At 50.7% G+C, this 57,355-nt stretch carries 60 protein-coding genes (1 of these 60 cut by a window edge); 35 read left to right on the forward strand and 25 right to left on the reverse strand.

Going from position 1 to position 57,355, the window contains the following annotated elements; all coding sequences use genetic code 11:
* The first annotated feature begins 711 nt into the window (after positions 1-711).
* The 3 genes from N7387_RS07260 (at position 712) to N7387_RS07270 (ending at position 2,337) form a co-directional block, all read left to right on the forward strand.
* Positions 712-921, forward strand: a complete 210-nt coding sequence (locus N7387_RS07260) for a terminase small subunit (protein WP_279798014.1) — start codon at positions 712-714, stop codon at positions 919-921.
* 179 nt (positions 922-1,100) lie between these two features.
* On the forward strand, positions 1,101-1,442 hold the full coding sequence (locus N7387_RS07265; RefSeq protein ID WP_004235478.1) for a Grx4 family monothiol glutaredoxin: 342 nt from the start codon (positions 1,101-1,103) through the stop codon (positions 1,440-1,442).
* Positions 1,443-1,581: 139 nt separating this feature from the next.
* Positions 1,582-2,337 (forward strand): hypothetical protein, encoded by a 756-nt coding sequence (locus tag N7387_RS07270; RefSeq protein ID WP_279798015.1) that lies wholly within the window; start codon positions 1,582-1,584, stop codon positions 2,335-2,337.
* 38 nt (positions 2,338-2,375) lie between these two features.
* Here the strand turns inward: N7387_RS07270 and rnt are convergent, their stop codons facing one another.
* Together rnt and gloA are read right to left on the reverse strand one after the other, a co-directional pair.
* Positions 2,376-3,023, reverse strand: coding sequence for a ribonuclease T (gene rnt / locus N7387_RS07275; protein ID WP_279798016.1), 648 nt, complete (start codon positions 3,021-3,023; stop codon positions 2,376-2,378).
* 120 nt (positions 3,024-3,143) lie between these two features.
* Positions 3,144-3,551, reverse strand: coding sequence for a lactoylglutathione lyase (gloA, locus tag N7387_RS07280; RefSeq protein ID WP_004235481.1), 408 nt, complete (start codon positions 3,549-3,551; stop codon positions 3,144-3,146).
* 152 nt (positions 3,552-3,703) lie between these two features.
* Between gloA and N7387_RS07285 the strand changes: the two genes are divergently transcribed.
* Together N7387_RS07285 and slyA are read left to right on the forward strand one after the other, a co-directional pair.
* Positions 3,704-3,940 carry a DUF1289 domain-containing protein gene (locus tag N7387_RS07285; RefSeq protein ID WP_262861754.1) on the forward strand — a complete coding sequence of 79 codons (237 nt, stop codon included), beginning with the start codon at positions 3,704-3,706 and terminating at the stop codon, positions 3,938-3,940.
* Between the two features lie 520 nt (positions 3,941-4,460).
* Positions 4,461-4,895: a transcriptional regulator SlyA gene (slyA, locus tag N7387_RS07290; RefSeq protein WP_274370325.1), complete on the forward strand. Its 435-nt coding sequence runs from the start codon at positions 4,461-4,463 to the stop codon at positions 4,893-4,895.
* Positions 4,896-4,954: 59 nt separating this feature from the next.
* Here the strand turns inward: slyA and N7387_RS07295 are convergent, their stop codons facing one another.
* Positions 4,955-5,422: a glycine zipper 2TM domain-containing protein gene (locus N7387_RS07295; protein WP_262859473.1), complete on the reverse strand. Its 468-nt coding sequence runs from the start codon at positions 5,420-5,422 to the stop codon at positions 4,955-4,957.
* Positions 5,423-5,741: 319 nt separating this feature from the next.
* Here N7387_RS07295 and anmK point away from each other — a divergent pair, with 319 nt between their 5' ends.
* The 4 genes from anmK (at position 5,742) to pdxY (ending at position 9,951) form a co-directional block, all read left to right on the forward strand.
* Positions 5,742-6,860 (forward strand): anhydro-N-acetylmuramic acid kinase, encoded by a 1,119-nt coding sequence (gene anmK, locus N7387_RS07300; RefSeq protein WP_279798017.1) that lies wholly within the window; start codon positions 5,742-5,744, stop codon positions 6,858-6,860.
* Positions 6,861-6,909: 49 nt separating this feature from the next.
* A complete protein-coding gene (gene pdxH / locus N7387_RS07305) occupies positions 6,910-7,560 on the forward strand; it encodes a pyridoxamine 5'-phosphate oxidase (protein WP_025152978.1) in 651 nt (216 codons plus the stop codon).
* A 135-nt stretch (positions 7,561-7,695) separates the two neighbouring features.
* On the forward strand, positions 7,696-8,970 hold the full coding sequence (gene tyrS, locus N7387_RS07310; protein WP_262859471.1) for a tyrosine--tRNA ligase: 1,275 nt from the start codon (positions 7,696-7,698) through the stop codon (positions 8,968-8,970).
* A gap of 114 nt (positions 8,971-9,084) precedes the next feature.
* Positions 9,085-9,951, forward strand: coding sequence for a pyridoxal kinase PdxY (gene pdxY, locus N7387_RS07315; RefSeq protein ID WP_279798018.1), 867 nt, complete (start codon positions 9,085-9,087; stop codon positions 9,949-9,951).
* A gap of 75 nt (positions 9,952-10,026) precedes the next feature.
* On the opposite strand, the gene gstA is transcribed toward pdxY, so the two are convergent.
* Complete coding sequence (gene gstA, locus N7387_RS07320) at positions 10,027-10,632, reverse strand: glutathione transferase GstA (RefSeq protein ID WP_262859469.1); 606 nt, start codon at positions 10,630-10,632, stop codon at positions 10,027-10,029.
* 196 nt (positions 10,633-10,828) lie between these two features.
* Between gstA and N7387_RS07325 the strand changes: the two genes are divergently transcribed.
* On the forward strand, positions 10,829-11,755 hold the full coding sequence (locus tag N7387_RS07325) for a Gfo/Idh/MocA family oxidoreductase (RefSeq protein ID WP_279798019.1): 927 nt from the start codon (positions 10,829-10,831) through the stop codon (positions 11,753-11,755).
* A 184-nt stretch (positions 11,756-11,939) separates the two neighbouring features.
* Here N7387_RS07325 and fabI read toward each other — a convergent pair whose 3' ends face one another.
* The 7 genes from fabI to pspF form a co-directional block, all read right to left on the reverse strand.
* A complete protein-coding gene (gene fabI, locus N7387_RS07330; RefSeq protein ID WP_262861993.1) occupies positions 11,940-12,728 on the reverse strand; it encodes an enoyl-ACP reductase FabI in 789 nt (262 codons plus the stop codon).
* Between the two features lie 136 nt (positions 12,729-12,864).
* Positions 12,865-13,674: a putrescine export ABC transporter ATP-binding protein SapF gene (gene sapF, locus N7387_RS07335; protein WP_025152974.1), complete on the reverse strand. Its 810-nt coding sequence runs from the start codon at positions 13,672-13,674 to the stop codon at positions 12,865-12,867.
* A complete protein-coding gene (sapD, locus tag N7387_RS07340; RefSeq protein ID WP_262882805.1) occupies positions 13,674-14,666 on the reverse strand; it encodes a putrescine export ABC transporter ATP-binding protein SapD in 993 nt (330 codons plus the stop codon). The genes sapF and sapD overlap by 1 nt, the downstream gene beginning before the upstream one ends.
* Complete coding sequence (sapC, locus tag N7387_RS07345; RefSeq protein WP_004239121.1) at positions 14,666-15,556, reverse strand: putrescine export ABC transporter permease SapC; 891 nt, start codon at positions 15,554-15,556, stop codon at positions 14,666-14,668. Before sapC ends, sapD begins: the two co-directional genes overlap by 1 nt.
* Complete coding sequence (gene sapB / locus N7387_RS07350; protein ID WP_262859464.1) at positions 15,543-16,508, reverse strand: putrescine export ABC transporter permease SapB; 966 nt, start codon at positions 16,506-16,508, stop codon at positions 15,543-15,545. The genes sapC and sapB overlap by 14 nt, the downstream gene beginning before the upstream one ends.
* Entirely contained in the window at positions 16,505-18,193 is a 1,689-nt protein-coding gene (gene sapA / locus N7387_RS07355) for an ABC transporter substrate-binding protein SapA (protein WP_262859463.1), read from the reverse strand. Before sapA ends, sapB begins: the two co-directional genes overlap by 4 nt.
* Positions 18,194-18,264: 71 nt before the next feature.
* Positions 18,265-19,251: a phage shock protein operon transcriptional activator gene (gene pspF, locus N7387_RS07360; RefSeq protein ID WP_279798020.1), complete on the reverse strand. Its 987-nt coding sequence runs from the start codon at positions 19,249-19,251 to the stop codon at positions 18,265-18,267.
* 173 nt (positions 19,252-19,424) lie between these two features.
* Between pspF and pspA the strand changes: the two genes are divergently transcribed.
* From pspA to tyrR, 7 genes are all read left to right on the forward strand, one after another.
* Complete coding sequence (pspA, locus tag N7387_RS07365; RefSeq protein ID WP_262882801.1) at positions 19,425-20,099, forward strand: phage shock protein PspA; 675 nt, start codon at positions 19,425-19,427, stop codon at positions 20,097-20,099.
* A 46-nt stretch (positions 20,100-20,145) separates the two neighbouring features.
* On the forward strand, positions 20,146-20,367 hold the full coding sequence (pspB, locus tag N7387_RS07370) for an envelope stress response membrane protein PspB (protein ID WP_024473219.1): 222 nt from the start codon (positions 20,146-20,148) through the stop codon (positions 20,365-20,367).
* On the forward strand, positions 20,367-20,720 hold the full coding sequence (gene pspC / locus N7387_RS07375) for an envelope stress response membrane protein PspC (RefSeq protein WP_025152968.1): 354 nt from the start codon (positions 20,367-20,369) through the stop codon (positions 20,718-20,720). The genes pspB and pspC overlap by 1 nt, the downstream gene beginning before the upstream one ends.
* A 20-nt stretch (positions 20,721-20,740) precedes the next feature.
* Positions 20,741-20,977: a hypothetical protein gene (locus N7387_RS07380; RefSeq protein ID WP_279798022.1), complete on the forward strand. Its 237-nt coding sequence runs from the start codon at positions 20,741-20,743 to the stop codon at positions 20,975-20,977.
* Complete coding sequence (locus tag N7387_RS07385) at positions 20,958-22,355, forward strand: YcjX family protein (protein WP_279798023.1); 1,398 nt, start codon at positions 20,958-20,960, stop codon at positions 22,353-22,355. Before N7387_RS07380 ends, N7387_RS07385 begins: the two co-directional genes overlap by 20 nt.
* A complete protein-coding gene (locus N7387_RS07390) occupies positions 22,352-23,422 on the forward strand; it encodes a YcjF family protein (protein WP_262859461.1) in 1,071 nt (356 codons plus the stop codon). Before N7387_RS07385 ends, N7387_RS07390 begins: the two co-directional genes overlap by 4 nt.
* Before the next feature lie 334 nt (positions 23,423-23,756).
* Positions 23,757-25,343, forward strand: a complete 1,587-nt coding sequence (gene tyrR / locus N7387_RS07395; protein WP_279798025.1) for a transcriptional regulator TyrR — start codon at positions 23,757-23,759, stop codon at positions 25,341-25,343.
* 71 nt (positions 25,344-25,414) lie between these two features.
* Here tyrR and tpx read toward each other — a convergent pair whose 3' ends face one another.
* Positions 25,415-25,918: a thiol peroxidase gene (gene tpx / locus N7387_RS07400; RefSeq protein ID WP_052927546.1), complete on the reverse strand. Its 504-nt coding sequence runs from the start codon at positions 25,916-25,918 to the stop codon at positions 25,415-25,417.
* Positions 25,919-26,080: 162 nt separating this feature from the next.
* Here tpx and N7387_RS07405 point away from each other — a divergent pair, with 162 nt between their 5' ends.
* Both N7387_RS07405 and zntB read left to right on the forward strand, forming a co-directional pair.
* On the forward strand, positions 26,081-27,715 hold the full coding sequence (locus N7387_RS07405; protein WP_279798027.1) for a peptide ABC transporter substrate-binding protein: 1,635 nt from the start codon (positions 26,081-26,083) through the stop codon (positions 27,713-27,715).
* 87 nt (positions 27,716-27,802) lie between these two features.
* Positions 27,803-28,786 (forward strand): zinc transporter ZntB, encoded by a 984-nt coding sequence (zntB, locus tag N7387_RS07410; RefSeq protein WP_262859458.1) that lies wholly within the window; start codon positions 27,803-27,805, stop codon positions 28,784-28,786.
* 273 nt (positions 28,787-29,059) lie between these two features.
* Here the strand turns inward: zntB and ttcA are convergent, their stop codons facing one another.
* From ttcA to N7387_RS07430, 4 genes are all read right to left on the reverse strand, one after another.
* The gene (gene ttcA, locus N7387_RS07415) at positions 29,060-29,986 is read right to left on the reverse strand and encodes a tRNA 2-thiocytidine(32) synthetase TtcA (RefSeq protein ID WP_025152960.1); all 927 of its coding nucleotides are present in this window, start codon (positions 29,984-29,986) and stop codon (positions 29,060-29,062) included.
* 191 nt (positions 29,987-30,177) lie between these two features.
* Positions 30,178-30,519 (reverse strand): helix-turn-helix transcriptional regulator, encoded by a 342-nt coding sequence (locus N7387_RS07420; RefSeq protein WP_262882798.1) that lies wholly within the window; start codon positions 30,517-30,519, stop codon positions 30,178-30,180.
* Between the two features lie 44 nt (positions 30,520-30,563).
* Complete coding sequence (locus N7387_RS07425) at positions 30,564-30,941, reverse strand: helix-turn-helix transcriptional regulator (RefSeq protein WP_262859456.1); 378 nt, start codon at positions 30,939-30,941, stop codon at positions 30,564-30,566.
* A 932-nt stretch (positions 30,942-31,873) separates the two neighbouring features.
* Positions 31,874-32,218, reverse strand: a complete 345-nt coding sequence (locus N7387_RS07430) for a hypothetical protein (protein WP_279798028.1) — start codon at positions 32,216-32,218, stop codon at positions 31,874-31,876.
* Positions 32,219-32,698: 480 nt separating this feature from the next.
* Here N7387_RS07430 and N7387_RS07435 point away from each other — a divergent pair, with 480 nt between their 5' ends.
* From N7387_RS07435 to N7387_RS07450, 4 genes are all read left to right on the forward strand, one after another.
* Positions 32,699-33,298: a pentapeptide repeat-containing protein gene (locus N7387_RS07435; protein WP_279798030.1), complete on the forward strand. Its 600-nt coding sequence runs from the start codon at positions 32,699-32,701 to the stop codon at positions 33,296-33,298.
* A gap of 200 nt (positions 33,299-33,498) precedes the next feature.
* The gene (locus N7387_RS07440; RefSeq protein ID WP_262859453.1) at positions 33,499-34,026 is read left to right on the forward strand and encodes a hypothetical protein; all 528 of its coding nucleotides are present in this window, start codon (positions 33,499-33,501) and stop codon (positions 34,024-34,026) included.
* A 223-nt stretch (positions 34,027-34,249) separates the two neighbouring features.
* Complete coding sequence (locus tag N7387_RS07445; RefSeq protein WP_279798031.1) at positions 34,250-35,542, forward strand: haloacid dehalogenase-like hydrolase; 1,293 nt, start codon at positions 34,250-34,252, stop codon at positions 35,540-35,542.
* Between the two features lie 97 nt (positions 35,543-35,639).
* Positions 35,640-35,843 carry a hypothetical protein gene (locus N7387_RS07450; protein WP_025152953.1) on the forward strand — a complete coding sequence of 68 codons (204 nt, stop codon included), beginning with the start codon at positions 35,640-35,642 and terminating at the stop codon, positions 35,841-35,843.
* Positions 35,844-35,881: 38 nt separating this feature from the next.
* Here N7387_RS07450 and N7387_RS07455 read toward each other — a convergent pair whose 3' ends face one another.
* Positions 35,882-37,450, reverse strand: coding sequence for an ATP-binding cassette domain-containing protein (locus N7387_RS07455; protein WP_279798034.1), 1,569 nt, complete (start codon positions 37,448-37,450; stop codon positions 35,882-35,884).
* A 355-nt stretch (positions 37,451-37,805) separates the two neighbouring features.
* Between N7387_RS07455 and N7387_RS07460 the strand changes: the two genes are divergently transcribed.
* The 4 genes from N7387_RS07460 (at position 37,806) to N7387_RS07475 (ending at position 40,344) form a co-directional block, all read left to right on the forward strand.
* Positions 37,806-38,249, forward strand: coding sequence for a hypothetical protein (locus N7387_RS07460; RefSeq protein ID WP_279798035.1), 444 nt, complete (start codon positions 37,806-37,808; stop codon positions 38,247-38,249).
* A gap of 109 nt (positions 38,250-38,358) precedes the next feature.
* Positions 38,359-39,579, forward strand: coding sequence for a sugar transporter (locus N7387_RS07465; protein WP_279798036.1), 1,221 nt, complete (start codon positions 38,359-38,361; stop codon positions 39,577-39,579).
* A gap of 97 nt (positions 39,580-39,676) precedes the next feature.
* Complete coding sequence (locus N7387_RS07470) at positions 39,677-40,009, forward strand: SMR family transporter (protein ID WP_025153055.1); 333 nt, start codon at positions 39,677-39,679, stop codon at positions 40,007-40,009.
* Positions 40,010-40,038: 29 nt separating this feature from the next.
* Positions 40,039-40,344 (forward strand): DUF333 domain-containing protein, encoded by a 306-nt coding sequence (locus N7387_RS07475; protein WP_279798037.1) that lies wholly within the window; start codon positions 40,039-40,041, stop codon positions 40,342-40,344.
* 54 nt (positions 40,345-40,398) lie between these two features.
* Here N7387_RS07475 and dsbB read toward each other — a convergent pair whose 3' ends face one another.
* Together dsbB and nhaB are read right to left on the reverse strand one after the other, a co-directional pair.
* Positions 40,399-40,929 (reverse strand): disulfide bond formation protein DsbB, encoded by a 531-nt coding sequence (gene dsbB / locus N7387_RS07480; protein ID WP_045137678.1) that lies wholly within the window; start codon positions 40,927-40,929, stop codon positions 40,399-40,401.
* Between the two features lie 162 nt (positions 40,930-41,091).
* Positions 41,092-42,639 (reverse strand): sodium/proton antiporter NhaB, encoded by a 1,548-nt coding sequence (gene nhaB, locus N7387_RS07485; RefSeq protein ID WP_262861986.1) that lies wholly within the window; start codon positions 42,637-42,639, stop codon positions 41,092-41,094.
* A gap of 236 nt (positions 42,640-42,875) precedes the next feature.
* Between nhaB and fadR the strand changes: the two genes are divergently transcribed.
* The gene (gene fadR, locus N7387_RS07490; protein WP_004235531.1) at positions 42,876-43,589 is read left to right on the forward strand and encodes a fatty acid metabolism transcriptional regulator FadR; all 714 of its coding nucleotides are present in this window, start codon (positions 42,876-42,878) and stop codon (positions 43,587-43,589) included.
* Between the two features lie 44 nt (positions 43,590-43,633).
* Here fadR and N7387_RS07495 read toward each other — a convergent pair whose 3' ends face one another.
* Positions 43,634-44,494, reverse strand: a complete 861-nt coding sequence (locus N7387_RS07495) for an alpha/beta hydrolase (protein ID WP_279798040.1) — start codon at positions 44,492-44,494, stop codon at positions 43,634-43,636.
* A 396-nt stretch (positions 44,495-44,890) separates the two neighbouring features.
* Between N7387_RS07495 and N7387_RS07500 the strand changes: the two genes are divergently transcribed.
* From N7387_RS07500 to N7387_RS07520, 5 genes are all read left to right on the forward strand, one after another.
* Positions 44,891-46,189 (forward strand): D-amino acid dehydrogenase, encoded by a 1,299-nt coding sequence (locus tag N7387_RS07500; RefSeq protein ID WP_279798041.1) that lies wholly within the window; start codon positions 44,891-44,893, stop codon positions 46,187-46,189.
* Positions 46,190-46,215: 26 nt separating this feature from the next.
* Positions 46,216-47,286 (forward strand): alanine racemase, encoded by a 1,071-nt coding sequence (gene alr / locus N7387_RS07505; protein ID WP_279798042.1) that lies wholly within the window; start codon positions 46,216-46,218, stop codon positions 47,284-47,286.
* 96 nt (positions 47,287-47,382) lie between these two features.
* Complete coding sequence (gene hypF / locus N7387_RS07510; protein ID WP_279798102.1) at positions 47,383-49,704, forward strand: carbamoyltransferase HypF; 2,322 nt, start codon at positions 47,383-47,385, stop codon at positions 49,702-49,704.
* A 106-nt stretch (positions 49,705-49,810) separates the two neighbouring features.
* Positions 49,811-50,569: a MipA/OmpV family protein gene (locus N7387_RS07515; RefSeq protein ID WP_262859442.1), complete on the forward strand. Its 759-nt coding sequence runs from the start codon at positions 49,811-49,813 to the stop codon at positions 50,567-50,569.
* A 95-nt stretch (positions 50,570-50,664) separates the two neighbouring features.
* Positions 50,665-51,255, forward strand: coding sequence for a YiiX family permuted papain-like enzyme (locus N7387_RS07520; RefSeq protein ID WP_279798103.1), 591 nt, complete (start codon positions 50,665-50,667; stop codon positions 51,253-51,255).
* Between the two features lie 35 nt (positions 51,256-51,290).
* Here the strand turns inward: N7387_RS07520 and N7387_RS07525 are convergent, their stop codons facing one another.
* Together N7387_RS07525 and gapA are read right to left on the reverse strand one after the other, a co-directional pair.
* Positions 51,291-52,172 carry a D-hexose-6-phosphate mutarotase gene (locus N7387_RS07525; protein ID WP_279798043.1) on the reverse strand — a complete coding sequence of 294 codons (882 nt, stop codon included), beginning with the start codon at positions 52,170-52,172 and terminating at the stop codon, positions 51,291-51,293.
* Positions 52,173-52,284: 112 nt separating this feature from the next.
* Positions 52,285-53,280, reverse strand: coding sequence for a glyceraldehyde-3-phosphate dehydrogenase (gene gapA, locus N7387_RS07530; protein ID WP_262859440.1), 996 nt, complete (start codon positions 53,278-53,280; stop codon positions 52,285-52,287).
* Between the two features lie 329 nt (positions 53,281-53,609).
* Here gapA and msrB point away from each other — a divergent pair, with 329 nt between their 5' ends.
* Together msrB and N7387_RS07540 are read left to right on the forward strand one after the other, a co-directional pair.
* Positions 53,610-54,023 (forward strand): peptide-methionine (R)-S-oxide reductase MsrB, encoded by a 414-nt coding sequence (gene msrB / locus N7387_RS07535; RefSeq protein ID WP_279798044.1) that lies wholly within the window; start codon positions 53,610-53,612, stop codon positions 54,021-54,023.
* A 103-nt stretch (positions 54,024-54,126) separates the two neighbouring features.
* A complete protein-coding gene (locus N7387_RS07540; protein WP_025153070.1) occupies positions 54,127-54,402 on the forward strand; it encodes a DUF1315 family protein in 276 nt (91 codons plus the stop codon).
* A 42-nt stretch (positions 54,403-54,444) separates the two neighbouring features.
* Here N7387_RS07540 and pncA read toward each other — a convergent pair whose 3' ends face one another.
* The 3 genes from pncA to sppA all read right to left on the reverse strand — a co-directional run.
* Positions 54,445-55,083: a bifunctional nicotinamidase/pyrazinamidase gene (gene pncA, locus N7387_RS07545; protein WP_279798045.1), complete on the reverse strand. Its 639-nt coding sequence runs from the start codon at positions 55,081-55,083 to the stop codon at positions 54,445-54,447.
* 10 nt (positions 55,084-55,093) lie between these two features.
* Positions 55,094-56,113: an asparaginase gene (ansA, locus tag N7387_RS07550; protein ID WP_279798047.1), complete on the reverse strand. Its 1,020-nt coding sequence runs from the start codon at positions 56,111-56,113 to the stop codon at positions 55,094-55,096.
* Between the two features lie 105 nt (positions 56,114-56,218).
* On the reverse strand, positions 56,219-57,355 hold the 3' portion of the coding sequence (gene sppA / locus N7387_RS07555) for a signal peptide peptidase SppA (RefSeq protein WP_279798048.1). It continues 726 nt past the right edge of the window; the window shows 1,137 of its 1,863 coding nt (coding positions 727-1,863); its start codon lies beyond the right edge, outside the window; the stop codon is at positions 56,219-56,221.

Below are 57,355 nucleotides of genomic sequence, written 5' to 3' on the forward strand. Positions count from 1 at the left end.
GATCCTTTGATATATGTATGAATGAATAAGCACTCATATAAACTATCGGTATGACGAAAAAAAAACTAAAGGGATAGCCTTAAATTAATTACAATGAATCTAAGGGGCGTCATAACAAGGCAGGGTGCTTTGGTATCACAGAGATTTGCAATAAGCGTGAACAAATGAAGGAGTGATGATTCCCTTCTAACCGTCCCTGGTTAGAGGGGCTGTAACGCACTGCACTATACATACCACGGATTACTACTTTAAAGTAAAGTTACTCGAATGCCAAGTAACTAAAACTATATCTGAAATAGCTATGCTGAGTTTGTCAATGTAAACCACAATTTCAAGTCTGTCCGGGAGTATCAGAAATATTTGACATATTTTGTTTCACTTTTGTGTGCATACAAAATAAGGACAGCACCGCATAGAACGGATAGCTCATAAATATATATTGTACCGGATGAACTGGTGACATCAGATATATTCGGGTGATTGAGAAACAGTAAGGACCAATTATGGCAGGATCAAACCGGAACGATCTACAAAAACAGTTTCTATCTGACTATGCCACCACAGGAAAATCCCCGAAAGAATGGTGTGAGATACAGGGACTGAATTACACAACAGCGCGGAGGCCACCAAAAAAACAGCAGCGCAAAGTGCGTAAATGACCCTGAGCGCAATAGCAATACACCGGATGCGCAGAGTAATAAACCTGACAATGTGCAAAATGATGAAACAGAGTTCAGCCTGCGCAATTACCGGCTTACAGATTTACAGGCTTGTTTCGTTACTGAGTATCTTATCGACTTGAACCGGACCGCTGCATATATACGGGCAGGAGGTAAATGTGAGGGGCATAACGCATATACCAGTGCAAGCAGGATGTATAGAAATGTCGGGGTCAACCGGGAAATTTTCGTAACTTACTGATACATAGTTAGAAAAAAGCGCAGTATGTAGTTTTTTGTTATATAAATAATAATCAACCGACAAGTTAACTTATTGATAAATTGGTTGTTGTTATAAATTCTTATGTTTTGCAGTGAAAAGTGGTATTCTGCGCGTATGTTAACACCGGTCTAACCGATCTGAAGTGAAGGACGTTTTACATGACGACGACTATTGAAAAAATCGAACGCCAGATTAAAGAAAACCCGATTCTGCTGTATATGAAAGGCTCCCCGAAACTGCCCAGCTGTGGTTTTTCCGCCCAGGCGGTGCAGGCGCTGGCTGCCTGTGAAGAGCGTTTTGCTTATGTGGATATTCTGCAGAACCCGGACATCCGTGCGGAATTACCAAAATACGCTAACTGGCCAACCTTCCCGCAACTGTGGGTTGATGGTGAGCTGGTCGGCGGCTGTGACATCATTATGGAAATGTTCCAGCGCGGTGAATTACAGCCACTGATTAAAGAAACCGCAGCAAAATACCGGACTGAAAACGAAGAATAATCCCGTCCTGTACTGTTTATAAAAGCCCCGCAGTGTTACCGCTGCGGGGCTTTTGTCTTTCTGATGGCGGCGAAATGAAAGTTGTTTATGCGATTCTTTTCTAGAGTGGCGGCATCGATGACACAAAAAGGACAAAAAGATGCAGCCAGTTTCAACAGGACAGAATGTCAGATTAACCGGGTATATTTCATATCAGGGAACCGATGGTATGATCGGTGACTTAAAAGAATCAGCCTCCGTAAAACAATCGGGTTTATCTGAGCGGTTCACTGAGATTCGTAACAGTGCAGCAGGGTTTTTCACAGCAGTGAAAGGCAAAATAAATAATGTGTTTGAGCCATTAGGGAACTGGATAAATAAAATAACAATCCGGGAAGAAAAAACGCAATCTGACGTTAATCAGAACGCACGGCTGGTGCTGGATATAGCACAGAAAAACGTACCGATCTATTTAGATAAAATCAATACATTCATGGGAGAAAATAAGCCTCTGACTGCCACTTCGCTGAATATATTCTCAACATACACACTGAGACCATTAGTCACATTTATGAGTGGTGTGAATAAAGTAAAAGGTATAGATAAAGCAGCAGAGTTATTCATAGACGGATTGATTAACAGAGTAAACCGCGTGTTATCCGGTGCTGTCGGTTTCGGTCTGAAGCCTGATGAAAAAGTAGATCAGCTCGGGTCAATTTGTGATGACGGAAAGGCAGCGGCTTATTTAGCCACAGAGAATTTTGAACAGAATTTCAACGCAAGAGTAATGGAGCTGGTGAAGGATATTCAGGAATTGATTATGGCTGACCTGATGGATCTCAGACCTGAAGAGGTCATCGCCCGGGAGAAACCGCAGACTGAGAATAACGCCTGGCGCCGGTTACCTGATAACTGACAGAAAAAAACGCCACCTCACGTTGAGGTGGCGTTTTTTTACTGATTACTTTCAGCCGACGGCGGCCAGCCGCCCAGTTTCTTCCAGCGGTTGACGATGTCACAAAAGAGCAGGGAGGTGCGGTCAGTATCATACGCCGCGCCATGGGCCTGTTTACTGTCAAACGGGATACCGGCGGCGATACAGGCTTTTGCCAGAATCGTCTGTCCCAGCGATAATCCGCTTAATGCCGCCGTATCAAAGGTGGCAAACGGGTGAAACGGATTGCGTTTCAGCCCGCAGCGTGCTGCGGCTGCCATCACAAAGCTGTGATCAAAATTCGCATTGTGCGCCACGATAATTGCCCGCTTGCAATCCGCATCTTTCATGCCTTTGCGCACCATTTTGAAAATGGCATGCAGAGCCTCATATTCTGTGACCGCATTACGCTCCGGGTCTGCCGGATTAATACCGGTGAAGGCCAAAGCAGCGGGATCAAGGTTTGCACCTTCAAAAGGCTGCACATTAAATTCAAGCCGCTGATCCGGCATCAGCCAGCCGTTATGATCCATTTTGACGGTAATGGCGGCGATTTCCAGCATACCATCGGTTGCGGCATTAAAACCGCCGGTTTCAACATCAATAACGACAGGGTAATAGCCGCGGAAACGTGCGCTCAGAGCATTGTGATTTTGATTTTCAGACATGGGACTCTTAGTTAAACAAACAAAACGCACTATTCTAGCGCGGCTTGCCGGAAGGAGAAAGGGCTGTTCAGTGCTGCGCCGGAAAAGAAGGATCGTTCTGATCCTTCTTGCCGGGATAAATTAGTTACCGAGCGCAGCCCCGGCACTTTTATTTTCAATTAATTCAATTTTATAGCCGTCCGGGTCTTCCACAAAAGCGATAATGGTGGTGCCGCCCTTAACCGGACCGGCTTCACGGGTCACATTGCCGCCTGCTTTGCGGATAGCGTCACAGGTCGCCGCAACATCATCCACGCCGAGTGCGATATGGCCGAATGCGGTTCCCATCTCATAGGAATCCGTGCCCCAGTTATAGGTCAGTTCGATAACAGAGCCTTCACTTTCGTCACTGTAACCCACGAAAGCCAGAGAATATTTATATTCCGGGTTTTCACTGGTGCGCAGTAAACGCATGCCGAGGACCTTGGTGTAAAAATCGACAGAACGTTGCATATCACCCACGCGGAGCATGGTATGGAGTACACGCATAAAGTAACCTCTCAGAGTGCTTTCAGTTATTTATCAGTAATGGCTCATACTATAACGTGATAATTGACTACAATTCAAATTATCAGGATGCTGATGGTTACAGGATAACCATGACCTGTCCGGCAGGGCATCAGACAAAAGGACATCAGCCGATGGCAGAACAACTTCACTTTTTTGATATCCCTTCACCGTGTGTGGGGATATGTCAGCTGAATGAAAAAGGCTACTGCCGGGGATGCTACCGGAGCCGTGATGAGCGTTTTCAGTGGCTGTCGCTGAGTAACGCGCAAAAAGAAAATGTGATTCGCTTGTGCCGCCAGCGCCGTTACAGGGCGATAAAGAGTGAAACACCACCGGAAACACCATCCGGACAGTTAGATCTGTTTTAAAGACATAGTTATAAACCTAAATATTAGAAGGGTATTAATATATGTGGGTTATTTAGTGTTACTAATTTATATATTATATAAATGATATTTTTCATTGTATTTAAATTTATAATCAAGAATGAAATTATACAAATAAAATATAAAATCACCACATTAGCCGTGAATGACGATATGTTTTAATAACTCACTGTTTAATAAGTTAAATTATTAAAATTCAACTATTTTTTGTTAAAAATAAAATGGTGGTTATGTAAAAAAATATAGATCACGACAGTGATGATCGCTATTCTTAATACGGAACAAGTTCACCCGCTTAATCAATTAAATTTGTATAAAAAGCTAATTATTTCATTGGCAATAATTTTGGTCATGAAATAAGCGGGAATTGTTTTTTTATTACGCAGCAATATTGCGTCCGCTGTCAATGAGCACAATAGTGCAGCGTTTCTTTTTATTGGGTGATTGAAAGACATGATGGCGTGCATATACGTCCGTACCGTATTCACATAAGGAGAAATTTGTGGAGTTAACATTGGGATCAGACTTAGCGAGGTTAGTACGGGTTTGGCGATCACTGATTGACCACCGGCTTAAACCACTGAAACTCACACAGACACACTGGATTACACTCTACAATATCAGCCTGCTGCCACCGGATCAGTCTCAGATCCAACTGGCAAAAGCGATTGGTATTGAACAGCCGTCGCTGGTCCGCACGCTGGATCAACTGGAAGAAAAACGGTTAATCACACGGCATGTCTGCAGCAATGACCGCAGAGCAAAACGAATAAAACTGACAGAAGACGCAGAACCCTTTATCCGTGAAGTGGATGGGGTGATTGAAAAAACACGGCGTGAAATACTGGGCGGGATCACACAGGAAGAATTATACATGCTGGCGGAGATTATCAGGAAACTGGAAAATAATATTGTGCAGCTGCATAACCGTACGTAATGGCAGGTAATAAAAAAGGCGAAACGGGTGTTTCGCCTTTTGCCGGTAACGCGTAAAACTTAACGCGGAGATACGGTATACGTTGAACCGGATTTCGCGATACGGACACGCTGACCGACGGAGAACGGGGTTTTACCTTGTTTTTGTACAACAACAATGATTTCGCCGTTATCCTGTTTCAGTTCCAGCTCAACACCGGACGTGTTGTTTATGGCTGCCTGAACGTTCTGGCCTGCAACACCACCCGCAATAGCACCTGCTGCGGTTGCCAGAGTCTGACCGGTGCCGCCGCCGATAGTACTGCCTAAAATACCACCCAGAATCGCACCACCGGCCGCACCAAGGATATTTTCGTCACTGCCGCCCTGGATAGTCACCGGACGGGCGCTCATCACTGTACCATAGGTAACGGTCTGAACACGTTTCGCCTGGTCTGCACTATAAGTGTCACCACTCAGTGTGTCCATATTCACACAACCGGAAAGGGCCACGACGGCAAATACACCGACGAGAAAACGCTTATACATACTTGACTCCTGATTATTGTATTCACAGATTCAGATGTGTTCATTATCTGTAGTGTCATATCTTATCTATTATCGCAGAATAATTTAGCATTAAAAACGTTTTATTTTCATCTTCATTAGGAACAGCTTAAAGCGAACGACGATCGCAGCCAAGGTAAATCCTCTTATTTCACAAATGTGAGGTGTGCATCAGATTAGGGATTAAGTGAGGTCACGGTACGAAAAGGGGTGAATCTGCGGGGCACCCTGATTATAGTAGTCACACGGAATATGAATACTATATTTTTATCAGATGGTTATTGATTAAAAGGAATCGGTTATGCGTTCAGGACGTTATATCGGCGTGATGTCAGGAACCAGCCTTGACGGGGTGGATGTTGTGCTGGCAGCGATTAATGATTCAGTGGTGGCGCAGCAGGCGGCGTACTCGCATCCGTTTCCGCACGCGCTGAAAAAGCGCATACTGGCGGTATGCCAGGGGCAGCAGACGACACTGTCGGAAATAGGCCGTCTGGATTATGAACTGGGCACACTGTTTGCTGACGCCATCGGCGGGCTGCTGGCACAAACCCGGCTGAATCCGCAGGATATTGCCGGTATCGGCTGTCACGGACAGACCGTCTGGCATGAGCCGGACAGCGAAACACCTTTTACTATGCAGCTCGGGGATAATAACCGGGTTGCCGCGCTGACCAATATCATGACAGTCGGGGATTTCCGCCGCCGTGATATGGCTTACGGCGGCCAGGGCGCGCCGCTGGTGCCCGCTTTTCATCAGGCGGTGCTCAGTGCGCCGGATGAGAAACGGATTATCCTGAATATCGGCGGGATCGCCAATATCACCACACTGATCCCGGGGGCGGAGGTCAGAGGGTATGACACCGGTCCGGGCAATATGCTGATGGACAGCTGGACATGGCGGCACCGCGCGGAGCCGTATGATAAAGACGGCGAATGGGCAAAGAGCGGGCACGTTAATCCGGATCTACTGGCTCAGATGCTGAGTGATCCCTATTTTCGCCGTCCGGCACCGAAAAGTACCGGGCGCGAATATTTCAATATGCAGTGGCTGACCATGCAGCTGGACCATTTCCCCGGCCTGAAACCGGAGGACGTGCAGGCGACTCTGCTGGCGCTGACCACGGTCAGTATCAGTGAGCAGGTTACGCTGTGCGGCGGTTGTGAGCGCCTGCTGGTATGCGGCGGCGGCGCGCGCAATCCGCAGATTATGGCACAGCTGTCCGCACAGTTGCCGGGCACTGAAGTCAGCCCGACGGATAACTACGGCCTGAGCGGTGATGATATGGAAGCGCTGGCATTTGCCTGGCTGGCAGCGCGGACACTGGCCGGTGAGCCCGGTAATTTGCCGTCTGTCACCGGTGCAGACCGGGAAACCGTATTGGGCGCGGTATATCCCGTTATCCGGGAGCGGCCGTAATAAAAGACAACACAGTTTCAGTGATTAAAAAGATAAGAGGATAAAAGGCATGTCAGACGAGTTTACTGACGTTGCGGATCTGCGACGTGAATACACAAAGGGAGGGTTACGCCGCCGTGATCTCAGCGACGACCCGCTGGAAATGTTCGAACGCTGGCTTAAACAGGCGTGTGAGGCAAAACTGACCGACCCGACCGCCATGTGTGTGGCGACCGTGGATGAAACCGGTCAGCCGTATCAGCGTATTGTGCTGCTCAAGCACTTTGATAAGGACGGGCTGATTTTCTACACCAATATGGGCAGCCGCAAGGCGCAGCATCTGGCAAAAAATCCGAAAATCAGCGTACATTTTCCGTGGTACAGTCTGGACAGACAAGTCTGCTTCCTCGGTGAAGTGGAGCGTTTATCCACACTGGAGGTGGTGAAATATTTCCACAGCCGGCCAAAAGACAGCCAGATTGCCGCATGGGCGTCTCAGCAATCCTCACGGATTTCCGCGCGCGGTATTCTGGAAGGCAAGTTTCTTGAGCTGAAACAAAAGTTTAAGCAGGGGGATGTCCCGCTGCCAAGTTTCTGGGGCGGTTTCCGGATTAAATTCAATTCTGTTGAGTTCTGGCAGGGCGGCGAGCATCGTCTGCATGACCGTTTCCTGTACACCCGTACCGCAGACGGCTGGGATATTGACCGCCTCGCGCCGTAACCGGTTGTTGTCAGAATTTCTTCAGTAAAATCATTTTAATTGCTGGCACTTCACGGAGTGCCGCTTTATGCTATACCCTTCATATTTCCAATCCACTATTTTTGCATAGACAAAACAGAACTGACGGAGTCATTGATGTCTGGTACGAACCTGATAAAACAACTGCAAGAGCGGGGCCTCATTGCCCAGGTTACGGATGAAAAAGCGTTAGCAGAGAGACTGGCGCAGGGCCCGATCTCCCTCTATTGCGGTTTCGATCCGACCGCTGACAGCTTGCATTTGGGCCACCTGGTTCCGTTGCTGTGCTTAAAGCGTTTCCAGTTAGCCGGGCATCGTCCGGTGGCACTGGTCGGTGGGGCCACGGGGCTGATTGGCGACCCGAGCTTCAAGGCAACGGAGCGCAAACTGAATACACAGGATACGGTTCACGGCTGGGTGGATAAAATCCGTCAGCAGGTTTCCCCGTTCCTCGATTTTGACTGCGGCAAGAACAGCGCTATCGCGGCAAACAACTATGACTGGTTCGGCTCTATGGATGTGCTGACCTTCCTGCGTGATATCGGTAAACACTTCTCTGTGAACCAGATGATCAACAAGGAAGCGGTTAAGCAGCGCCTGAACCGGGATGATGTCGGTATTTCATTCACCGAATTCTCTTACAACCTGTTACAGGGTTATGACTTCGCCCGTCTGAATAAAGATCATGGCGTTGAGCTGCAGATCGGTGGTTCCGACCAGTGGGGTAACATCACCTCCGGTATCGATTTAACCCGCCGTCTCAACCAGCAGCAGGCCTGGGGTCTGACCGTTCCGCTGATCACCAAATCTGACGGTACCAAGTTCGGTAAAACCGAAGGCGGTGCGGTATGGCTGGATCCGAAGAAAACCAGTCCGTACAAATTCTATCAGTTCTGGATCAACACGGCGGATGCGGATGTTTATCGTTTCCTTAAATTCTTCACCTTTATGAGCCTCGAAGACATCGATGCACTGGAAGCGGAAGATAAAGCCAGCGGTAAAGCACCACGTGCCCAGTATGTTCTGGCGGAGCAGGTGACAAAACTGGTTCACGGCGACGCGGGGCTGACGGCTGCCCGTCGTATCACTGACAGCCTGTTCAACGGTGATGTATCAAGCCTGACTGAAGATGACTTCGCGCAGCTGGCACAGGATGGTATGCCGCATATCGAACTGGACAGCGATGCGGATTTACAGCAGGCGCTGGTGGTTGCGGAACTGGTTCCGTCACGCGGTCAGGCCCGTACCATGATCGGCTCTAACGCGGTATCACTCAACGGTGAGAAACAGTCTGACGCTGAATACCGCTTCACAGACAGCGATAAGCTGTTCGGGCGTTATACATTACTGCGCCGGGGCAAAAAACATTACTGTCTGATCTGCTGGAAATAATAGTTTACGGTAAACAAGGGCAACGAAAGTTGCCCTTTTTGATCTGTCAGCAGGATCTTTTCTGTTTCACAGAATATGATATGCACAGTAATAATAAAAAATCAGGTTGTATCAATGAAAAATATTCTCTCTATTCAGTCTCATGTTGTGTATGGTCATGCCGGTAACAGTGCGGCTGAATTCCCGATGCGCCGCATGGGCGTTAATGTCTGGCCGCTTAATACCGTCCAGTTTTCCAATCACACACAGTATGCACAAGGCTGGACCGGCTGCGTGATGAGCGCGGAGCACATCACGGAGATTGTGGACGGCATTGATAACATCGATCAGCTGACCCGCTGTGATGCGGTACTCAGCGGCTACCTCGGCTCGGCAGAGCAGGGCAAGCGTATCCTGGATGTGGTGAAAAAAGTCAAAACCCGCAATCCGCAGGCATGGTATTTCTGTGACCCGGTGATGGGTCACCCGGAAAAAGGCTGTATCGTGGCACCGGGTGTGGCGGATTTTCTGTGTCAGGAAGCGCTGGCGGTCAGCGATATGATCGCGCCGAACCTGCTTGAGCTGGAAACCCTGAGCGGACAAACTATTCAGAATGTGGGTGAAGCCGTTGCCGCTGCCCGTGAACTGTGCAAAAAAGGGCCGCGCCTGGTGCTGGTTAAACACCTGTCCCGTGCAGGTTACCGTGCTGACCGCTTTGAAATGATTCTGGTCACTGCCGATCACGCCTGGCATATCAGCCGTCCGCTGGTGGACTTCGGCGAGCGTCAGCCGGTGGGTGTGGGTGATTTAACCAGCGGTTTGATGCTGGTGAACCTGCTGAAAGGCGAAGAACTGCCGAAGGCACTGGAACACGTGGCTGCCGCTGTGTATGAAGTGATGCTGAAAACCAAAACCATGAATGAGTACGAACTGCAACTGGTGGCGGCTCAGGATGAAATGGTGCTTCCGGCGCATAAATTCTGCGCGGAACAGATCGACTGAACCGGTCTGAACACCGTATCAGCATAAAAAAACGCCGGATTATCCGGCGTTTTTTGTACCTGTATATCAGAACGCTTAAATCAGACCTTCCGCTTCCATCGCATCCTGCACATGCGGACGGTGTGCGATCTTAGCCAGATACGCCTGTAAATGCGGATACGGCTCCAGTGAAATCTTCAGATGTGGTGCCCAGCCGCAGACGGTAAACAGATAGGCATCCGCCACCGTAAAGCTGTTGCCGGTAATATACGGGCTTTTCGCCAGCACGCTATCCACATAAGCAAACTTATTCATCAGATTGCGCAGCGCGATTGGCCGGTAATCTTCCGGGGTTTCCGGCGAGAACAGCGGGCCGTAGCTTTTATGAACTTCACTGGCAATATAGTTAAGCCATTCAATCTGATGATAACGCTCCATCGTTCCCGCCGGGGCAATAAGTTTGCGATCCGGTTTCTGATCAGCAAGATACTGCACAATCGCCACACCTTCGGTCAGCAGCTGACTGTCACTGATACTCAGTGCGGGGACTTGTCCTTTCGGATTGATTTTCAGGTAATCATCACCGTTTTCGGTTTTTTTTGCTTTCAGATCGACACGGACCAGGGAGAAATCCAGGCCGGTTTCACGCAAAATAATATGGGGTGACAGTGCACAACTTCCCGGGGTATAGAACAATTGCATGGTATGCTCCTCAGTTAAAACAAAAGAACGGACATGGCAGTAGTGATGAAGTATAGACCGGTATTCGCGGGCGGGATGTATTCAGAATGCGAATTATTTATCGGTTAGCGCTATCTTTCCATATAATCGCCACAGATTCAATTTGTGATAATACTTTGTAATTCATTGTTACAAAACAATAAAAGGTAAAGCACACATGAAAAAAATCCGTATCGGGATCGCCGGACTGGGCGGGATAGCACAAAAAGCATATTTACCGGTTCTGACCAAAACGGATAACTGGGTGTTGTCCGGCGGTTTTTCGCCGAATCAGGAAAAGGCACGGCAGGTCTGTGATGCGTACCGCTTTCCTTTGTTTCCGACACTCCGCGCGCTGGCAGAACAGTGTGATGCCGTGTTTGTTCACAGCAGTACAGAGAGCCATTTTCAGGTTGTCAGTGAATTACTGAATGCGGGGTGCCATGTGTATGTTGATAAACCCCTGGCGGGAACCTATAAACAATCAGAAGCCCTCGTCAGTCTGGCGGAGAAAAAACAGCGGGCACTGATGGTCGGGTTCAACCGGCGTTTTTCACCGTTTTATCAGCAGCTCAGAGAACAGATCGCCGGAAAAGCGGCATCGATTCGTATGGATAAACACCGCAGCAACAGTATCGGCCCGCATGATGTGGCTTTTACAGTAACCGATGATTATCTGCATATCGCGGATACCCTGCTCTGGCTGGGACGGGATGGTAATGCGGCGCTGAAAAGCGGCCATATGCAGGTAAATGAGGAAAATCAGTTGTTATATGCGGAACACCATTTACAGACAGATAACGGCACCTGGCTGACTGCCTCTATGCACCGCTGTGCGGCAAGTCAGCGGGAGCAGATCAGTGTGACCGGTCGTGACGGCTGTTATCAGGTGACGGATATGAATCACTGGCGCAGCGAAACCGTTGCCGGGATACAGGAACAGCATCCGAAAGCGTGGGAGCCGCTGCTGGTTCAGCGTGGGTTTGACGGTGCGGTACGGCATTTTATTGAATCTGTTGCCAATCAGACACAACCGCTGGTCAGCGGCGAAGAGGCGCTTTATGCACAGCGATTGACGGAGAAATTGCTGACCGCCGGTAATTAAAAGAGGTGCTCTCTGAAAGTGCGGGGAATAGCTGACAGCAGGCAAAACGAAAAGACGCTGTAAGCACCTCCCTGTGCGCTCAGGCGCGTCATCCATGACGCGCATGCTTTTCGTCCGCTTGCCTGCTGTCAGCTGATTGACCTGTCCGGCGGAGATATTAATGAAAAGCCAGACAGAAGCAGGATTATTTCAGTTCCAGCTCATTCATTGCCGCGATACTGAAACCGCCGTCAACGTGCAGGACTTCACCGGTAATACCGCCGGCCAGGTCAGAGCAAAGGAACGCTGCCGCGTTACCCACATCTTCGGTGGTGACCGTGCGGCGCAGTGGCGTAACCGCCTCGCAGTGCGACAGCATTTTGCGGAAATCTTTAATCCCGGATGCCGCCAGTGTACGGATAGGCCCGGCAGAAACGGCATTAACACGGATGGTTTCTTTCCCCATTGCGTTCGCCATATAACGGACGTTCGCTTCCAGAGAGGCTTTTGCCAGACCCATGGTGTTGTAGTTCGGGATAGCGCGCTCCGCACCCAGATATGAGAGGGTCAGCAGGGCGGAGTTCGGGTTCAGCATAGTGCGGCAGGCTTTTGCCATCGCCACAAAGCTGTAGGCGCTGATGTCGTGGGCAATACGGAAGCCTTCACGGGTTACCGCATCCACATAGTCGCCGTCTAACTGATCCGCCGGGGCAAAGCCGATGGAGTGAACAAAACCGTCAAATGTCGGCCAGACTTTGGCTAATTCCGTGAACAGATTTTCAATACTTTCATCTTCTGCCACATCACAAGGTAGAACGATGGAGGAACCCAGAGACTGAGCGAACTCTTCAACACGGGGTTTCAGCTTGTCATTCTGGTAGGTGAATGCAAGTTCGGCACCCTGGTCACGCATTGCTTTGGCAATACCGTAAGCAATCGATAATTTGCTTGCAACCCCTGTGATCAGGATGCGTTTACCGGTCATAAAACCCATAGCAGTTTCCTTGTGTTTTCTCTGTCACCTTCTGCGCCGTAATCCGGCAGGTGACGCGGTTAGTAAAATCCGGCTGATATAAGCAGGTTACCGGAAATTGAGAAGTCACCGGTCTGAATGATCAGAATACCGGCAGTTAATCCACATCCTGGCGCCAGGCTTCGGCGGACAGTGCTTCACCAAAGTGGCTGGTGATTAGGCGGCGCGTGACATCGTGCAGCGGTGATGCCAGTACCTCGGCAGTGTTACCGCGCTCGACAACTTCACCGTTGTGCATCACCAGTATCTGGTCGCTGACGTGTTTTGCCATGCCCAGATGCTGTGTGACATAAATATAGGCAATTTTTTGCGTTTCCTGGAGTTCAAGGATCAGATTTATGATCTGTGAACGCAATGACATATCCAGAGAGGCGAGTGCTTCATCCGCCACAATCACTTCCGGCTGCAAAATCAGGGCGCGGGCGAGGGCTACGCGCTGTTTCTGTCCGGAGGCCAGCATGTGCGGATAATAATCCGCGTGATCCGGCAGCAGACCCACCTGGCGCAGTGTCGCATTAATGCGCAGACGGCGGCCGGCGGCATCCAGATCCGTATTGAGCATCAGCGGCAGTTCCAGAATTTGTCCGGTGCGCTGGCGCGGATTAAGCGAAGTGGCTGAATCCTGGAATATCATGCGGATGCGCTGGCTGCGATAGCTGTAATCACCGAAGGTCAGCTTGTGCTTATCGATCAGGATCTCCCCGCCGCTTGGTTCGATCATCCCCGATAACATCCGCGCGAGGGTGGATTTCCCGGAGCCGTTTGCCCCGGTAATGGCGAGTGTCTGGCCGGGTTGCAGTGTAAAACTGACCGGTTTGACCGCTTCAAGCTGGTGGCGGCGGAAAAAACCGTCCCGGTAACGGAAGGTTTTGCTCAGGTTTTTGACTTCCAGCAACGGAACCGGCATTACACATCCTCCATATTCAGCGGGAAGTGGCAGGCAAAACTGCGGTTTTTGACTGTCCGCAGACGCGGTGCATCAATACACACCTTCTGGGCATACGGACAGCGCGGCCCCAGGCGGCAACCAACTGGCAGATGCTCCAGTGACGGAATCGCACCCGGCAGGGTATTGAGACGGCATTTGTGCGCCAGCGGTTTTTCAAAGTCAGGGATAGCCCGCATCAGCGCCTGAGTATACGGATGATGCGGTTTGAGCAGCAGGTCATCCGGTTCGGCACTCTCCACGGTCTGACCGCAGTAGAGTACATTAATGCGATCCACCAGCTGGCTCATTAATTGTAAGTCGTGGCTGATCAGCAGGATAGTCATATTGTTGTTCTGATTCAGCCGGGTCAGCAGGCGGAAAATCTGTGCCTGAGTATCGGGTTCCATGGCGTTGGTCGGCTCATCGGCGATCAGCAGACGCGGCTGATTGGCCAGCGCAATGGCAATCATCACCTTCTGGCATTCCCCTTCGGTCAGCTCATAGGGGTAGCTGCTCATCACATCTTTGTGATCTTTGATACCGACACGGTGCAGCAGCTCAATCGCCCGGCGTTTACGCCAGTTAAAGCGCTGCCACCAGCGGCCTTTGTAAGTCCAGCCGGGGATAGTCTGAATCAGCTGTTTGCCGATATTTTCTGACGGATCCAGACAGGACTGAGGCTCCTGGAAAATCATCGACACATTGTGGCCGATCACCCGGCGGCGCTGACGGGGGGAGAGTTTCAGCAGATCGATATCATTAAAGCGGAAACGGTCTGCCGTCACGCGCAGATTATCTTTGGTAATACCGGCAATCGCTTTGGCGATAAGGCTTTTACCGGAACCGGATTCCCCGGCAAGGCCGCGGAATTCCCCTTCGGTCAGGGATAATGTCACGCGGTCAACGGCCTTGATCGGCCCTGCGGCGGTCATAAATTCAATGGTTAAATTGCGGATATCCAGTAACGGCATTATTCAACCCCCGCATTAATGGCACGCTGTAACCCGGTACCGAGCAGATTCACCAGCAGAACACTGATAAGAATAGCGGTTCCCGGCAGAAGCACAGTCCAGGGCGCGACATAAATCAGTTCCAGAGAATCACCGAGCATTGCTCCCCATTCCGGTGACGGCAGTTGTGCCCCGAGTTCAAGAAAGCCGAGCGCGGCAATATCAAGGATAGCGATGGACAGGGCGCGGGTCAGTTCGGTGACGGTCACCGCACTGATATTCGGCAGCACCGTATGGATCAGAATATTGAGGTTGGATGCACCGTCGAGCCGGGCGGCAATCACGTATTCCTTATCAAGCTCATCATGTACTGCGATATAAATCATTCGCACAATACGCGGCAGCAGTGCCAGTGCCACGGCAATCATGGCGTGACTGAGACTGGCACCGAAAAAGGCCACCACAATAATTGCCAGCAGCAGAGAGGGCAGCGCCAGCAGGGTATCAAACATATGGTTAAAGATGGCTGAGCGCAGGCCGGTGGTCATCCCTGCCAGACAACCGATAATAATCCCGGCGACGGCGGCAATGATGGTTACCAGCAATGCGCCTCCGAAGGTGGATTGTGTGCCGAGAATAAGGCGGCTGAAAATATCACGGCCGAGGTCATCCGTACCGAGGAAGAAGGCGACATTCCCGTAATGGGACCAGGAGGGCGGCAGTAACTGGTGACCGGCAAATTGCTGGTCGAGCGCATAAGGCGCTATCCAGGTGCCGCCGATCGCCAGTGCAATCAGAAACAGCACGCCGTAAAAACCGATCATAGCCGGAATATCTGCGGTGAAATGCTGCCAGATAACCCGCCCCGGTGACGGCATCCGGTCTTCACGGTAAAAATTATCTGAAGGCATACCATTCCTTATGTTTCAGCGGGCTGCTGACAGCACCCAGAATATCCGACAGCATATTGACAATCATCACCATGGTGCCGACCAGCATGACACCGGCAGAAATCGCGGCGAAATCCTGCTGACGGATAGCGGTGATCAGCCAGCGGCCGATACCCGGCCAGTTAAAGACCACTTCTGTGACCATTGTGAGTGTCAGCATGGTGGAAAACTGTAACCCGAGTTTCGGGATCACCGGCGGCAGCGCATTGTGCAGCAAATGGCGGCGGATAATGGTCAGCCGGGATAAACCACGGATAGCGGCGGCTTTAATATAGTTCTGGCTGATAATTTCTTCAGTACTGGTGCGCATCAGGCGGATAACTTCCGTCATCGGTGCAATGGACAGGGTGATCACCGGCAGCACCATATGGGACAGCACATTGAGGATCATCGCCCGGCGGTACGGCGAATCCGACAGCCAGGCATCAATTACCGCGAACCCGGTAACCGGTGTTAAATCATACAGCAGGTCAATACGTCCGGAGACCGGCAGCCAGTCCAGCCGCAGCGAGAAGAACAGGGTAAGCAGCAGCGCCAGCCCGAACACGGGAACAGAAAACCCGACCAGCGCAAAAGTGCTGATGGTGATGTCCGCCATTTTATTACGCCAGACCCCGGCAATAATCCCGGCAGGAATACCGATCACCAGTGCCAGCAGAAACGCCAGACCGCACAGCTCCAGCGTGGCGGGGAGTACGGCCCACAGTTGCTGGCTGATCGGCTCACCGTTAATAACGGAACTGCCGAAATCCCATGAAAACAGGCTTTTATAATAGAACAGCACGGCATCCGTCAGGGAAGCGCCGCTCAGCGGTGCGTTCGCCGGGAAGTAACTCAGGCTGAAACTAAGCACCGACAGAAAACAGAGGGTAATCAGTACCAGCAGCAGACGGCGCAGAATAAAAATGATCATGGTTCAGCCTCCGGCTCCGGGTCATCCCCGGTATCACGGTAGACACCGGCAAAAGAGGTATTACCGAATGCGCTCAGCACCAGCCCCTTGATATCATAGCGGAATGCCTGCAACCGCAGCGAGTAGGCCAGCGGCAGTACCGGCAGATCCTCTGCCAGAATCTGCTGTGCTTTGTGATAATACTCTATCCGGCTGCTCAGTTGCTGCTCAAGCAGCGCCTGGTGGATCACATCATCGAATTCCGGGGAACACCAGTGGCTCAGGTTGGTTTGCGAACCGATAGCCGCACAGCTGAGCAGCGGACGGAAAAAACTGTCCGGGTCATTACTGTCGGTTGACCAGCCCGCAAGGGTAATATCGTGACTGCGATCCATCAGGCTGTTTTCCTGAAAACGCCCCTCAACCGGGCGGATATTCATTGTTATCCCGACACGGGCCAGGTCGGCCTGAATCAGTTCTGCCATTTTCAGCGGGCTGGGGTTGTAAGATTGTGAGGCAGTCGGTACCCAGAGGTTCAGCGTCATGCCGCTGAGTCCCAGCTCATTGAGCATCGCTTTGGCTTTTTCGGGATTGTATTCCGTCACCCGGGTCTGGTTATCATACGCCCAGGAGACGCGCGGCAGAATAGATGCAGCGGTTTCTGCCGTGCCGTAATAGATGGATTTCATCAGGCGCTCATTATTAATCGCGAAAGCAATCGCACGGCGCGCCTGCGGATTATTAAACGGCGGTTTGCTGGTATTAAACGCCAGATACGCGATATTCATCCCCGGGCGCAGCATCAGACTCAGACGCGGGTCGTCGCGCAGCACCTGTAACTGGCTGGCGGCAGGATAGGCCAGCACATCACACTCGCCGGTGATCAGTTTTGACATCCGTCCGGTACCGCCCGCCCCGAGATCAACCACGACTTCCTGCATGCGGGGTTTGCCTTTGCGGTAGTTATCATGGCGCTGCAGACGGACAAATTGGCCGCTCTGGTAATCATCCAGATAATACGGCCCGGTGCCGACCGGTTTCCAGTCAAGCTGTTCCTGACGGCGGGTTTTCAGCAGGTTATCGGCATACTCTTTGGACAGAACCGGCGCGTAATGGGTTGCCAGATGCCACAGGAAGGAGGCGTCCGGCGTATTCAGTTTAAATTCAACGGTATAATTATTGATTTTGCGGATGGATTTCACATTGGAAGCGAACTGCAAACTGTCAAAGTAGGGATAACGGCCGCCGTTGATGTAGTGATACGGGTTCTGTTTATCCACCACGCGGGAAAAGCTGAACACCACATCATCCGCATTCATTTTGCGGGTCGGTTTGAACCAGTCTGTGGTCTGAAAATCGGTATCACGGCGCAGATAAAAACGGTAGGTCGCACCGTTATCCAGTACTGTCCAGCGGGCAGCCAGTTCCGGGATCAGGCGGTAGGTGTAAGGATCAACATCCAGCAGGCGATCGTAAATCTGTGCCGCCAGCGGCTCGACAATCAGCCCGCTGCTGGCCAGCTGCGGGTTAAATGTACTGATGTTGCCGTTCACACAATAGACAAAACCGGTATCGCGGACCGGCGGCAGCGGAGCGGCCTGAGCCGTGACCGGTTTTACCGGCTGCTCTGTCTGCGGGGCGGGTGCGGCGGCAAAGCCTGAAACAGGCAGGAGAACCGCGCAGGCCCGGATAATCCAATGGCGCATAAATCAGTTACCGTTAAAAATGAACAGGGCATTGTATCGCAATTTGTGCGACTAACCAAAAACGGAAGCATTTAATCCGGTTGCGGGTTAGCGGCATGTTTTTTCAGTAACCCGCGAAACTGATGATAGGTCAGATTCAGCAATTGTGCTGCTTCCCGTTGATTATATTGCGCGTGCTGTAATGCCGCATCCAGCGCGTCCTTTTCCTGTGTGTGCTGCCACTGCTTCAGGGAGAACGGCAGCGCCGGCAGAGCCTGTGCTGCGGTGTCCGCTGCAGGAACCGGCGCGGTGACAAACGGGTTGATCACCAGTTCTGCCAGCAGTTCGGTGGTATCTCCCTGACGGTACAGGGATCGCTCAATCACATTTTTCAGCTCACGGATGTTGCCCGGCCAGTGATAACTCTGCATTTGTTGCAGGGCATGCGGGGAGAAACCGGCAAAAAACGGCGTGCCCATCTCCTGGCACATTTGCACGGCAAAATGACCGGCGAGTTCGGTCAGGTCGCGCGGACGATCGCGCAGCGGCGGGATATTGACGACATCAAAAGCCAGCCGGTCGAGTAAATCGGCGCGGAATTTTCCTTCTGCCGCCAGCGCCGGTAAATCCGCATTGGTGGCGCAGACAATCCGTACATCCGCTTTCAGGGTCTGCTGCCCGCCGACACGCTCAAATTCCCCGTATTCAATCACCCGAAGCAGCTTTTCCTGCACGGTCAGCGGCGCGGTACCGAGTTCATCAAGAAACAGGGTACCGCCGTCCGCCCGCTCAAAACGCCCCTGATGGCGGCGCTGAGCGCCTGTAAAAGCCCCGGATTCATGTCCGAACAGTTCGGAATCGAGCAAATTATCGTTAAGTGCCGCACAATTCAGTGCAATAAAGGGTTCATCCCAGTGGGGAGAGAGATAATGAAGGCGGTGAGCAAATAATTCTTTACCGGTGCCCCGTTCGCCGCAAATCAGTACCGGACGGGCAATTTTTGCCAGCCGCGACACTTTTTCCAGCGCATCGAGAAAGGTATTATCGATACCGATCAGGGTGTCAGTGTTATTTTTCATGAGTAATTTGACCATTAAATGGTGAATGTCACCACTTTACAAAAAGTCATGATAAAAGGGAAATAAATAAACCTGAGAAAAAACAAGCGGGTAAAAAAAATAACGGAGTTGGCACGCATCTTGTAATAGTAAACGTGTCATAAGACATAATTGCTGATAAAAGGACATCAATCATGGGAATTTTTTCACGTTTTGCCGATATCATTAACGCCAACGTTGCATCACTGCTGGATAAAGCGGAAGATCCGCAGAAAATGATCCGCCTGATGATTCAGGAAATGGAAGATATGCTGGTGGAAATCCGCTCCACCTCTGCCCGTACCCTGGCAGAACGCAAAAATCTGTCACGTCAGATTGAAAGCGGTGAGCGTCAGGTGAGTGACTGGCAGGAAAAAGCGGAACTGGCGATTGTCAAAGGGAAAGAAGATCTGGCGCGTGCCGCACTGCTGGAAAAACAGCGTGTGGAAAGCCATGTCGATACCCTGCGTCATGAGCTGATTATTCTGGACGAAACTATCGCTCGGCTGAAAAATGAAATTAACGAACTGGAACAGAAACTGACCGAAACCCGTGCCCGCCAGCAATCCATGGTGGTGCGTCACGAAGCGGCAAAATCATCCCGCGCAGTGCGCCGTCAGCTCGACAGCGGCCGGATGGATGAGGCAATGGCCCGTTTTGAGCAGTTTGAGGCGCGGATTGACCATATGGAAGGTGAAGCCGCAAGCTATGGTCTGGGAAAAGAAAAATCACTGGAACAGCAGTTTGCCGAGCTGAAAGCGGAAGATGAGATCAGCGCGCAAATCGCGGCCATCAAAGCACGTCTTGAAAAAGAAGAAAAGGGCGAATAAGGTCGGTAACAGGCTTTCCTGAATTAATACCATTAAGGACAAAAATATGGCATTTGTATTTTTAGGTATACCACTGACAATTTTCGTGTTGTTCGTGCTGCCGATCTGGTTATGGCTGCACTATAACAGTCAGCGGGGAAGCCGGGCCGGTGAATTTGAAACCCGGCGCCTTGCGGCGCTGGCGGAAAATGCTCAGCAGATGGAAGCGCGGATCAAAACCCTGGAAGCGATTCTGGATGCGGAAAATCCGGGCTGGAGGCAATCATAATGGAATTTCAGTCACGTAAACTGTACCGCTATCCGGATGAAGGTATGTTCCGGGGCGTATGTGCCGGTATTGCCAACTATTTTAATGTACCGGCCTGGATGATCCGCGTGATGGCGGTGGTGGCAACCTTTACCGGCTTTTTCTGGCTGACCATCACGCTCTATATCCTGATGGGAATGATTCTGCCGGTGGTGCCGCGTGATTATCCCGGCCGCGACGGCGGGGTTAATGCCGCCATGCTGCTGGAGCAGACAGAACGCAGCCAGGCGCGCACTGAAAAACGGATCCGCGACATTGAGCGCTATGTGACATCGGAACAATATGCGCTCAACCGCCGCTTCCGTGACCTGTAATCTGTCAGACGGAGAACAGTATGAAGTGGCCGGATAAACACACCCTGCTGCGGGCCGGAAAAACCGGCGCGCAGCTGTTAACCACCGCGGCACTGGCGGCGGCACCCAGCGGTATTGCCGCGGTGATTCTGAAATCGGTTACCCGTCCTGCTCTGCGCGGGGCGGCAATACTGGTACTGGAGCCTGTTATCCGTGCCGGTATGAAAAAAGTGATTGGCCGTTTTACACCGGAGAATTATGAAACGACTGCAAAATGAGCTGAGTGCCCTCGTCAACCGGGGGCTGGATCGTCATCTTCGTCTTGCCGTTACCGGACTGAGCCGCAGCGGCAAGACCGCCTTTATTACCTCGTTTGTTAATCAGCTGATGAATGTACAGAGCGGTGCGCGTCTGCCGCTGTTTTCGGCTGCCCGTGACGGGCGCATTCTCGGCGTGAAACGTATTCCGCAGCGGGACCTCGGGGTGCCGCGCTTTGCCTATGATGAAGGGCTGGCCTCGCTGTACGGCACACCACCGGACTGGCCGGTGCCGACACGCGGTGTCAGCGAAATCCGCCTGAAACTGCGTTACCGCACTCAGGACAGTTTGCTGCGTCACTTTAAAGAAACGTCCACGCTCTACCTGGAAATCGTCGATTATCCGGGAGAGTGGCTGCTGGATCTGCCGATGCTGGAACAGGATTACCTTACCTGGTCGCAGCAGATGAAAACCCTGCTCAAAGGTGAGCGGGGTGAATGGGCAGAGCCGTGGCTGGCACTGTGCCGTCAGCTTGATCCTGATGCGCCGGCAGATGAACAGCAACTGGCGGCCATTGCACAGGCGTATACCGATTATCTTCACCGCTGCAAAGCGGCGGGTTTTCACTTTATCCAGCCCGGTCGTTTTGTCTTGCCGGGGGATATGGCTGGTGCGCCGGGGCTGCAATTTTTCCCGTTTATCACCGACCTGATGCCCGACCCGTCCCGGCTCGCCAAAGCGGCGAAAAGCAGTGTGCTCGGCATGCTGCGCGATCGCTATCAGTATTATTGTGACCACGTGGTCAACGGTTTTTATAAGCACTATTTTCAGCATTTTGACCGCCAGATTGTGCTGGTGGATTGCCTGACCCCGCTCAACAGCGGGCCGCAGGCATTTACGGATATGCGTCTGGCACTGACTCAACTGATGCAGAGCTTCCATTACGGCAAACGCACACTATTACGCCGCTTGTTTTCCCCCTGTATCGACAAACTGCTGTTTGCCGCCAGCAAAGCGGATCATGTTACCGCCGATCAGCACGCCAATCTCGTGGCACTGCTTCAGCAGCTGACGCAGTCAGCCTGGCAGCAAGCCGCTTTTGAGGGGATTAAAATGGACTGCACCGGGCTGGCGTCAGTACAGGCCACGGAATACGGCATGGTGATGCATAACAGGGAAAAAATGCCCGCGCTGAAGGGCACCCGGCTGGCAGATAACACCTCGCTGACCTTTTATCCCGGCGAAGTACCGAAACGGCTGCCGGATGCAGACTTCTGGCAGCAGCAGGGGTTTCAGTTTGAATCCTTCCGGCCATTACCGATGCGGATGGATACGCCGCTGCCGCATATCCGGATGGACAGTGCGATGGAATTTTTACTGGGAGATAAACTGTCATGAGTGAGCCGATCAAATCCCGGATTGATTTTGAGGAAGCACCGCTGTCACCGCCGGTACAGGACACCATAAAACCGGCGCACCAGTTTGCGGATGATGACAGCATACAGTTTGAACGCACGGAATTCACGGCAGAACAGGCGTCAGACGGGGAAGCGGAAGCCCTGCTGATTCAGGCTCTGAAACCCCGGCGCAGTCTGTGGCGTAAACTGGTCTTTGTGGCGGGCGGCTTGCTGGGGATCAGCGCCGTCGCGCAACTGATTCAGTGGGTGAATGATGCATGGACAGGTAATGACTGGACAGCCCTCGGCGGCATTGCTGCCACCTTTCTGGTGCTGATTGCCGCTGCCGGATCGGTTATCACGGAATGGCGGCGTATGTACCGGCTGCGCCAGCGGGCCACAGAGCGCGAAGCGGCAGAGGAATTGCTGCAAAGTCACCGTATCGGCGACGGGCGTGCATTTTGTGAAAAACTGGCGAAACAGGCCAATATCCCGTCACACCATCCCGCGTTACAGCAATGGCAGAGCCTGTTACAGAGCAGCCATAATGACCGCGAAGTGGTGACGCTGTACAGTCAGATCGTTCAGCCGGTAACCGATGAACAGGCGCGCCGGGTGATCAGCCGTTTCGCGGCGGAATCTGCGCTGATGATAGCCGTCAGCCCGCTGGCACTGGTGGATATGGCCTTTATTGCCTGGCGTAATATCCGGCTGATCAACCAAGTCGCGGCGATTTACGGTATTGAACTGGGGTATTACAGCCGCCTGCGTCTGTTTAAACTGGTACTCCTCAATATTGCTTTCGCGGGTGCTTCCGAGCTTATCCGCGAAGTGGGGATGGACTGGCTTTCTCAGGACATCACTGCACGGTTATCCGCCCGTGCCGCACAAGGTATGGGGGCGGGGTTGCTGACTGCCCGTCTGGGGATCAAAGCGATGGAACTGTGCCGCCCGCTGCCCTGGACCGGAACGGATAAACCCAAACTGACGGATTTCCGTAAACAGCTGTTACAGCAGCTTAAACAGGCAGTCCCGAAAGGGAAGAGTGCGGAAAAATCCGCCCTGTAGCTGATAACCCTGCCGGATGCGCATTTTGTGATGTCATCCGGCTTTTTATGCAGAAATCCGTACCTGATCACTGTTTTTTTCATAACAATCCCGCTATGCTCCCTGCGGGTCGCTGTACCACCTCTCCGGCGCGGTTTGCCGTCCGCGCTGAATAAATCGTCGTTAACCGACTGACATATCTGTATTTTTATTGCCTTTTCACACGGAACTGTGGAGAAACACCGCAGGAACGCATTTATTGTGTCAACAAATCGTGACAGTTTTCATTTTATACCGTAAAATCAGTTTCAATTAACGGGAAAATAATAACTTAAGTGTAAATAGGATCGTAACGATGCGATTGGAAGTAATTTGCCAGGACCGAATCGGACTGACGCGGGAGTTATTGGATCTGCTGGTATTACAAAATATCGACCTCAAAGGCATCGAAATTGCCCGTAACGGCCGGATATACCTCAATTTTATGCAGATCGATTTTTCTGTGTTTCAGTCTCTGATGGCTGAGATCCGCCGGATTCAGGGCGTGGTGGATGTCAGAACTGTTCACTTTATGCCGTCTGAGCGCGAACAGCGCGCCATGTGGGCATTGCTCGAATCTCTGGAAGACCCGATTTTATCCCTCGACCTGCGCGGCAATATTGAACTGGCCAACAGCGCGGCACTCTCCCTGTTTGCCACTACCGAAGAGCGCATCCGTCAGCGCAACATCACTTACTATTTCAGCCAGTTCAACTTCACCCGCTGGATTGAGGATGATGAACCCGCGCCGTACAAGGAAAGTATCACACTCAAAGGCCGCTCTTATACCCTGAATGTGACGCCGATTAATTTTGACGAAAAAGATGACGCCTCTGCCACTATCGGTGCGGTTGTGCTGCTGCGCACCGTCAGTGAGAGTACCAGCGGGCAGAAGCGCCGCATGCAGGTGATGCATTCCGGCAGCTTTGATGATTTGGTGGCGAAAAGTGCCAAAATGCGCCATGTGGTCGAACAGGCACAGCGCATGGCAAAAATGGATTCCCCGCTGTTACTGGTCGGTGAAACCGGTACCGGGAAAGATGTGTTCGCCAAAGCCTGTCATCTCTACAGTGTACGCGGAAATCAGTCGTTCCTCGGGCTGAACTGCGCCTCGATGCCGGACGATGTGGTGGAAACTGAGCTGTTCGGTTATGCAGCCGGGGCTTATGCCAACAGCACCGAGCCGAAAAAAGGTTTCTTTGAGCAGGCTAACGGTGGCACCGTTCTGCTGGATGAAATCGCGGAAATGTCCCCGCAGATGCAGATCAAACTGCTGCGTTTCCTGAATGACGGTACATTTCGCCGTGTCGGGGAAGAGCATGAGGTGAAAGTGGATGTGCGGGTTATCTGTGCGACCCAGAAAAATCTGCTGGAACTGGTGAAGGAAGGCAAGTTCCGTGAGGATCTCTATTACCGCCTCAATGTGCTGACGCTGACCATTCCGCCGTTGCGTGAGCATCAGGAAGATATCCTGCCGCTGACCCGTGATTTCGTGAAACGTTTTTCCGAAGAGCAGGGCTGTGAGGAGCCGCGCCTTGCGCCGGAGCTGGGACAGTTCCTTTGTGCTTATCACTGGCCGGGCAACGTCCGTCAGCTGCGCAATGTGATTTATCAGGCACTTTCTTCGCTGGAAGGCTCGCTGCTGCGTCCGCAGGATATCGTTCTGCCGGAACTGGAAGCGGAAATCGGCTTCAGTGAGGATATCCTCAGCGGCTCGCTGGATGATATCACCAAACGGTTTGAGTGCTCTGTACTGACACGGCTTTACCGCCATTATCCGAGTACCCGCAAGCTGGCGAAACGCCTGAATGTCTCACATACCGCGATCGCCAATAAACTGCGCGAATACGGGCTGAGCCAGCGGCGCGGTGCGGCAAAAGACGATGAGGGTGAGGAGGCGTAGTTCCTTCCTCTGGTAAAAAATAACCCCGCGACCGTCACCGGCAGCGGAGTTTTTTTACCGATACGGGTAACTTATTTCAGTGCATTCAGCGCGCTGTCATAATCCGGCTCTTCGGTGATTTCACCGACCAGCTGGCTGTAAATCACCGTGTCGTTCTCATCCAGTACGATCACCGCACGGGCGCACAGACCGGCCAGCGGGCCGCTGCCGATACCGACACCGTAATTCTCACGGAATTCCGGATCACGCAGGGTGGAGAGCATCACCACATTCTCAATACCTTCCGCACCGCAGAAACGGGACTGTGCAAACGGCAGATCCGCGGAAATACATAACACCACGGTATTGGACAGTTTTGCGGCAGTTTCATTAAATTTGCGCACAGACGTGGCGCAGACACCGGTGTCCACACTCGGGAAAATATTGAGGATCTTACGCTTCCCGGCGAATTTGGTGAGCTGGACATCTGACAGATCATTAGCGACTAATTTGAATGGTACGGCTTTCTCACCGGCACGCGGAAGTGCGCCGTAAACCAGAACATCATTACCCTGAAGTTTTACTGTTTGTGTCATTTTTATCATCCTCTGAACGGGCTCATCATTATTGGTATCAAAAATACCTTGCAGGTGTATTCTCACCGGATATCGTTAATTAAAATGTAATATCCGGTTGTTGTGTTTCGGTAATCATCAGATAATCTATCGGTTTACCATTTTTAATACAAGGCGCGTGTTATGTTCAGGCCAGCAAAATTTTCCCGTTCCGCACTTCTTGCCGGGACGTTTTTCACTTTTTCTTCACTATTTTGTGCAACAGCGGCGGACATTCCGGCCGGAACACAGCTGGCAAAAGAACAATCGGTTTACCGGCATCTGAAGGATGAACCCGCGTCTCTGGATCCGATTAAAGCGGTCGGACTGACCGAAGCCCAGATCCTGCGTGATTTATTTGAAGGACTGACCAGCCAGGGGGCGGACGGCAAACCGGTACCCGGTGTCGCACTCTCCTGGGAGACGCGCAACAATCAGGTGTGGACATTCCGCCTGCGTGACGATGCCCGCTGGTCAGACGGCTCACCGGTAACGGCACAGGACTTTGTCTACAGCTGGCAGCGGCTGGTGAACCCGGAAAACCTCTCTACCTTTGCCTGGTTTGCACCTCTGGCCGGGATTAAAAATGCGCAGGCGATTATCGACGGCAAAATGCTGCCGGACACCCTCGGTGTTGAAGCCGCTGACAACCGGACACTTCGGGTCACGTTAGACCGTCCTGTGCCGTACTTCCCGAGCTTAGCGGCAAACTTCAGCCTTTTCCCGGTACATCGCGCCACGGTGGAGAAATACGGTGACAACTGGATTCGTAGCGGGCATCTGGTCGGTAACGGCGCGTTTGTTCTGCATGACCGCGTGGTGAATGAAAAAATTGTCCTGACACCCAATAAGCATTACTGGGATCACAAACACACAGTACTGATATCGGTCACCTTTGTGCCGATTAACCATGAATCTCAGGCCACCAAGCGCTATCTGGCCAATGATCTGGATATCACGGAATCGTTCCCGAAAAATCAGTATCAGAAACTGAAAAAGGCGATCCCCGATCAGATTTATATCCCGGATCAGCTCGGCACCTATTATTACGCCTTTAACACGCAGCGGGCACCGACAAACGACCCGCGTGTGCGGCAGGCGCTCTCCATGACCATTGACCGTGCGGTGATCGCAGAGAAGGTTCTGGGTACGGGCGAAAAACCGGCCTGGCATTTCACGCCGGATGTCACTGCCGGGTTTACACCGGAGCCGGGCCTGTACCAGAAATTTACACAGGATGAGCTCGACAGCCAGGCAAAAACCCTGCTGGCCGCTGCCGGTTACGGTCCGCACAATCCGCTGAAATTATCCCTGCTGTATAACAGTTCGGAAAACCATCAGAAAATTGCCATTGCCATCGGGTCGATGTGGAAGAAAAAACTGGGTGCGGAAGTGAAACTGGTCAATCAGGAATGGAAAACCTATATCGACAGCCGCAATACCGGTAATTTTGATGTGATCCGTGCTTCCTGGGTCGGGGATTACAACGAACCATCAACCTTCCTGTCTCTGCTGACCAGCACACACAGCGGCAATATCGCACAATATCACAATGAAAAATATGACGCTCTGCTGAAAACCGCCGCGCTGGAAACGGATGACAGCGCCCGTAATACCGACTATAACGACGCGGAAAAACTGCTGGCGGAAGACATGCCGATAGCACCAATCTATCAGTACACCAACGGTCGTCTGATAAAACCGTGGCTGAAGGGATATCCGGTCAATAATCCGGAAGATGTGGCATACAGCCATAATCTCTATATTATTAAACACTAAGCCTGCTTCGGGCGCCTGCTGCGGACGGCGGCAGGCACCGGCTGAACACACTCAGCTGCTGTTTTCACGGACAATGGGGAGAGACGCATGAGCGCTTTGTACGGATCCGCTTTTCAGGGAACAGATCCCATCTGCCGGGTGCAGTTTGACGGAGAGGGCGGTTGCACGCCGGTGGACGTCAATGCGGTTGCCGGGATAAAACAGCCGGTATGGCTGCATCTGGACTATCTTTCCGGCGGCAATCAGCGTTGGCTGTGTGAAACGGAACTGCTGCCGCCGCAGGCGCGTGACGGGCTGACGAAAGAGGTGATCCGCCCGCGGGCCGTCCGTATCGGTGAAGGTGCATTAATAACCCTGCAAACCATCAATAACAATGACGGCGACCGGCCGGATCAGCTGGTGGCTTTCCGTATCTGGATCTGCGGCAGTTATATTATTTCCACCCGCCACCGTAAAGTACATTCCATTCAGACCATTCAGGATGACTTACAGAACGGGGAAGGGGTAAAAAATACCGGCGAATGGCTGGCGGAAGCGGCATTTTGTATCACCGATGAAGTGGCGGATTTTATTGAAGATCTGCACGATACCCTGATTGATATGGAAGATGCGATACTCGATCAGCATATTCCGGCACGCGGGGAGCTGGCGTTGCTGCGCAAACAACTGATTGTACTGCGCCGCTACATGGCACCGCAGCGGGATGTGTTTTCCCGGCTGGCCTCCGAGCGTTACACCTGGCTCTCAGATCAGGACAGACACCAGCTGACCGATATCAGTGACCGTCTGGGACGGATTATTGACGATATTGACGCCTGTATAGCACGGACATCGGTTATCTCGGATGAAATTACTAATATGATGGCGGATGCCATGAACCGGCGTACTTACACGATGTCGCTGCTGGCAATGGTCTTTCTGCCGACAACCTTTCTGACCGGATTGTTCGGGGTCAACCTCGGCGGGATTCCGGGAGGGGATTTTCCGTTTGCCTTCAGTTTGTTCTGCGTGGGGCTGGCGGGTGTTATCGGATTTGTTGCCTGGTGGTTACGTAAGAGTAACTGGTTGTAAAAACGTGCATTTTTATATGATTTTACGTAGCGGACTTGAGATATATCAAGAAATGCAGCGCCCGGTTAGGGCACTATTACTCCCGCAGGTGAATACAACGTTGAGCGATGAACGTTGTGCTCCATAATTGTAGTTTTTCTCATATTGAGTTCTTATACAGAATATTGACCATTATCATGCCGGTGTATTTTATACATCGGTTTTTTTTTGCCTGAAACAAACCCGCCAATATTCAGGCCGTGCCTTCCGTGGCACGGCACTATAACAGCGCGATTATTTCACTTCCGTCACATCCAGACGCAATTCTGTGAAATCCGGGCTTTCGCGGTCATCATCCTCATCATCCCATACCGGCTGAACCGGCAGAGTTTCGCGGTCAAATGCAAGATCACCGCCATCGACGACCTCACTGCCGTGATGGATAGATTTGAAATCGAATAGTTCAGTGTCACATAAATGCGATGGCACGACATTCTGGGTAGCGCGGAACATGGTTTCAATCCGGCCCGGGTAGCGTTTATCCCAGTCACGCAGCAGATCTTTTATCACCTGCCGCTGGAGGTTCGGCTGAGAGCCGCACAGGTTACACGGAATGATCGGGAACCCTTTGGCTTCGGCGAAACGCTCAATGTCTTTCTCGCGGCAATAGGCCAGCGGGCGGATGACCACATGTTTACCGTCATCACTCATCAGCTTCGGCGGCATGCCTTTGAGTTTTCCGCCGTAAAACATATTCAGGAACAGAGTTTGCAGAATATCGTCACGGTGATGTCCGAGGGCGATTTTTGTTGCACCCAGTTCAGTCGCGGTACGGTACAAAATCCCCCGGCGCAGACGGGAACACAGGGAGCAGGTGGTTTTCCCTTCCGGAATTTTCTCTTTCACAATTCCGTAGGTATTTTCTTCGACGATTTTGTATTCAACACCCAATTTTTCCAGGTATTCCGGCAAAATATGCTCAGGGAAACCCGGCTGTTTCTGATCGAGATTCACAGCCACCAGGGAAAAACGGATTGGGGCGCTCTGCTGCAGGCTCTGCAGAACAGAAAGCAGGGTGTAACTGTCTTTGCCGCCGGACAGGCAAACCATAATGCGGTCGCCGTCCTCAATCATATTAAAATCTGCGATCGCTTTGCCGGTATGGCTGCGCAGGCGTTTTTGCAACTTATTGATGTTGTACTGTTCTTTCGGTGTATTCATGTCTTACTGTTCTTAACGGGTTTGGCTGGTGCCTGTGTCAGGCCGGCCGCACGGCAACGGAAATCTGAAATAAGGACGCAATGATAGCAGAAGGACGGGGGATTCGGATACGTATCGATTAAAAAGGATGACAGCCCGGAACGGCATGATCCGGGATGACGGGGACGGGCTGTTGGTTCTTTCTGGCGTGGTTATCTTTTACTGCGGGTTTTACCCCTTCCTCTGTTCTTCATATCAATCGTGATCATGTCACAGTCAGTTTCCTGACTCTTTTTTTCTTTATAATTCAGTGTATTCAGTTGATTATTTGTTTCGATACAATCAATAAAGAAGCTTTTGACATCGACATCAAATAAAAAAGAGAGCTGTAACAGCGTGCTGGCTCTTATATTAGTAACACCCTGCTCATAACGGGATATCTGCTGCTGACTTAATCCTAATAATTCGGCCAGTGCTTTGCCGGAAAGACCGGATGATTTCCGTTTTCTCATAATTTGCTGACCGATAAAGAGACTGATTTCTCTCTCATTCATACGCGATGCCCTTAAATAAAATGCTGTGTGTAATCTTAAATATGTTAATTATGTTTATATTGTTCAAATGTTCCCAGATAGCTGCCATCAGTATAAGAATTAAAGTGATTTGACATATGAGATAGTAATTTTTTTGAATCCGGATCTCTGTTTAAAATAAATAATACTCTGTGTATGAATTTTTCCGGTGATATATTAAAGACACGCAGTATTAATATCAGTGTATCCAGCGGAATAGCACTGTCACCATTCTCATAACGGGATATTTGCTGCTGTGATAGCTGTATTATTGTACCTAATTCATAGCCGGTGATACCTTTTGATTTTCGTAAAATTTTAATTTCCTGGCCTATAACTGCATGAAGTTCCTTTTTAAAGACCTGGTGTTGACAACTAAGTGCGTGGCAATTATCGGGCTGCATAAAGATACCATCAGGACGTCATTAAACTAAACGTATATTTTAAATACCATAATAGAAAGTGTCTGTAAGGTAAAAACAGTATATTGCGCATAATATGCAAGCCTTATATTAGTTGTCAATAAATAAAATCCGCAATAAAAAGGGACAAAAAATAGAAAGTAAAATTTAAAACTGGAAATATACAGATAGTGCAACGGGCACAAGAAAGGGCAATACTGAAATGAGGGGTTGTGTAACAAGTTGATTTTTAAATGAAAATAAAACATCTGATTAACGAGGGGGTAAATAACACCTCTCTGTTGTAGCAATACGCATCTGCTGGGTTTTTCAGTGAGGTGACTGATACGATGATATTCTTTTTATAATTATTATAATTGAATATATCAACTTTTTCGCCACTCACAGCATAAATTGCAGTTAATTACGCTGCAATAAGCAAGATAAATGGCGTTGTTGTATGTATGTTCAGACAACGATTCTCATCAGAAAATGATGTGTGATTGTGAAAATAAGGTATACGCGTCATGATTGAAAAGATGAAGGCAAAAGTATCAATATCTTTAGTGTTTGTTACGTAACATTTTGTTTTTATTTACTTTTAAGTCTCATAATTAATGAGGAAATATCTTTTATTTCATTGTGTTAATGGCAATATTCTTTATTTGTTGTTTTGAACTGAATTCAATACATACCAGAGGGGATTATTTATCAAAAATGATAATTCGTTATAAGCAGGAGAAATCAAACGCTTGTTTGTATCAAAAGGAAAACAACTGCAACAGTAATGTAACATTTGAGGTGATAATAATAATAACCTGATATATTATTCGTTATTACCTTCTGTTACTCATTTCAGGCACCGGTGAGTACTGCCTGAATATATATCATGACTGACAACATACCCTGATGGCAGTCATGATAGCGACTAAAATTTAAGCGTGTTTTTGCATGATGGTATTGAATGTTTTTACAACCAGCAGATTACCGTTTTTCAGCGCAGCATAATTTTCCTTTATTTCTGATGCGGCGTATTCGCGGATTTCATTATTCAGATAGTTAATCAACTCAGCGTTGCATTCCTTGTTTGATTTATCCAAAGAAGAAAAAGGTGTGCTCAGATCTTTATTATCTTCAATCAGTCGCTGAAGAAGTGATTTATCTGCAGCCCGTTCAAAATACTGGCCAACGGTAATAAACCGCTCAAGGCTGGTCAGCTTCATAACCATCAATGTTAATCTGGTGCATACAGAATAAACAGTCTTATTACTGACAGACATACTTACCTCATTTACGAAAATCATATGATTTATACTGCTATGAAGGTTTACAGTATTTGCCCTTTTTTAAAAGGTAGAATAATCTGAATGTTGCACAGAATAATAAAATTATACCAATACAGATTACGTATTAATGCGTAAAATGCGTTTTTCCACACAGAGCTATCATCAAAAGGGATAACAGAATGACCAGAAAAATAGTGAGCTTGTTTATATTGCTGCTTTTGTCCGGATGTGGTTCATCTGGTACACAACCGGAAAAATATGAAAGGAATAAGGACGATCCTTATAAAAACAGCACAATAAATACTATCCGTGAAAATCAGGAGATTTACAGGGAACAGCTGAGAACAAAAGGGATTTGGTAAGTGAGGGACGGGTGCAGGAGAAAAAATTTGCTGTCAAAACGGATAAGGACTATGAAAATATCCGGCAAACACGTACTTTCTGAAGAGAGTCAAAACCTGACGGAGGTAATTCATGGCGGATATTTCAGATAAACAGGAATATAGCGGCACCCGGTTTGAAAAAGCGGATTTCAGTGACCGGACAATCCGTGATGTGGTATTTGAGGACTGCACATTTATCCGCTGTGATTTCAGCTCAGCGGTTGTGCAGCAGTGCCGTTTTACGGACTGTGTGTTTGATCAATGTAATATGAGTTTACTGGCGGTTCCGGAAACCCAGTTTTCCGGTACTGAATTTACCGGCACGAAAATGATTGGTATTGACTGGACAAAAGCGTATTGGCCGACGTTTGATTTTTATTCTCAGTTGGTGTTTAAAGCGTGTATTTTAGACAGTAATAACTTTTTTGACCTCAGATTGCATGAATCTCACTTTGAATCCTGCCGGATCCATAATGCGGATTTCAGACAGACTGAGCTGAATAAATCCGTTATACAGGACTGTGATTTAACTGATACCCTGTTTATGCACACCAATCTGGAAGGTGCGGATTTTACCGGCTCTCACTCTTTTTATATCGATGTCCGTGAAAACAAAACCGCCAAAGCCACATTTTCCGCATACGAGGCCCTGAATCTGCTGCGGGTGCTTGATATCCGTCTGGCTGATTAAATCGTGCGGAACCGGGCAGATACGCCGGATATCTGCGGAATAAAGCGTATAATTACGCAGTAACAGCTTCATCAAATCTGATTTTGATGAATAAAGCGACAGTAAGGCTTCTGGTCACTTGCCGGTCTTTGGTATGATCGGTAATAAGTAACGCAATGTATACGGGCGGGGCAATGAGAAAATTTTTTATATCAGGGATTATGGCTGCATTATTATCCGGCTGTGCGGGTACGGGAAGTAAAACACCGGAAGCACCATGGGGCTTTACATGGGGGCAGACGCCCGCAGAATTAAAAGCGCTGAACCTCGATGATTTTGACTGCACCACAACCCGTGACGGCGGGCAGTTATGCAGCTCACTGGCATCACCGGATGTTGAAAAGCAATTCTTTATGACGGTCTTTTCACCGGAAGGGCAGAAGCTAAATGCGATATCCCGCTTTGGTGTCTGGAGCCATGATCAGGCCGTATTACTGAATGAATATGATAAAGTAAATGCGGAAATGGAAAAAATCTACGGCAAACCGGCCGGGATAAATGAAGAATATGACCGTAAAACACCGTTCCTGGCAAAGGTTGCCAAAGGAAAAATCGGGCAGTTTAAGCGCAAATATGAATCAGAAGATACCGACGTTGTGGTGGGGGTGGTCAGCAATGCCAACCTGGTACAGATAAATGATGAAAAAGATGTCACTTATACTGTACTGACCATGTATACACTGAAATAAACAGGTACTTGCGGTGCTGAATATTATCACTATGATTCAGCACCGTGCCTTCCTTATTCACCCGGGTATGGTAACCCGGTGCCATCAGCATATTTCCTGACACGCCCGGTAAAAGAGTGTGATCAGTTTCGCTTAATGCCATCCGTTGCTGATTTTTGATACAGCAAAAAAATAGCCTGTGGTATCCCTTTTATCAGTTTTTTTATTTCAAAGAGGATTATCAATGAAATTTATTAATCGTTACAGTGCTATTGCACTGGCTGTGGGTATGTTGTCACTGAATATGCCTGCTCAGGCTGAGACTGTTTCCCTGAATGCCGCCGCAGCACCGCAGGCCGTGACAGAAATAGCGGTGTTACAGCAGGGTCAGTGGGACAGTTTTAATAAACAGCGCCTGGATACCATGATCGCCAAAGCAAAACAGTCACCGGCACATACCTATTATGCGGTGTTTGATTTTGATAACACCACGGCATTTCTGGATATTGAAGAAGCGGTGATGATTTATCAGCTTGAGCACCTGTTATTTGCCATGACACCGCAGGAACTGAAATCCGTTATTTTCAAAGATATTCCGGCCGGAAATTTTTCTGCTGAGTTCAACAATAAAGACGGTAAACCGGTCAATATTGAGAAGGTCGGTGCCGATATTCTGGAAAGCTACCAATGGCTGTATAACAATTATGATGGCCTGAAGGGTGATAAGCCGCTGTCCGAAATCAAAAAATCACCGCACTATCAGAATTTCATCACCAAAATGCGCTATTTATATGCGGCAATCGGCGGCACTTTTGACCATGCCGTTTCCTATCCGTGGGTGACCTATTTATTTATGAATATGACACCGGAGCAGGTTGCGGATATTACCGCGAAAACGATTGAATGGCAGAAATCAGAGCCGGTTGAGGGGGTGGTATGGGAAAGCCCTGAATCGTTACCGGGACAGGCGGGTATTGTTGAAATTGACTGGCACAATGGCTTCCGTCTGGTACCGGAAATGCAGGATCTGTATCAGGTGCTGCAAAAATCGGGTATTGATGTCTATGTGATTTCCGCATCGAACCTGGAAGTGATTAAATCGATTGTCACACAACCGCCGTATTCCGTTCCGGAATCTCAGGTGTTTGCCATGCATTTACTGCGCACCAAAGATAATAAGCTGACATCCGATCTGGATCCGGTTTATCCGCAGACGCAGGGTAAAGGGAAAACAGAGACTATCCGCAAGTTTATTCAGGATAAATATGCCGGTAAAGGGCCGTTATTAGTCGCGGGTGACAGTGAAGGCGACCAGAATATGATGTCCGACTTCCCGGATACGGAGGTGGTGCTGATTATTAACCGCTTGCGTTCGCCGGATACCCTTATCGGGCAGTTATCAAAACAGGCGGTTAAGGAACACGGTCAAAAGGACGCCAACGTATTATTGCAGGGACGTAATGACAGCACCGGTGTATTTGTGCCGTCACAGCTTCATACCCCGTTGGGGGCAAAAGAAGGGCGGGCATTAAAATAACAACATCGGCTGTCAGTTTAAGGAAATACTGATAACCCCGGCCGGTAATACACACTATGATACTAAACAGTTATCATTGCAGGGAATTCAGAAGGATATGGATAAATATATTGTGTGTTATGAAGGTCTGGGGTTAACCGGCTCGGTATTATTCCGCAGCCAGGTGGCCATTAATACCGATATCAGCAGAACGGAGGCGGAGCGTTTTATCGCACTGTTCAATAATGCGGCTGCGTCAGATGCGGCAAAGCATAATATTAATGCGGCACGTTATGTCATCGTGAATATCTGCAAATTATAACAATAAAAATACGGCGGGATGACCGCCGTATTTTTATTTCAGGCTAAGGTCAGTGTATGGGTCATGGCACAATGTTCAGTAAATGCCTCATCATGGCTGACCAGTAATAATGCCCCTTTATAACTGCGCAGCACATTTTCCAGTAATCGCCGGGAATCGAGATCCAGATGATTGTCCGGTTCATCCAGCAATAAAATATCCGGCAGAGGTTCGGATAATGTTAATGCCAGCAGCGTGACTTTCAACTGCTCACCGCCGCTTAATTGTGACAGCGGAATTAACCCCTTATCCCCCCGGATCCGTAATGCACCAAGATGGGTGCGCCAGGTTTGTGCCGGAATGGCCGGGTCAAATTCACACAGTGCTTCTGTGACCGGCAGGGCTTTATTCAGCAGCGCCAGGTGTTGATCCAGATAGCGTAAGCGGCCGTGCAGGGAGTAATCCCCGGATTTTGCAGTAAGCAAACCTGCCAGCACTTTCAGTAATGTGGATTTTCCGCAGCCGTTGCGCCCGGCAATATGCCAGTGCTCACCACCGGAAATGGTCAGTGACAGCGGCTCTTGCGTACCAAACGGTAAAAGCAGATCACGGGCGTTAATTCGCACCCGTTTTTGCTCTCCGGTATAATTAAAAGCCAGCATTTGCGGGGTGATATGCTGTATTTTCTCATTCACTTCCCGGCGCTGACTGTCCAGCTGAGTCATAACACGCTCATGACGACCGGTTATTTTTGATTGCTGCTTCTCCGCTTTATTCTTTTTCATATCCAGCAGCAGCGCAGAGGAGGAGCCGGATGAACGCACTTTCTCACCCTGACGGCGGCGCTGTGCTTTCTTTTCCAGTGCGCGCTGCAACGCCGTTTTTTCTCTGTTCAGCTGCGATTGTAACTGCTTCTCCTCACTCTGTAATGCGCTGAGCTGAAAGGCTTTCTGCTCCGCATAATGGGTGTAATTGCCGCCGTACTCGTCCAGTGCGGACGGCGTGAGTTCAAAAATCCGCTGCATGGTGTCGAGCAAACGGCGATCGTGGCTGATCACCAGTGCGCCGGCCGGGTGATTCCGCAGTTGCTCACTCAGCCAGCCGCGTCCGGCGGCATCCAGATGGTTTCCGGGTTCATCGAGTAACAGGAAGGCGTGCGGCTGCAAAAAGGCGCGGCAGAGTGCCAGCCGGGTTTGCTCACCGCCGCTCAGGTTTGTGCAGAGGGTCTCCACCGGGAGATGTGCCAGTTGTGCGCTTTCCAGCAGGGATTGCTGCTGTCGCGGCATATCCCATTTGTCCGCCAGAAAATCATAATCCTCTGCGGTGGCAGTGCCGTCCTCTGTGCGGCGCAGTGCAGCCTGAATTTCTGCGGTTCCGAGCGCATCTGCCAGTGTGATGCCGGAAAGGCGGGTCAGCTGCGGTACGTAATAAAACGGTACCTGCCAGCTGACCGTGCCGGTTGCCGGGTGCCGTTGCTGCGCGAGCAGCGACATCAGTACGGATTTGCCGCGCCCGTTATGACCGGTCAGCCCCTGAACCTGACGGGTTAATGTGCCGCTGATGTTGTCAAACAGCGGAATATCGTTAAATGTCACTGATAAGTGAGAAAAATGGCATTGTACGGACATACAAAAGCTCCTGAATAAACAGGGGCAGGCGGATATGCCGGATAAAAAAGAAAACGATGATGAGGATAGCTGCCTGCCCGATATCAAAACAGCGCATTCGTAAAAATGCGGATGATACAGCAATGGGATTCAGGCAATTAAATCATGTCGGCAGACATCCTCAGGGGAAATGAACTGCGGCAATGGTGTCAAATAAAAGCAGAGTTGTAAACCCCCGGTTTCCGGGATTTCCGCAGAGTACGCAGGAATGATTTTTTCACGGAATGTTACTGTCAATCGCCGGTATTTTCGTTATTCTGTCCGGCCTTGATATTTTTTATTTTCCGGCAGCGGAAATTCAGCAACAGGATGGGTTATGAGTTCAGCAGAAACGGTATATCAGGTTGATCAGAAACGCAGAATTATCACCTGTATCATTACATTCTTTGTGGTTATTGTGCTTTATATCGCACTGGCGTACTTATTCCAGACACGGATGCCGGGCGTGGCTGCCGCGCTGGGCCTGACGGTGTATGTCTATATCGCGCAGTTCCCGGTAATTAAAGTGTACGGTGATAAACTGACGTCCAAAATTGCGGTCGGTAAAGTGGTCTCTATGCCGTTTGACGGCGGTCATTTTTCCCTGCAGGAAGTGAAGGGGCTGAAAGCGTTAATGGTCTCTTTCTCCGCGGATTCTTATATCCTGAGCTATCATCCGGCAAACAGCCGCCGTGTCCGTATTGTCGGGCCGACACTGAAAAAAGAACAGTTGAAAGCGATTTTTGACGCCATTCCGGCACAGTCAAAACGTGCATTATAATGCGGTAATCCGGTTCCCGTACTTCCCGTGATAATCCCATGTGTTACCATGGTCACACTTTTCTGCTCAAAAGCTGTATCGATACAGCTTTTCTTTACGGGGGACCATAATGACTGAAGCCCTGTCACGAAATCAAGCCTGGTTGCGGGTGATGGTACTTGCGGTGGCGGCATTTGTATTTAATACCACTGAGTTTATTCCGGTTGCGCTGCTGAGTGATATCTCGGCGGGCTTTGCAATGCAGCCCGCCGAGACCGGACTGATAATCACCATTTATGCCTGGGTGGTGGCATTGACGTCGCTGCCGCTGATGCTGCTGACGGCGCGTATTGAGCGGCGCAAATTGCTGCTCTGGCTGTTTACTGTGTTTGTGGTTAGTCACATCGTGTCCGGGTTGGCACAACGTTTTGATGTGCTGGTGATCAGCCGGATCGGTGTGGCGCTGGCGCATGCGGTATTCTGGTCGATCACGGCGTCTCTGGCTGTCAGAGTGGCACCGCCCGGTAAAAAATCCCAGGCACTGGGACTGCTGGCGACCGGGACAGCGCTGGCAACCGTGCTGGGGCTGCCGATAGGCCGTGTTATCGGGCAGTGGGTCGGCTGGCGGATGACGTTCTTCTGTATCGGTGGCCTGGCGCTGATCACCATGGCGGCAATGGCGCGTTTTCTTCCGCTGCTGCCGAGTGAGCATTCCGGCTCCCTGAAAAGTATTCCGGTTCTGTTCAGACGGCCTGCGTTAGTGGGGATTTTTGTGCTGACCGCGATTGTGGTCACCGGGCATTTCACGGCTTATAACTATATTGAGCCGTTTGTGCAGACCGTTGCCGGGAAATCACAGGATTTCGCCACGCTGTTTCTGCTGATTTTCGGTGCTGCGGGGATCATCGGCAGTGTGATTTTCAGCCGTTACAACACCCGGCTGCCGCTGCTGTTTCTGCCTGCGGCGATAACATTACTGACAGTGTGCCTGATGCTGCTGCTGACCAGCCGCGTGACCGATACCGCGCTGATTATCCTCGGGGTTGTCTGGGGGATCGGTATGATGTGTACTGCGCTGGGGTTACAGGTCAAAGTGATTGATTTATCACCGGATGCCACCGATCTGGCGATGTCTGTTTATTCCGGCATTTTTAATATCGGTATCGGTGGCGGAGCACTGCTCGGTAATCAGGTGATTATTCATATGGGAATGGAACAGATAGGCTATGCCGGGGCGGTATTTGCGGTGGCGGGTGTGATTATCTCACTGTTTGTTTTCAGCCGTTACCGGACGTTGTTTATACAAAGGCCGAAAGCGGAGAGCCGTATTACCTCGCATAATCCGTCATAAATTAATCCTATCCCGCACCGTTTCGCTGCGGGATTTTTTTTCTGATTTCTTTATAATATCCGCCTTACTGGCTGATAACGATATGAACGGGTGATTTATGAATGGTTTATTGTGGCTGACGCTGGCCGTGGGCGCGGAAGTGGTGGCGACCTCAATGTTACGGGCGGCGGACGGTTTTACCCGGCTGATACCGTCGGTCGTGGTGGTGATCGGCTATTGTGTGTCGTTCTGGGCGCTGTCTCAGGTGGTGCGGATGATGCCGCTGGGGATTGCGTATGCTATCTGGTCCGGGTTGGGTATTGTGATTGTCTCTGCCGCCGCTTATTTTATCTATCACCAGAAACTGGATTTACCCGCAGTTATCGGGATGGCTCTCATTATTGCGGGTGTATTAGTGATAAATTTATTCTCGAAAAGCAGTGTTCACTGAGCTGCGTCCGCAGCTATGAGGCCATAATCATGATATCAGTTCCCTTTTTCCGCCGCCCGGGGCGGGTATTGTGCAGTGTTATTGTTGCGGCGGCAGCGTTTGCCGCCGGTTGCAGCAGTTCACCGGACACGGTGCAGCAAAAGCAGATCCCGCGCTACCAGCAGCCGTTAATTGATTTAACCGAAGATGCCCGGGCCAGCTGCAGCTATGCGGGCGGAACGCCGTCACTTATCCGCGAATTGAACGGCGCACAGACTCCGGGCTGTCAGTTTGCCAACGGCAAACGCTGCCGCCAGCAGTCACTGCTTGCCGGAAGTTGCGGGTCGGTATTATAAATGCGTTTTGAACAGCTGCGTTATGATGACGCAGCTGTTATTGACTGAGTCAGATCAGAACAGACGTCGCGGCTGTTTGCGGTGAATGAACTGGGATAATAATACCAGCGCACTGACAAGCAGATACACAGCAAAGATCCCGATAAGCCACTGCGGCATATCCAGTTTCAGGAATACCCACTGCTGAACGGCACAGTCACCGGACGCCTCAAACACTGACGGCAGCCAGGTATTGAGCGGCAGCCATTCCGGGAAATTCACAAAGAAATCACAGGTATTGAACGGGGACGGGTAGAGCTGGATCATGGTGTGTTCCCATGACAGCTGTAATCCGGCAATGCCGCTGTAAATCCACAGGGCTATAGCCAGCCAGCGGATGATAACGCTGCGCGGTGCTATCCAGCCGAGGAATCCGGCAAACGCAATGCCCAGAACAGCAATACGTTCATAAATACACATCACACACGGCTGTAATCCCATTCCGTGCTGAAAGAACAGGGCGATACCGTCGAGTGCCAGTGCGGAGATCATCAGTAAAAACCATGCACTGCGGCCCCGCGAACACGCATAAAGATAAGTCAGCATAATTGTATCCGGGTTATCCGATTAATAAGAAACAGATTAACTAACGCAGCGACTGTACGATAAAAAATACAGCAGCGCACCCCTTTTCCGCATTTACGGCGGGCAGAAACAAAAAAACCGGAATAACACGGTTATTCCGGTTAGTACAGTGTAAAAAGGTAGTTACGGCAGTGTGATCATACCATTTGCCGCCATCCATTCTGAAACCGGTACCAGCCACAACTCAACACCGAAGAAACCGACCAGTGTCATCACAATGGTGTAAGGCAGCGCCATGATCACCATTTTTCCGTAGGAAAGCCGGATCAGCGGTGCCAGTGCGGACGTCAGCAGGAACAGGAATGCCGCCTGACCGTTCGGTGTCGCCACTGAAGGCAGGTTTGTCCCGGTATTGATAGCAACAGCCAGATATTCATACTGGGTATAGGATACCAGTCCGGCTTTCATTGCCGTCATTGCCTCATTGATATACACCGTGCCGACAAAGACGTTATCGGAGACCGCCGAGAGCAGGCCGTTGAACAGATAGAACAGCGACAACTGCGACGAAGGATCGGAACTGAGGACAAACTGAATAAACGGTGTGAATAATTTCTGGTCAACAATTACCGCGACAACAGAGAAGAACACGGTCAGCAGGGCGGTAAACGGCAGTGCTTCCTCGAAAGCCTCTCCCAGCGCATGCTCCTCGGTGATCCCGCAGAATGCCGTTGCCAGGATAATCACCGATAAACCGATCAGCCCGACTTCGGCGAGATGCAGGGCCAGAGCAGTGATCAGCCAGATACCGATAAGGCCCTGAACAATCAGCTGCATTTTTTCCTGTTTGGTCCGGCGTGCTGCGGATTTTTGTGCATTATCCTCGAGTACGGCTCTGACTCGTTCCGGCAGTTCCGCACCGTAACCGAACAGCTTAAACCGTTCCACCAGGTAACAGACCAGCAGACCACAGACAAACACCGGAATCGTCACCGGTGCCATACGCAGGAAGAAATTCACGAAATCCCATCCGGCATGTTTGGCAATAATCAGGTTCTGCGGCTCACCTACCATCGTCATCACGCCGCCGAGAGCGGTACCGATACCGGCATGCATCATCAGGCTGCGCAGAAAGGCACGGAACTGATCCAGTGTCTGGCGCATTTCGCTGCTGTCGATAAATTCATCATCACTGAGCGTCACCGTTTCTTTTCCGGAAGAAGCATACTGATGATAAATCGCATAAAACCCGACAGATACACTGATTACCACGGCGATCACCGTCAGTGCATCCAGAAATGCGGATAAAAATGCACTTGCCAGACAGAACGCAAGTGAAAGCGCGCGTTTGGAGCGGATAGACAGAAGCAGTTTGGTGAACAGAAATAACAGCAGCTGCTTCATAAAGTAAATACCGGCAACCATAAAGATCAGCAGCAGGATAACCTCCAGGTTATTCATAATCTCATGACTGATTTGTGCCGGAGAGGTCATGCCGATCAGTACCGCCTCAATCGCCAGCAGGCCGCCGGGTTGCAGCGGATAGCATTTCAGTGCCATCGCAAGGGTGAAAATAAACTCAATAACCAGCAGCCAGCCGGCGGTAAAAGGGTCAATAAAGAAGTAAACAACCGGATTTATAATTAAAAAAAGAATAATAGCAAGCTTGTACCAGTCAGGGGAGTGACCCATGAAGTTCTTCAGGAAGGCCTGCCGCATTGATATTTCCATTATTGCTGTGTGTCCTCCGCAGGGGGTGAAAAGATAATCCGCGTATAACTACAGTGCTTTATACTACGCCGGTATTCTGAATTTATTAAGAATTTAAATCAACTGATGGTCACCGTCCGCACTATCATGATTTATGACCGGACTCACTCTTTCGCAAGCGGATTGCTATATCGCGGCATCACATTCTGTTATCATCCGGATAATTGGAAGGTTAATTGTTTTGGACGAAGTCATCTATGGTCATCAAGGCGCAGAGCCCTGCGGGGTTTGCAGAAGAGTATATTATTGAAAGTATCTGGAATAACCGTTTTCCGCCGGGATCCATTTTACCCGCAGAGCGTGAGTTATCTGAACTGATTGGTGTGACCCGGACAACGCTGCGTGAAGTCTTACAGCGCCTTGCCAGAGATGGCTGGCTGACCATTCAGCACGGTAAACCGACAAAAATTAATAATTTCTGGGAAACATCCGGACTGAACATCCTGGAAACCATTGCCCGTCTCGATCACGAAAGCGCGCCGAAACTGATTGAGAATCTGCTGGCGGCACGGACCAATATTGCATCTATTTTTATCCGTACTGCGTTTCGTAATAATCCGGAAAAGTCACTGGAAATTCTCAGTCAGGAAAATGAGCCGGATGATAATTCCGATGCGTTCAGCCAGTATGATTATGATGTATTCCGTGGTCTGGCATTTGCGTCCGGTAACCCGATTTACGGCCTGATCCTCAACGGGCTGAAAGGGTTGTACACCCGTGTCGGCCGCTTCTATTTCGCAAGCCCGGAAGCCCGTAAACTGGCGCGGAATTTTTATCAGCAACTGACCGGCCTGTGCCGTGAAAAAGCCTATGATAAAGTGCTGGATTGTGTCCGCAGCTACGGCAAAGAGAGCGGTACTATCTGGCAGACCATGCAGAGTGGTATTGCACAGGATTTGAATCCGCAGTAATACAGGCGGACAGGATGAAAAACCGGCTCAGAGCCGGTTTTTTGTTATGTGCGGGCCAGTGCCTGCAATATTGCGGGTGACTGTGTCCAGAGCAGGGAGCCGCCTTCTTCCGCAAACAGATGACGTTCCGCGCGGGGAAAGCGTCCGGCCAGGAGTTTGCCGCCATCCGGGGAATGCACCGTACTGGTGTCCTTCTCCCCGTACCACAGTGACACCGGACAGGTGATTTGCTCTGGTGTAAACCCCCATTCCTGCATGGCAATCAGCAGATCCTGTGTATAGCCTTCATTTCCCTGAGAAAATGCCTCTGCCATACACTGCCGGTAAACCGGTAAAAAATCTGCTGCCTGATAAACCGCCAGGTCTGGTTCCCCGCTGTAATTCAGAATGAAATTCATCAGCCACTCTGCAGTGATATTTTCCCGCACCCATGCACTAAATCCGTCAGGCTGACTCCGGGCATTATTTTGCATATCAATGACATCCGTAGATAACAGCGCCCGCGTAGGCGGGTAATCGAACTGATCCTGTCCCGAAATCAGTGCCAGAGCGGAAACGTCCGCATAATACGCCAGCGCCATGGCATAAACCGCGCCCTGAGAGAATCCCGCCACCCGGAACTGTGCGTAACCCAGTGACTGCATCAGAAAAGTGACATCTGCGGCAAAGGATTTCAGGGATTTTCCGGCATCGGGAGAAGAATCTCCAAGCCCGGGGCGATCCGGGATGATCAGCCGGATATTATGGTCTGCCAGATACGAAATGCCGAATCCGGCAGAGCCGCTCATACCTGCACCGGTACAGAATACAACCGGAATACCGGTTTCCGGCCCGGCATCATACCAGCTGAAGTGGCGGCCATCGGGTAAGGTAGTGATGTTTTTGTGTTGGTTTTTAATATTCATGGTGATTACCGGAAAATATGCCGGAAGGCATAATAAAGAAGAGGGCGTTTTCTGATAATTAACCGACATAACGTAAATACACGGATTATTTATTCAGTCTGGTGTCATCGGCAACAGAGACGAGAGTCCGGTTGCGTTTCACGATGAGTTCGCAGCGGTGCCTGCGACAGATAGGCTGCATACTATTTAACAAATGCTTATATTACAAGATAATAAAATAATTTTCGGATAAAAGGATAATTTAATTAATGATATCAGTGATTAAAAAAAATACGGTTTTGTGACCGGCTCCAAAGAATCAGACTTAATATACGGTGAGGGGATTCCGCTATGTTGGCAAAATGTTTCCGAAATATTATGCTGATGATAATGTGAAATAAATAACAAGGCGGCAACATGAACATTGTCATCCTGGGAAGTGGTGTTATCGGTGTCACAACAGCCTGGTATCTCGCGCAGAAAGGGCACAATGTGACGGTTATCGACAGGCAGCCTGCGGCGGCGGAAGAAACCAGCTTCGGTAATGCCGGGCAAATCTCTCCCGGTTATGCCACGCCGTGGGGCGCACCGGGTATTCCGCTGAAAGCGGTGAAATGGATGTTTGAAAAACATGCACCGCTGGCTATCAGGCCGGACGGTTCACTGTTCCAGCTGCGCTGGATGTGGCAGATGCTGCGTAATTGCGGTGCTGATTATTATGTTATGAATAAAAGCCGCATGGTGCGGATTGCGGAATACAGCCGTGACTGCATGAAAGCATTACGCGCCGAAACCGGAATACAGTATGAGGGGCGTCAGGGCGGTACACTGCAACTGTTCCGTACACAAAAACAGCTGGATAACGCCGCCAATGACATTGCGGTTCTGAAGCAGGAAGGCGTGGCGTACCGCCTGCTGAGTGCCCGTGAACTGCACGAGGCAGAACCGGCGCTGGCCCATGCGGAACATAAGCTGGCGGGCGGATTGCAACTGCCGAATGATGAAACCGGGGATTGTAATCTCTTTACCAAACGGCTGGCGGCAATGGCACAGCAGGCCGGCGTGAAATTCCGTTTCGGTGTCAATATTCACCGTCTGCAATTCAGCGATGATCGCGTCAGCGGGGTGATTTGTGATGAGGAAGTGATCACCGGTGATCAGTATGTGGTGGCGCTGGGTTCATACTCCACGAAATTACTGCACGGTCATGTCGCCATCCCGGTGTATCCGCTGAAAGGTTATTCTTTGACCATGCCGATTATTGACGAAAGCCGCGCTCCTGCATCCACCGTTCTGGATGAAACGTATAAAATTGCGGTGACCCGTTTTGACCAGCGCATTCGTGTCGGCGGTATGGCGGAAGTTGTCGGTTTTAATCTGGATATTGTCAGACGGCGCTGCGAAACACTGAAAATGGTGGTGCAGGATCTTTACGGCGGCGGCGGGGATATCAGCAAAGCCACGTTCTGGACCGGTCTGCGCCCGATGACACCGGACGGCACCCCGATAGTCGGGCCGACGGAATACAGTAATCTTTTCCTCAATACCGGTCACGGTACGCTCGGCTGGACAATGGCCTGCGGCAGCGGGCAGCTGCTTGCCGATATTATGTCTGGTGACAAACCGGCTATCCGTGCAGATGATCTCGCGGTTTCACGTTATCTGAACGGGTTTAAAACCCGGCTGGTGATCCCGCAGCAATTACATACGGCCTGAATAAAACAATAAGGAATGGTGATGGTATGCCTCGTCCGATACAGGCAGTGATTGACAGTGAAGCGGTCCGCTATAACCTGGCCCGGGTAAAAGAGCATGTCAGCCCGTCCCGGGTATGGGCAGTGGTAAAAGCGGATGCATACGGACATGGCATTGAGCGGATTTTTCCGGCACTGGCGCAGGCAGAGGGCATTGCACTGCTGGATTTCAGTGAGGCGGCGAAAGTCCGCGAACTGGGCTGGCAGAAACCGCTTCTGTTACTGGAGGGATTTTTTCAGCCGCAGGATCTGTCTCTGATTGACCACTTACAATTATCAACATCCGTACACAGCGAGTGGCAGCTTAAAGCGATAGAGGAAGCATCATTGATTCATCCGCTGAATGTGTATCTGAAACTGAACAGCGGCATGAACCGATTGGGTTTTTCACCGGCGGCGTACCTGAATGCACTCCAGCGCCTGACAGTATTACCGCAGGTCGGCACTATCACACTGATGAGCCATTTTGCGGATGCGGATTTAACCGCCGGTATTCATAAGCAGATGTCCCGTATTGCCCTGTTCAGCTCTCTGAACTTACCGCAATGTCTGGCGAATTCCGCCGCAGCCATGTGGGAGCCGGACACCCGTGCGGATGAAGTGCGCTGCGGTATCATCCTTTATGGTGTATCACCGAGCGGTAACAGTGCGGATATTGCAGAATTCGGCCTGAAACCGGCGATGACACTGCGCAGTGAAATTATTGCTGTTCATGATATTGACGCCGGTGAAACCGTGGGTTACGGCAGCCGTTTTACCGCTGCGGAACCAATGCGGATTGCCACCATTGCCTGTGGTTATGCCGATGGTTACCCGCGCCATGCACCGGACGGCACACCGGTCTGGATTGCCGGTCAGCGCTGTCCGCTGGCGGGACGGATCTCCATGGATATGCTGACAGTTGATATCACCCGCTGTCCGCAGGCGGATATCGGTACACCGGTTGAATTGTGGGGTGCGAATCTTCCGGTGGATGATGTCGCGCAATATGCCGGGACTATCGGCTACGAGCTGCTGACGGCACTGGCACGGCGGGTACCGGTGACTACCGCCGGGTAATTATACGTTTTTCCGGCTGTTTTTATGATCCTGATAAATACCCGGCCACTCTGCGCGCAGTAAACTGTGGCAGTTGAAATCAGGCAGGAGTGCGGTATGCAGGCGGGTGTGGAAATCCGGGTGAAAGGAAAAGTTCAGGGAGTCGGGTTTCGTCCGGCTGTCTGGCAGATAGCACATCAGATGGGATTGTGCGGGGATGTCAGCAATGACAGTGAAGGGGTACTGATCCACCTGCCGGCAGAGGCGGATATCGCCGGTTTTATCAGGCGGTTACAGGCTCAGTGCCCACCGCTGGCAAGAATCGACCATATCGGGCAGCAGCATTATACCTTTGAACAGTGTCCGGCGGCCTTTACCATCACCGCCAGCGGACAGGGGGAAATGGATACTGAGATCATCCCGGATGCAGCAACCTGTGATGTTTGTCTGAGTGAGTTGTTTGACCCCGGCAACCGCCGTTACCGTTATCCTTTTATTAACTGCACACACTGCGGACCCCGTTTCACTATTATCAGAGGAATGCCGTATGATCGCCCGAACACCGCGATGTCGGTGTTTCCGTTTTGTCCGGTGTGTCAGCATGAATACCGCGACCCGGCAGATCGCCGCTTTCACGCGCAACCTAATGCCTGTCCGGATTGCGGGCCGCATATCTGGCTGACGGATCCGCAGCAGCAGATTACCGCCCGTTTTGATGATGCTCTGTCAGCCGCAGTCCGCTTACTGAAAGACGGAAAAATTTTGGCAATGCAGGGACTGGGTGGTTTTCATCTGGTGGCGGATGCACAAAACAGTGACGCTGTGGCTCTGCTGAGAACCCGTAAACACCGGCCTGCCAAGCCATTTGCGGTGATGATACCGTCCGTTGACTGGCTGGCGGAATGCACCGGACAGGCGCCGGATCCCGGCCTGATAACACTGCTGAAAAGTCCGGCTGCACCGATTGTGCTGACAGATGAACCGGGGATGATTGCTGCTTTATCGCCGTTGGTCGCACCGGGATTGTGTGAAACCGGTATTATGCTGCCGTCTAACCCGTTACAGCACCTGTTACTGCATGATATTCAGCGCCCGCTGATTATGACCTCCGGGAATGCATCGGGTCATACCCCGGCGTTGGATCACGCAGCGGCATTTGAGCAGCTTAGTACCATTGCCGATGCTTTTCTTATGCATAACCGCGAAATTATTCAGCGGGCGGATGATTCTCTTGTCCGTTATCAGTCCGGTGATGTTCAGGTTCTGCGGCGCGCGCGTGGTTATGTGCCGGATACCATTGATGTCAGTGCGGTGCTCGGCAAAAATCCGCCTGCGGTTCTGGCGCTGGGCGGTGATCTGAAAAACACCTTCTGTCTGCTGCATCATCAGCAGCTGATTACCGGGCCGCATCTCGGGGATTTGGCCGATCTCTCCGTGCAGGGGCAGCTTGAGGCCTCGCTGAAACTGTTTGAACAGATTTATCAGATGAAACCGCAGGTTGTCGCCGGGGATGCGCATCCGGGCTATATCAGCCATCAGACAGGTATGGCACTGGCGCAGGCACATGAGGTGCCGTTTATTCCGGTTTACCATCATCATGCTCATATTGCAGCCTGTCTGGCAGAACACGGCTGGCGTCAGGAAGATGGCGAAGTGGTGGGGATAGCGCTCGACGGCCTCGGGTACGGCGCGGATAACACATTATGGGGCGGTGAAATCCTGGCGGGTGATTACCGGCAGATGACCCGCACCGGCGGGTTACCGGCGGTGAGTCTGCCCGGTGGTGATAAAGCCGCTGTTCAGCCGTGGCGTAACCTGCTGGCACATCTGTATCATGCTGGTTTGTGGCCGTCTTCGCCACTGGCAGCACGGCTTGCCGGGAAGAATGTATCATTGCTGATTAAAGCCATTGAGCAGGGCATCAATGCCCCGAAAGCGTCATCCTGCGGGCGTTTGTTTGATGCGGTGGCCTGTGCGCTGGGATTAACCGCTGATCAGATAAGCTGGGAAGGGGAAGCAGCCTGTGCGCTGGAAAACTGCGCGTTACGGTGTCACAATCAGGATGAACTTATCACCGGTGACACACTGCCGCTGACGGCGGATAATACCATTGATTTATGCCCGCTCTGGCAGATGCTGGCGGATGATACACTGACAATACCGGAAAGAGCATTCCGTTTTCATGTGCTGCTGGCAAATACGGTGGCAGGAATGGCGGATAAAACCGCTTCGCGGAGGAATACGGATACGATTGTGCTTTCCGGCGGGGTATTTAATAACAGGCTGCTGCGCCGTTTCATTAAGGACAAATTAAGCCACCGGCAGGTGCCGGAACCCCGTCAGCTGCCGTGCGGTGATGGCGGAATTGCCGCAGGACAGGCACTTATCGCCGCAGTAACATTACTTAACGGAAACCGGCGGCACAATTTAGCACAGTAAATATTTGTAATTTTTATCATTGCTGAATTATCATTCACCGTAATATATGCGATCCGCAAACGTTGATTGCGGTAATTTGTACATGAATTTAACTCAGGAAATGATAATGCATAAGAAATTAACCGGCCTGCTCAGCCTCAGTATGTTAACTGTCATGTCAGCCTCTGCGTTTGCCGATGACGGAAAATGGTCTGTCGGTGCATCCGTACTCTATCAGGATCAGGCATACCGCGGCACAAAAACGTCTGATAAGTTTATGCCGGTTCCGATGGTTAACTATGATGGTAAGAATTTTTATTTTCATACCTTAGCGACCGGTTATTATCTGTGGAATGATAAAAAAGATCAGCTGTCCGTTGACCTGTTCTACTATCCGCAGGCATACCGTGCCAAAGATAATAAAGATTCCCGTATGCGCAAACTCGATAACCGCCGTGATACCGCCATGGCCGGGCTGAGCTACCGTCACCATGAAGCGTGGGGAACACTGCGTACCAACTTCTCCGGCGATATTCTGGGTAAAAGTGACGGTATGCGTTTTGATGCCGCTTACCTTTACGGATTTGAGGGCGACAAATGGTCTGTCCAGCCGGGTGTGGGTGTGATCTGGTCCAGCGAAAAACAAAACCGTTATGAATACGGGATCACTGATGCGGAATCCCGCCGCAGCGGTCTGGATGAATACCGTCCGGGCAGCAGCTGGACACCGTATGTCGAGCTGACCGGGCACTATCAGTTTGATGAAAACTGGTCCGCCTTCGCCATGGGCCGTATCGACCTGTTACCGTCTGAGGCCAAAGACAGTCCGATGGTGGATAAAAAATACACGTCCATCCTGTGGACGGGTGTGACTTATACTTTCTGATCATTCAGAGGGATAACAGAACTGCACCTGACCTGTGTCCGGTGCAGTTTTTTTATGGCTGTTAACCATGCCGGAGGCCTTCTGTGATCAGTGTGTTGCGTCATTGTCTGCTGTTGCTCTGTTTCTTTGCCTCCGCGGTGTACGCGTGGCAGCCGCAGCAGGGCGATATTATTTTCCATACCTCGCGCTCCTCTCAGAGCCTCGCCATTCAAAAAGCGACCGGGTCGGTTTACAGCCATATGGGGATTATTCTGCTGCGTGACGGTAAGCCGTATGTATACGAGGCGGCAAAAACCGTCCGCTTTACACCACTGAAACAGTGGATTGCACGCGGCACCGGTAACCATTACGTAGTGAAACGCCTGAAAAAGCCGCTGAGTACCTCACAGCAGCAGGCGTTATACCGTGAGGCGATGCGGTATCAATCCCGGCCTTATGATCTGACATTTTCATGGGATGATGAGCGGATATATTGTTCTGAACTGGTCTGGAAAATTTATAAAAATGCCCTGAATACAGAAGTCGGGCAGTTACAGACGTTGCGGGAGTTTGATTTATCCTCACCGGAAGTTCAGGCGAAAATGAAGGAGCGATACGGAAAGAACATCCCGCTGAATGAAACGGTGATTTCGCCGGTGGCCATGTTCGATTCACCGCTGCTGACAACGGTATATGAAAGCCGGTAATTCCTTACCGGCCTCATAAGCGTCTGAGCAGTTCGTCAGCCGATTTTCGGGTTCAGACGGATACGGACAGAGAGATGGGACGGTTTATCACCCTGTGGTGCCATAGGGCGGTTTATACGCGCACTTTCGGCACACACCATTGTTTTATAACCGTCATCCGGCATATCTGCCATTGATGCGGATAATGCCGCTCCCGGGTTCCAGCACACCACATCACTGTGATGAAAATGCACCACTTCAATATGACGTTTTAATTTCTTATCGTGAATATAGGTGGCTTGTTCCGGCTCGGTATAAATGCGGTCAGTACGGCCATTGAACACCAGCTTTGTCTCTTCGGTATACTCTTCGCGCTGTGACAGATTGTCCAGCAGATGCTGACCCAGGCCGCTGATACTGACCTGTGCTATATCACCGACAGTAAAATAGGTATGCAGCGCAGCGGTTGCCTGATACTGACCGTAAGCTTCCAGTTCAACCTCGCAGGTTTCTCCCAGACGGATACGGGCGATCAGTGTGAATTCATGCGGCCATAATTTGCGGGTTTCTGCACTGTCGCGCAGGGTGAAGGTCAGAAAGACACCGTCTTCATTTTCATTATGGGCGGTGAATTCCCACTGCATAATACGGGCAAAACCGTGAGAAGGCGCCTGTACCGGGCCGAACCACGGCCAGCAGATCGGGATCCCGCCGCGGATGGCTACACCCGGGGTAAATGCACTGTTCTCACTGAGCCACAATCCCGGCTGTTCTGAACCGGCAGGTTGCCATGCCAGTACCTGTGCTCCCTGAAAACTGACCGCAGCACGGACTTTCGGATGGTCGATCACAATAACCGGCAAATCACCCATCTGACGCTGGGACAGTGAAGGGGTGATCGGACTGGTAACCGGTAACGCAAGAAGGCGGTCAATCATAATTTACCCTTTTTTAATAAAAACAGGACATTCACTCTCTACTTTACGACTGTTTACCACAAAACAAAAGAGCCGCAAAAGCGGCTCTTTGTGAGGATAACGGAGTGCAGACTTATTTGGAGATGTGTGCAATCAGATCCAGAACTTTATGAGAATAACCGGTTTCGTTGTCATACCATGAAACCAGTTTCACAAAGTTGTCGTTCAGCGCGATACCGGCTTTGGCATCGAACACAGAAGTCAGTACTTCGCCGTTGAAGTCAGTGGAAACCACGTCATCTTCGGTGTAACCCATGACGCCTTTCAGCTCTCCTGCTGCTGCCGCTTTGATAGCTTCACAGATTTCAGCGTAAGTTGCTGCTTTTTCCAGACGGACAGTCAGGTCAACAACAGAGACGTTAGGAGTAGGAACACGGAAAGACATACCGGTCAGTTTACCGTTCAGTGCAGGGATAACTTTGCCCACTGCTTTTGCTGCGCCGGTAGAAGACGGGATGATGTTCTGGGATGCACCGCGGCCGCCGCGCCAGTCTTTGTGTGAAGGACCGTCAACTGTTTTCTGGGTGGCAGTGGTGGCGTGAACAGTGGTCATCAGACCTTCAACGATACCGAATTTGTCGTTGATGACTTTTGCCAGTGGTGCCAGGCAGTTAGTGGTACAGGATGCGTTAGAAACGATTTCCTGGCCCGCGTAATCTTTGTGGTTAACACCCATAACAAACATCGGGGTCGCATCTTTGGAAGGACCGGTCAGAACAACTTTCTTCGCGCCTGCCTGGATGTGTTTACGTGCAGTTTCGTCAGTCAGGAACAGACCGGTTGCTTCAGCAACAACATCAACACCGGCTTCGTTCCACTTCAGGTTTGCAGGGTCACGCTCGGCGGTAACGCGGATAGTTTTACCATTAACAACCAGATGGCCATCTTTCACTTCAACGGTACCGTTAAAACGGCCGTGAGTTGAGTCGTACTTCAGCATGTATGCCATGTAATCCGCATCGAGCAGGTCGTTGATTGCAACGATTTCGATATCTGAACGCTCTTGTGCAGCACGGAATACGATACGGCCGATACGACCAAAACCATTAATACCTACTTTGATAGTCATAGTATTACCACCAGCTATTTGTTAGTGAATTAAAGTTGCTACTAAAGTTACCAAAACCTTGCCAGCCGTCAAGCGGAATCGTGTCAATTAATGTCATTTAACATTTAATCTGCTCAACAAATCGCCACTTTCAGTAAATTTGTCGCCGCTATTATCGGGACTTACCGGAATAAAGACAGCGTGTATGGGGTATAAATGTGAAACATGTCACAAATAAGTAGTGTCAATGCTGACATGACAAGTTTAGAATAACATCCGGTCATTTGATGTTAATTTTTTGTTGTTCTGTAGTCTGACTGACCCTGCACAATAATGATAAGGATTCAGCTATGTCCGGGACTGATAAAAAGCGGGATACACCTGCTGAGCTGACAGAGATTCAGCACTATGTCACACAGGAAGCGGGAACTGAGCACCCGTTTACCGGCCGCCTGCTCTATAATGAGAAACAGGGGCTATATCGTTGTATTTGTTGTGGTTCTCCGCTTTTTTATTCGGATGCCAAATTTGATGCCGGCTGCGGATGGCCGAGTTTTTATGAACCGGTCAGCAAAAGTGCGATCCGGTATATTGACGATACCTCTCATGGCATGCATCGTATTGAGACCCGCTGCGGTCATTGTAATGCGCATCTGGGGCATGTTTTTCCTGACGGGCCAGCGCCGACAGGGCAGCGCTATTGCATTAACTCAGCATCACTGAGTTTTGAAGATGAAAAAACAAAAGCAATAACAATCGGTTAGTTTGGTTATATTGAAATTTAACATTTGTATAACGATAGAAAAAACGATTCAGCTTCTGATGTGATCAAAACGTGAAATCAGAGGCTTTCGGGGAAGGAACTGTATGGAAATTGATGATTTATTGTCCGCCATGACGCCGGAAGTCTACGGGCGTCTGGTGACCGCCGTCGAACTGGGTAAATGGGCCGATGGTGTACCGCTGACGGAATCCCAGAAAAGCAGCAGTCTGCAGCTGGTGATGTTATGGCAGTCCCGCCATAATGCGGATCCGGCACATATGACAGTGGGGACTGACGGGGAAATCAGTCTGAAAAGTAAGCAGGAACTGAAAGCGCTGTTTACCGACACTCACCTGGCGACACTGAGACCGCAGGACTGAATATAAAACGGGACAGTATTGACTGTCCCGTTGTGATTTTTGCTATTCGTTTTCGCCGCAGAACTGAACGGCAGCCTGCAATACCGCCCCGGCGTTTTCCATCTCCGCAAAGGCAGTGAGGCTGTCATCCGGCTGTAAATTAACGCCCCGGCAGCCATCTGTGATCACAGTGACGGCAAAACCTTCCGCCAGGGCATCCAGCACCGTAAATTTCACACAGTAGTCGGTGGCGATCCCAAGAACCGCGAGATGCGTGATCTGCCGTTTTGTCAGCAGTGGCAGCAGGGCGGTCGGCTCCCGGCGGTCGTTATCATAAAATGCGCTGTAACTGTCCACTTCCGGATTTTCACCCTTATAAATGATATGGGTGATGGCCTGTTTGTTGAGCTCCGGGTGAAAATCCGCTCCCGGTGTGTTTTGTACACAATGCACCGGCCACCAGATCTGCGGCAGTCTGTTCAGCTCACCGCATTCACCAATCACTGTCCCTGAATTAACCGCAAAGCTCAGATGCGCTGCCGGATGCCAGTCCTGACTGGCGATCACCGGAATATTCTGTTGCTGACAACAGGCTATCATCCGGTTTGCTGTGCGGATCACCGCATCACTGTCGCGGACAGCCAGGCTGCCGCCCTGACAAAAATCATTCTGGATATCCACCAGAAGCAGTGCCGGTTTCATTGCCGACTCCTCAGTTGTCGTTATAGCTCAGTTCTCCGCGCAGATCCTGCTGCATGAGAATACGGATCTCATCGCTGGTGTAATCCTGGCTGAGCAGATAATGCAGCTTGGTCAGTGCCGCCTCGAAGGTCATATCAAAGCCGCTGATCACCCCGGCTTCTGCCAGCGCATGACCGGTGGCATAACCGCCCATATTGACGCGCCCTGAAATACATTGCGTCAGGTTGATCACAATGATACCGCGCTCTGTGGCTTCCCGCAGGGCGGTGAGCAGTTTCGGGTGCTGCGGGGCATTACCCACGCCGTAAGAGCGGATAATCAGCGCTTTGACCGGCTGCTGCAGAATGTTGTTCACCACATCCACCGACAGGCCCGGATATACCGTTACCACCCCGATGGGCTGCGGGGTGATGTTATGCAGCGTGAAAGGTGCAGTGCTTTGCAGCAGCGGGTGCGTATTGAGATTGCGGATATTAATCCCCGCTTCCATCAGCGGCGGGTAATTCGGGGAGGTAAAGGCCGCAAAGCCGTCAGCATGGGCTTTGACGGTACGGTTGCCCCGGTATAAACGGTTATTGAAGAACAATCCCACTTCATTGACCGGATAATTCGCCGCCAGGTACAGGGCATTCAGCAGGTTGATCTGACCATCGGATCGCAGTGCTTCAAGCGGAATTTGTGACCCTGTCACAATTACCGGCTTGGTCAGGTTCTCAAACATAAAGGAGAGTGCCGATGCGGTGAATGCCATGGTATCCGTACCGTGCAGGATCACGAAACCATCATAGTGGTCATACTGGGCGCTGATATCATCCGCGATACACTGCCAGTCATCCGGCGTCATATCAGATGAATCAATCAGCGGCTGGTGCTCGGTGATGGTGAAATCCGGCATCTCCGGACGGAAGAACTCCGGCATTTTGGCAACCTGGCGCTGAAGATGGCCGGAAACAGGGATATAGCCCTGTGCCGAATGCTGCATACCGATAGTCCCGCCGGTATAGACCACATAAATGGATTTCTTTTGCATGTTACTGCTCTTAACAATGAGTACAGGGAAGGAAATTATAGGGGCTTCAGAAATAAAAAAAAGCCTGTTCGTCACGAACAGGCTTTTGTCAGCTGAGAATAAAACTTACTGAATATTGGTGCAATTTAAGCAGAATGCATAACGGTACTGCGGATCCGTCAGCATTTTCATAAAGGATGCCTGTTGTGTCAGCTGTGCGCCGACCGGTGCCGGGATCAGCCCCTGCAATGATGAAGGCAGTGTCACCTTCACATTTCCGGCTGTTTCCGCGAGCAGTCTGTCAATGAACGACATTTCCGGCTGCATCCAGTTCAGTACCGGCTGTTCCACAGAGGCCAGTTCTGCTGCTTTGGCAACCGCATCATCAAAGTCGCCGAGTTTATCGACCAGACCATTCGCTTTGGCGTCAATACCGACCCAGACACGGCCCTGGGCAATTTTATCCACTTCTTCCGGTGTTTTGTGGCGGGATTTGGCAACGAGGTTAATAAAATTACGGTACCCGTTTTCGATATAAAGCTGCATCAGTTCTGAAAATTCCGGTGTCAGTGCCTTGGTCACTGTGGCGTCAGCCAGCGGAGACGTGGATACACCGTCAGTATGTACACCGATTTCACCCAGGGTGTCTTCAAAGGTGGTGACCACACCGAAAATACCGATGGAGCCGGTGATGGTGCTCGGTGAGGCAATAATGTAGTTCGCCGGTGTTGAAATCCAGTAACCGCCGGAGGCCGCCATACCGCCCATGGAAACCACCACGGCTTTACCGCTCTGTTTCAGTGCTGCGATTTCCGCACGGATCTGATCTGATGCCGTTACGCTGCCGCCCGGGCTGTTTACCCGCAGCACCAGGGCTTTCACTTGCGGATCCAGACGGGCTTCGCGGATTTGTGCGGCAACGGTATCACCACCGGCCATTCCCGGTGCATCCGGCCCGTCAACGATAGCGCCCTGAACCACAACGACCGCGATGTTACCGGTGGTTTTGCCCTTCGGCACACCGATGTCCATATTTTTGGCATACTCAGCAAACGGAATCGCATTGATGGTGTTTTTCTTCTGATCCCAGCCGAATGTTTTGGACATTTCAGACTCAAACACGCTGGCCGGCATAATTTCATCGACCAGTTTTTGCGTGACAGCATACGCCGCATTATCACCATTTGCGGATTTCATCAGTGCCAGCATCTGCGGTGCGCCGGGGAAAATGGTGGTTTTGCCGGTTTTACGGTTTTGCGCGAG

Source organism: Morganella sp. GD04133 (assembly GCF_029835375.1).
In the GTDB taxonomy this organism is placed as follows: domain Bacteria; phylum Pseudomonadota; class Gammaproteobacteria; order Enterobacterales; family Enterobacteriaceae; genus Morganella; species Morganella morganii_B.

Coding starts and splice junctions, on each gene's coding strand:
- N7387_RS07460 (WP_279798035.1), top strand. CDS start 37,806: ATGAGTTCAGCAGAAACGGTATATCAGGTTGATCAGAAACGCAGAATT.
- pspB (WP_024473219.1), top strand. CDS start 20,146: ATGGCATTTGTATTTTTAGGTATACCACTGACAATTTTCGTGTTGTTC.
- N7387_RS07500 (WP_279798041.1), top strand. CDS start 44,891: ATGAACATTGTCATCCTGGGAAGTGGTGTTATCGGTGTCACAACAGCC.
- N7387_RS07465 (WP_279798036.1), top strand. CDS start 38,359: ATGACTGAAGCCCTGTCACGAAATCAAGCCTGGTTGCGGGTGATGGTA.
- pspA (WP_262882801.1), top strand. CDS start 19,425: ATGGGAATTTTTTCACGTTTTGCCGATATCATTAACGCCAACGTTGCA.
- ttcA (WP_025152960.1), bottom strand. CDS start 29,986: ATGAATACACCGAAAGAACAGTACAACATCAATAAGTTGCAAAAACGC.
- N7387_RS07265 (WP_004235478.1), top strand. CDS start 1,101: ATGACGACGACTATTGAAAAAATCGAACGCCAGATTAAAGAAAACCCG.
- N7387_RS07445 (WP_279798031.1), top strand. CDS start 34,250: ATGAAATTTATTAATCGTTACAGTGCTATTGCACTGGCTGTGGGTATG.
- msrB (WP_279798044.1), top strand. CDS start 53,610: ATGTCCGGGACTGATAAAAAGCGGGATACACCTGCTGAGCTGACAGAG.
- pdxH (WP_025152978.1), top strand. CDS start 6,910: ATGTCAGACGAGTTTACTGACGTTGCGGATCTGCGACGTGAATACACA.
- gloA (WP_004235481.1), bottom strand. CDS start 3,551: ATGCGTGTACTCCATACCATGCTCCGCGTGGGTGATATGCAACGTTCT.
- pdxY (WP_279798018.1), top strand. CDS start 9,085: ATGAAAAATATTCTCTCTATTCAGTCTCATGTTGTGTATGGTCATGCC.
- N7387_RS07435 (WP_279798030.1), top strand. CDS start 32,699: ATGGCGGATATTTCAGATAAACAGGAATATAGCGGCACCCGGTTTGAA.
- dsbB (WP_045137678.1), bottom strand. CDS start 40,929: ATGCTGACTTATCTTTATGCGTGTTCGCGGGGCCGCAGTGCATGGTTT.
- fadR (WP_004235531.1), top strand. CDS start 42,876: ATGGTCATCAAGGCGCAGAGCCCTGCGGGGTTTGCAGAAGAGTATATT.
- N7387_RS07385 (WP_279798023.1), top strand. CDS start 20,958: ATGAAACGACTGCAAAATGAGCTGAGTGCCCTCGTCAACCGGGGGCTG.
- N7387_RS07455 (WP_279798034.1), bottom strand. CDS start 37,450: ATGTCCGTACAATGCCATTTTTCTCACTTATCAGTGACATTTAACGAT.
- tyrR (WP_279798025.1), top strand. CDS start 23,757: ATGCGATTGGAAGTAATTTGCCAGGACCGAATCGGACTGACGCGGGAG.
- sapD (WP_262882805.1), bottom strand. CDS start 14,666: ATGCCGTTACTGGATATCCGCAATTTAACCATTGAATTTATGACCGCC.
- pspC (WP_025152968.1), top strand. CDS start 20,367: ATGGAATTTCAGTCACGTAAACTGTACCGCTATCCGGATGAAGGTATG.
- tpx (WP_052927546.1), bottom strand. CDS start 25,918: ATGACACAAACAGTAAAACTTCAGGGTAATGATGTTCTGGTTTACGGC.
- N7387_RS07325 (WP_279798019.1), top strand. CDS start 10,829: ATGAAAAAAATCCGTATCGGGATCGCCGGACTGGGCGGGATAGCACAA.
- N7387_RS07450 (WP_025152953.1), top strand. CDS start 35,640: ATGGATAAATATATTGTGTGTTATGAAGGTCTGGGGTTAACCGGCTCG.
- pncA (WP_279798045.1), bottom strand. CDS start 55,083: ATGAAACCGGCACTGCTTCTGGTGGATATCCAGAATGATTTTTGTCAG.
- nhaB (WP_262861986.1), bottom strand. CDS start 42,639: ATGGAAATATCAATGCGGCAGGCCTTCCTGAAGAACTTCATGGGTCAC.
- N7387_RS07405 (WP_279798027.1), top strand. CDS start 26,081: ATGTTCAGGCCAGCAAAATTTTCCCGTTCCGCACTTCTTGCCGGGACG.
- anmK (WP_279798017.1), top strand. CDS start 5,742: ATGCGTTCAGGACGTTATATCGGCGTGATGTCAGGAACCAGCCTTGAC.
- rnt (WP_279798016.1), bottom strand. CDS start 3,023: ATGTCTGAAAATCAAAATCACAATGCTCTGAGCGCACGTTTCCGCGGC.
- alr (WP_279798042.1), top strand. CDS start 46,216: ATGCCTCGTCCGATACAGGCAGTGATTGACAGTGAAGCGGTCCGCTAT.
- N7387_RS07515 (WP_262859442.1), top strand. CDS start 49,811: ATGCATAAGAAATTAACCGGCCTGCTCAGCCTCAGTATGTTAACTGTC.
- gstA (WP_262859469.1), bottom strand. CDS start 10,632: ATGCAATTGTTCTATACCCCGGGAAGTTGTGCACTGTCACCCCATATT.
- sapA (WP_262859463.1), bottom strand. CDS start 18,193: ATGCGCCATTGGATTATCCGGGCCTGCGCGGTTCTCCTGCCTGTTTCA.
- gapA (WP_262859440.1), bottom strand. CDS start 53,280: ATGACTATCAAAGTAGGTATTAATGGTTTTGGTCGTATCGGCCGTATC.
- N7387_RS07440 (WP_262859453.1), top strand. CDS start 33,499: ATGGCTGCATTATTATCCGGCTGTGCGGGTACGGGAAGTAAAACACCG.
- ansA (WP_279798047.1), bottom strand. CDS start 56,113: ATGCAAAAGAAATCCATTTATGTGGTCTATACCGGCGGGACTATCGGT.
- sapC (WP_004239121.1), bottom strand. CDS start 15,556: ATGCCTTCAGATAATTTTTACCGTGAAGACCGGATGCCGTCACCGGGG.
- N7387_RS07475 (WP_279798037.1), top strand. CDS start 40,039: ATGATATCAGTTCCCTTTTTCCGCCGCCCGGGGCGGGTATTGTGCAGT.
- N7387_RS07380 (WP_279798022.1), top strand. CDS start 20,741: ATGAAGTGGCCGGATAAACACACCCTGCTGCGGGCCGGAAAAACCGGC.
- N7387_RS07470 (WP_025153055.1), top strand. CDS start 39,677: ATGAATGGTTTATTGTGGCTGACGCTGGCCGTGGGCGCGGAAGTGGTG.
- N7387_RS07495 (WP_279798040.1), bottom strand. CDS start 44,494: ATGAATATTAAAAACCAACACAAAAACATCACTACCTTACCCGATGGC.
- zntB (WP_262859458.1), top strand. CDS start 27,803: ATGAGCGCTTTGTACGGATCCGCTTTTCAGGGAACAGATCCCATCTGC.
- N7387_RS07270 (WP_279798015.1), top strand. CDS start 1,582: ATGCAGCCAGTTTCAACAGGACAGAATGTCAGATTAACCGGGTATATT.
- N7387_RS07420 (WP_262882798.1), bottom strand. CDS start 30,519: ATGAATGAGAGAGAAATCAGTCTCTTTATCGGTCAGCAAATTATGAGA.
- sapF (WP_025152974.1), bottom strand. CDS start 13,674: ATGCCGGTTCCGTTGCTGGAAGTCAAAAACCTGAGCAAAACCTTCCGT.
- N7387_RS07425 (WP_262859456.1), bottom strand. CDS start 30,941: ATGCAGCCCGATAATTGCCACGCACTTAGTTGTCAACACCAGGTCTTT.
- pspF (WP_279798020.1), bottom strand. CDS start 19,251: ATGAAAAATAACACTGACACCCTGATCGGTATCGATAATACCTTTCTC.
- N7387_RS07430 (WP_279798028.1), bottom strand. CDS start 32,218: ATGTCTGTCAGTAATAAGACTGTTTATTCTGTATGCACCAGATTAACA.
- N7387_RS07295 (WP_262859473.1), bottom strand. CDS start 5,422: ATGTATAAGCGTTTTCTCGTCGGTGTATTTGCCGTCGTGGCCCTTTCC.
- N7387_RS07285 (WP_262861754.1), top strand. CDS start 3,704: ATGGCAGAACAACTTCACTTTTTTGATATCCCTTCACCGTGTGTGGGG.
- N7387_RS07525 (WP_279798043.1), bottom strand. CDS start 52,172: ATGATTGACCGCCTTCTTGCGTTACCGGTTACCAGTCCGATCACCCCT.
- tyrS (WP_262859471.1), top strand. CDS start 7,696: ATGTCTGGTACGAACCTGATAAAACAACTGCAAGAGCGGGGCCTCATT.
- N7387_RS07390 (WP_262859461.1), top strand. CDS start 22,352: ATGAGTGAGCCGATCAAATCCCGGATTGATTTTGAGGAAGCACCGCTG.
- hypF (WP_279798102.1), top strand. CDS start 47,383: ATGCAGGCGGGTGTGGAAATCCGGGTGAAAGGAAAAGTTCAGGGAGTC.
- sapB (WP_262859464.1), bottom strand. CDS start 16,508: ATGATCATTTTTATTCTGCGCCGTCTGCTGCTGGTACTGATTACCCTC.
- N7387_RS07540 (WP_025153070.1), top strand. CDS start 54,127: ATGGAAATTGATGATTTATTGTCCGCCATGACGCCGGAAGTCTACGGG.
- fabI (WP_262861993.1), bottom strand. CDS start 12,728: ATGGGTTTTATGACCGGTAAACGCATCCTGATCACAGGGGTTGCAAGC.